This window comes from Chryseobacterium echinoideorum, assembly GCF_007474535.1.
Classification (GTDB): Bacteria; Bacteroidota; Bacteroidia; order Flavobacteriales; family Weeksellaceae; genus Chryseobacterium; species Chryseobacterium echinoideorum.
Map to the genome: position 1 here is coordinate 1 of NZ_VKNW01000012.1, position 57,671 is coordinate 57,671.

The following is a 57,671-nucleotide window of genomic DNA, read 5'->3' on the forward strand; positions in this document are numbered from 1 at the left end:
ACCGCCGCCACTTCCCCCGCCTGTATCAATCGGGGTAATTACATCATCCTTCTGGTCTATACAGGTGGTGGTTACAATCGTGTAGAGAATGGGAGGTGTTCCCTGTTCCAGTCCCTGATAAATAGGGCAGCTCTCGTAATTGGAGCCGTCATGATGCTGATTACCACTACAAGACGCCCAATAGCTGTATGATGAGGTAGAGCATACCATTCTCGCCAGCTGGCTGCCGCCATTGAAAGTGCCATTTGCCAGCTCAGTAACCTGTGTTTTACCTTTGGTATCCACAGACAAACCTGCCTGAAGTTTTGCTTTTTCTGCTGCGGTAAGGTTGTAGATAATGAGAAGCTCTTTGTATGTACTATCCGGAAGCGGAGTCAGCAGAAGGTTTTCCAAAGGAGCATCTGCGGGAGCATTATCCCGGATAATATGAAAGGTATAGGTGTGATAATTGGGTCCGTTCTCAATATAGATCACATCATCGGTATCTATGGAAACTCCGTTTCCGTAATTGATGATTCTTCCGTTCACATTAACTTTCTGGAAAGCAGCAATTCCTTTTTTTGCCTTTTCAAGCTCGGGGAAGAGCTTTGCTTTGTGTTTAGATTCGCTGAGCGAAATTCTTTTGGAGGTAAGGTGAAACTGCATGCTGCCCTGAGTTTCTTCCTCGTTGTGAAATTCTTCGGTTCGGCAGGAGAATGCCGAGAAACCGACCAGGAACATCAGGCAGAGCCTGAGAAATAAATGTTTTTTCATAAGCATTTATGTTTTAATGGTTTAAATATATAAATTTTTCTGAAACAAAAATGAAAAAAGTTTTGTAAGTTCCCAAATCTCTTTTTGCATAATTTACCCTTTTATCGGGTAATATTATAACAGTATTTTATTTTATATTTGCTTTAAAATAAAATGACATGACCAACAACGTAGCAGAAAAAATTAAGAGACTGAGAAAGTCTAAGGGTTATTCTCAGGACGATATGGCTGAAAGAATGCATATTTCCCAGTCTGCATACGCCAGAATAGAAAACGGAGAAAGCCACTCTTGGGCAGCACACATAGAAAAACTCAGCGAAATACTGGAAGTTAAACCGGAAGATTTTCTTACTGATGAAACTAATAATTTAGAACAAGAAAACACAGATCAAAAAGGAGGTATGGCTTTTCAATTTGTAGGAACAATCAATACTATAAATAATCTCTCAGAAAAACTTATTGAGCAATACGAAGAACGCATCAAAGAGCTGAAAGAGCAGGTAGAATACTGGGAAAGTAAATCGGGGCAGTAGTAGCGTTTCTTTTTCCGGAAAGTTTCCCGCACCTCTGCAACAGACTTTCCGGTAACCGGGAAAGCTTCCTGCACCCCCGCAACACACTTTCGGACGTTCCCGAAAGCTTGTCGCACCCCTGCAAGAGGTTTTCGGGACAATAGAAAGATTTGGGTATTATACAAAAAAGCCTTGTCAAAGTTTGAGGTCTTGACAAGGCTTTTTCCAATGTATCTTCTGCAAAAATGTTATTCTTACTTTTTCGCTTCTCTTCTCTGTGCATCCAGAACGGCTACCGTAGCCAAATTCACAATCTCATCAACGCTTGAGCGCATCTGAAGAACGTGAACCGGCTGCTTCAGTCCCATCAGGATAGGGCCGATCACCTGAGCCACCTTCATCCCTCTGATGATTTTATAAGAAAGATTGGCAGATTCCAGATTCGGGAAAATAAAGGTATTTGCAGGAGTTTTACCCAGCTTGGAAAACGGATAATCAATGAGGTGATCTGCATTCATCGCAAAATCAGGCTGAATTTCTCCATCAACAATCATTTTAGGGTATTTTTCGTGAAGCATATTCACCGCTTTTGCTACCTTTTTGGAAGTATCTGAAATTGCTGAAAAGTTTTCAAAACCTAACATCGCAATTCTCGGTTCTATGGCAAAAGATTTTACGGTAAACTCTGCCATCTTGGCAATATTTACCAGATCTTCTGCGGTAGGATTCTGATTGATGGAAGTATCTGCAAAGAAAATTGGTTTCTTTTCAGATAAAATCATCATCATCGCAGCCACTTTATCTACTCCTTTGTCTTTCTCAATAACTTCCAGCACGGGACGCAGAACGGAAGTATAGTTTTTGGAAAATCCGATAATCAATCCATCGGTATCCCCATGTTTCAGCATCAAAGGTCCGAAATAGTCTCTTTGGCGAACATATCTTTTCGCCTTATACTCGTTCATTCCTTTTCTCTGACGAAGCTTCCAGAGTGTTTCTCTGTATTTTTTACGGTTTTCTTTCTGATCATCATCACTTGGGTCTACAATCGGCAAATCAAGCTGAATTCCGAAACGCTCCATTTGCTCCAGAATATATTTCTTATCTCCCAAAAGAATAGGATGTGCAATTCCTTCTTCATACAAAATCTGGGCTGCTTTCAAAACATTGTACTCTTCCGCATTTCCTAAAGTGATTCTTTTCGGATTGGCTTTAGCGCGGTTCTGCATCATTCTTACCAGTTTTTCGTCTCTTCCCATTCTGTCGAGAAGCTGGTTTTCATATTCATCAAAGTCAGCAATTGTTTTTCTTGCAATACCGCTTTCAATCGCTGCTTTTGCCACCGCACAGGAAACTTTGGTGATCAAACGGTTATCAAAAGGTTTCGGAATAAAATATTCTCTTCCAAACTGAAGACTTTTTAAATTATATGCTAAAATAACGGCTTCAGGAACAGGTTCTTTTGCCAAATCTGCGATGGCATGAACAGCTGCCAGTTTCATTTCTTCATTGATGCCTTTTGCCTGAACATCCAATGCACCACGGAAAATATAAGGGAAGCCTAAAACATTGTTTACCTGATTAGGAAAATCGCTTCTTCCCGTTGCCATAATCACGTCTTTTCTGGTAGCAATAGCCAGATCATACGCAATTTCCGGATCCGGATTTGCCAATGCAAAAACGATAGGATTTTCATTCATGCCGCTCAACATTTCAGCGGTCATCACATTTCCTTTAGAAAGTCCGACAAAAACGTCCGCTCCTTTTAAGGCATCTTCCAGCGTATCAATATCCGTTTTTGCAACAAAATCTATTTTCTCAGGGGTAAGATTTTCTCTTTTATGATTGATGACTCCTTTGCTGTCACACATCAGGATATTTTCTCTTTTTAAACCTAAAGAAATGTACAGATTGGTACATGCAATCGCCGCAGCTCCTGCTCCGTTGACTACCATTTTTACGTCTTCAATTTTTTTGCTGGCAATCTGAAGAGAATTGATCAAAGCAGCTGCCGAAATAATTGCGGTTCCGTGCTGATCATCATGCATTAAAGGAATATCAAGCTCTTCTTTGAGTTTCTGCTCGATATAAAAGGCTTCCGGAGCTTTGATATCTTCAAGGTTGATTCCCCCGAAAGTAGGAGCAATCCCTTTAACGATCTGAATAAATTTCTCAGGATCTTTCTCATTAATTTCAATATCAAAAACATTGATATCTGCAAAAATTTTAAACAAAAGACCTTTCCCCTCCATTACCGGTTTTGAAGCTTCCGCACCGATATCTCCCAAACCAAGAACTGCCGTTCCGTTTGAAATGACGGCTACCAAATTTCCTTTCCCTGTATAATCATATACCGTTTCGGGATTTTTTTCTATTTCAAGACAAGGAATAGCGACACCCGGAGAATACGCCAATGACAAATCTCTCTGTGAAGAGTGCGGCTTTGAAGGGATTACTTCTATTTTTCCTTTGGGCTCGGCTTTATGATAATCTAACGCTGCCTGATTAAATTTTGCTTCGTCACGATTGGTTTTGCTTGACATAAATTTTTCTTTTTTAAAGTATATATTTAATGTGGTAATTCACGAGACTTTCGATGGGTTTCTGAACGATATGTCCCACATTGAGATTGAGTTCTGATGCTGCAGAACGTAAAATATTTTCGTAATAATAAGCTATTGAGCCGATGAAATTGATTTCGGCATTTTGTGATTCTTCGTAAGGAAGCACTTGGTAATCAAAGAAATTTTTCATTTCCTCAAAAACCATCTGTTGAAAATAAGGATGATTTTTTCTTTCAACTACAAATTTATTGAAATCTGCCAAATAGGCGTTGGGTCTTGAGCTGTGATACATATTTTTGAGTGCCTCTTCTATACTTAAATGATAAGTATTTTCAAATTCGGTATGCAAATCTTGTGGTAATTTCTGCATGAAGAATCTTCTGACCAGCTGTTTTCCTATGGCACTCCCACTTCCCTCATCACCCATTAGAAAACCTAGTGAAGGAAGTTTTATCTTTACTTTTTTACCGTCAAAAAAACAAGAATTGGAACCTGTTCCTAATATACATACAATTGCAGGTTTACCATTGTAAGCTGCATAAGCAGCGGCTGTAAGATCCTCTTTTACAGTGATATCTTCCGCTTTGTAAAAGAATTTTTTGAGCTCTCTTTCTATGGTTGCACAATTTTCGGCAACACCACAGCCTGAGCCGTAGAAAAAAACTTTGGTAATAGAATTTCTTACAGAACTCAGATTGATATTCTTTTCAATCTCGGGTACAATAAGATCTGCTGCAATATTATTAGGATTGAAGCCTATGGTTTCTGTTTTAAGAAAAATTTTATTGAAATCATCTAAAATTACCCAATCGCATTTGGTGGAGCCTCCATCAACAATAGCAACCATATTTCTGTTTTTTTTAAGAGGGCTAAATTATGAATTTATCTTTAATTAAACCTTACAAACAGACTTTCGGAAATATATTTATGATTTAGTTCAGCTTTTTACTTCATGATCGTGATGACCAAACTGAATCAGCCAGTCTTCTATCTCTTCTTCCAGATAAGAAGTCTGCAAATGGATGGCATCAAGGAAATCATCAGGAACGGAACTGCCATCTGAGTTTTCTAAATTCCAAAGGTCATCAGACATATTTTCGTATTCTGAGTACACCCTTTTAAAGCGTGAATTTTCCTGTCCGAGAGCTTCAATATTTTTCTGATGAAGCTGAAATTTTCTGTATTTGTTTTGAGATTTCATACAAATATTAATTGTTGTGTTGTGTAAAAAATTATGAAAATATTTCTCAATCATCCATTACAAGATAGAAAGACCATCAACAGAAAAAGTTGAAAATGAATTTTTTATCAGGTTTAGTTTCCTCAGTTCTGAAAATTAAAATTAGAAATTATTTTCATTCAAAAAAAAAATTTAACAAGTTTTTTCACTGTTTAACATATAGTTATAAATTTGCGTATTATAAAAATCAATGAGAGCATTACTTCTACGCCAAAAACAGGTGTTGTTATTTATTGTTGCCGGCGGACTGAGTGCGGTAGTAGAAATCGGGAGTTTCAAACTTTTCAGTATATCCCTTCCTCAAATGCTTGCTCAGGAGCAAAACTTTCATGGTATACATTATCCTTTCAGTAATATTCTATCGACCATATGCGGTATTTTATTCAATTATTTACTGAGTATATGGTTCGTTTTTGAAAGAGGAAAACATTCCAAGAAAAGAGAGTTTGTGTATTTTATGATAGTATCTTTTATATCCACACTTTTAAGTCTAAGCTTTTTTCAGATTTTCTACAGCTATTTATTTAAAGACAATATCAATTTAATTTTTTATACCTTGAGTCCGGAAATGATTAGCAAGATTGCTGCAATTTTACTGGTTTCCATTCTTAATTATTCGGTGAAGAAAAAAATAATATTTAACGGCTGATTTGTGACTAAAATATTGAATTACCTCTGGAGAGGATGGCTTCTCATTCTGGCATTTGTACTTACTATTATTCTGGGAATACCGGTTTATCTGCTTTCTTTTAATAAAAAAAACTATAAATACGCTTATCAGCTCATCAGGCTCTGGTGTTTCGGAATGTTTTTCGGAATGGGACTCAGATACGAGCTCATCAATCTTACCGATAAAAAAATTGATAAGAACAAGCAGTATGTTTTCATTTCCAACCATACTTCTATTATGGATATTATGTTGCCATGTATTTTGTTTCCCAATCATCCGCTTTGTTACGTAGGTAAAAAAGAACTGGTAAAAATTCCGATTTTTGGAACTATCTACAAAAGAATCTGTGTAATGGTTGACAGAAGCAGTGCAAGAAGCCGCGCTGATGTTTACAGAAGATGTGCCGAAAAAATGGAAGAAGGAAACAGTATTGTTATATTTCCTGAAGGGGGTGTTCCTGATGATACTTCAATAATTTTAGACGATTTTAAAGATGGAGCTTTTACACTTTCGTCTAAACATCATTCTCCGATTGCTGTTTTTACTTTTATTGGCTTAAAAGAAATGTTTCCGTTTGATAATTCAAAAGGCTACCCGGGGAAGGTAAAAGTATACTTTAATGACATTCTGGAACCGACAGGTTCACCAAAGGATTTGAAATTGTCAGCTTTTGAGACAATAAAAAAAACTTTAACAAAACACGGTTAATCGAAGAAATAAATTATATTTGTTTACTTAATTATAAACTTTTATGGACTCAAACCCGCAACAGACCAAGTGGTCTCAATTTTTATCTTTAATTGTCGTTTTCTTTTTTTGGGGATTCGTCGCTGCAAGTAATGATATTTTAATTCCGGTGTTCAAAAAATGGTTTGTGCTTTCGCAGGTTCAGAGCCAGCTTGTAGCGTGGGCATTTTATGTAGCCTATTTTGTAGGTTCGGTTATATTTTTTATCATCTCCCTTAAAAGCGATATTTTACAGAGATTCGGATATAAGAAAACTCTTGCTGTAGGATTGGTTTTATCAGCCATCGGTGCATTTCTTTTTGTTCCGGCGGCGGCGGCTGCAAGCTTCTGGTTTTTTCTTACGGCTTTATTTATAGTAGGATTAGGTTTTTCTGTTCAGCAGATTGTGGCTAATCCACTTGCTATAAAAATGGGAAGTCCGCAAACCGGAGCTCACCGTTTAACTTTAGCAGGAGGAATCAACTCATTGGGAACTACTATAGGACCAATTTTAGTTGGAATCACTCTTTTCGGAATGGGTGACAACAATGATTCCGCTCCGAAGAACGAGAAGCTTACTAAAATTGAAGTTGTAAAGAGCGAGTACCAAACTCACAAAGATGAGCTCACAAAAAATATTGTAGAGTTGAAAAAGGATACTCAAGACGATGCTGCTACAATAAATCAGGCAATTGCTAAAGTTGAAAGAAACATCGCTGATCTTGATGCTCAGATCATATCTATTGATCAGAACACCTCTGCAAATGACACACAAATTGATGCGTACTCAACCAAACTTGGAGAAATTAAGCAGAGATCAACAAACATTACCTATCCTATAGGTTTTGTAAAAGAAAACCTTAAAATGGTAAAAACACCTTTTATCGTTTTAGGAGTTGCTTTTATCCTGGTGGCTGTTTTTATGCTGTTTTCAAAAATTGAAGATCCTGCTAAAGATGAAGAAGCAGAGGTTGAAGAAGGCACTTCAAACTTTAGTATTTTTAAATATCCACAACTTTATCTTGGGATGCTTGCTATCTTTTTATATGTGGGTGTAGAGGTTTCTATTATCAGTAATCTTCCTGCTCTTTTGCACACTAAAGAATTCGGAGGCGTTCTTGAACATAACATTGCACCGTTTGTTTCTCTTTACTGGGGAAGCTTAATGATTGGAAGATGGAATGGAAGTATCAATGTATTTAACATTTCGAAGAGTACGAATATGATTTTGAAATTTGTTGTTCCATTTATTGCATTTGGAATCATCATATTTGCTAATACACTCAGCGGTAAAGATGTTTCTTCTTTCTATATCTATGCATTATGGATCGTTGCATTTATCATCATGAGCTTTATCGGTGGTAAAAATGCCGGTAAAACATTAATGATTTTCGGGATTGCGGGCGTAGCAATGATGTTGTTGGGATTGGTTTATCCGGACAAAGAAATTGCAAAATATTTCTTTATTTCCGGTGGCTTGTTCTGCTCAATTATGTGGCCTTCAATTTTTGACCTCGCAATTGCAGGACTTGGAAAAAACACTGGAAAAGCATCGTCTTTCCTTGTCATGATGATTTTAGGAGGTGGAATTATCCCCTTGATTCAGGGATGGCTTTGTGATTTTGACAAATCAAGCCCGGAAGGAATTATGGGTATTACATGGACACACTTTTCTTATGTAATTCCTATCCTATGCTTTGTATATCTTGCTTTCTACGGATTTATAACACCTAAATTTCTCAGAAAACAAGGAATTGTAATGGGTGAAACTGCATCAGGTGGACATTAATCTAAAAAAAACATATTATAAAAAAAGATTTTGGGCAGCTATATTGGTTGTCCAAATTCTTTTGTTCTATGTTTTTTCTAAAATACAAACAGTGGTTTATTTTTTTGAAAACTTTTTTGAATTTCAAAAAAAATTCCACCTCATATTATTTGCCTGGCTTCCGTTTTCTTTAGGGGATGCAATGTACGTTTCAGCTGGAATATTTATGTTTTATTTACTCATTAAAAGCTTAAAAAAAAGGACAAGAAACGCAGCTTTATTGAAAATACTTGTTTTTATTAATTCGTTTTATTTCATATATCAGATTTTCTGGGGAATGCTGTATTTTCAGACTCCTTTAATTGCAAAACTTCCTGAAACAGAAATTACTATTGACAAAAGAAAAAATCTTGCACTAGAATATCTTGAGAATGCAAAAGCAACCCGGAAGCTTGTGCAGGAAGACCGAAACGGAGTTTTTATTTTAAAAAATATTGCCGCCGTTCAAAATGAAATTTTAGTAAATCAAAATAAGCTTCCTGCATTTATTACCGACAAAAAAAGTTCCGGAATCAATTCCTTCAAAAGCAGTATTTTTTCAGAAGTCATGAGTTTTACAGGAATTTTGGGTTATTACAATCCGTTCACGGGAGAAGCTCAGTATAATGCTAATTTACCCTCTTCTTACCTGCCTTTTACTATTTCACACGAAAGCTCACACCAAATGGGTTTTGCCCGTGAACAGGAAGCTAATTTCGTGGGATATTTAATCGGTATCAATTCTCAAGATGCAGATTTGCGTTACAGTACAGAATATTTTACTTTAAAAAGCCTTCTCAATTCCATCATACAGGAAGATGAAGAATTTGTAAAATCTGTTTTAAATAATTATTCCGAAGGTATGAAAAGAGACAGAATACACGAAAAAAAATTCGTCGTAAATCATCAAGGTCTCATGACAGATTTTTTTGGTTTTACCAACAATCTTTTCTTAAAAAGCAATCAGCAGGATGGCTCTGTTACCTATTCTTACTTTATTGATCTTTTAGTACGTTATAAAAGTTTAAAATAAATAAAAAGAATCGTATCAGGCGATACGATTCTAAAAACACAAATGATGAAAAAAAATTTATTACCTTGACTTGTTCCCTCATTCAAGGCGATGTAAAATTACAAATTTTTTTCTAACTTCAAAACTCTTTGGATAAAAATATAGACATTTTAAGAAAATTTTATGACTAAAAATTTTACAAATATCTAATTTTTCTCTATACAATGACATATAAATTCCAATATATATAATATTGAAAGTAATCTATAAGATCACCTTAATTAAACAATCACATAATATTATTTAAACTTAAAAATCATCACAGAACTAAGTTTTAACATTTTTTTATATTTATATTTTTATAAATTTTAAAATCTACCGTCAGTTACAAATTGTGAGATATGTTTGATTTTTCATATGAAACTTAACAAGAGCATTAGACTTCAATTCATAATACATACTTTGTTCAAAAGCCTGCACCTCTTTAAGTTTGTAATCAATAAAATCTGCAATGTCCGTTACAGAAAGATAGAAGGTTCTGTATAGAGAAATATCTACAGTATTTCCTGTTTTTGGTAAAAACGCTTCCAGGAAAGGAAGTTTTCTTTGATGGTTGGCATAATCCATGCAAAATCCTGTTTTTTCCGGTATTCCTATAATCGTATGGTGATTAATATAATTCAATACACTATCATTTTCTTTAATAATTTTATTTTGACAGAAATAAAGATGAATCCGGTCTAAAATAATTTGTGCATACTCCATCATAGATATGATTTTTACTTCGGAAACAGGATTAAATTGAGTGTTGGTTACGAAACCGAATGATAATCCGAAATTTTCATATTCAGGAAAGGCTAAATTCCTTATTTCAATTGTAGCATCAGGAACAAGTTTATCTTCAGAAAAACTATAGCAAACATATTCTTTATACATATTTTTCATGTAAAGAAGAAAATCTGTTTCTGAGCTATTCATATTGGTTTCAAACCATTGTTCGAGATTATCATAATAACTATTTTCAAAATCTTCAAAATTCAAATAAAACGGAACTTTCATATCTCAATATTTATTGTTTTTATCATTAAATCAAATGAACTCATCTCGTGGATATATATTATAAAATCATAGTCACGGAGAATTAAATAACTACATTATTTATGAAAGCAAATCTAAATGTGTAATGCGACAAAACTTGTCGTGTTTTAATTTAAATGAAAATTATTTTGAAATAATTTGAAATCATTTTTCTTCTTTGGTAAGCGTTTTGATTGATAGATAACACAAAAATTGTATGTGATTACCTCTTCGCCGGACTCAAAGCACCTAGCAATTGATTAACAATTTCATTATTAAAAACTGTAAAATTATTATTTACATAGTATTTTAATAAAATTTAACAATTTGATAGAAGAAATTGTGTAAATTTGCAACACACTAAATATTAATATAAACCCATTAAAATTCACAACTGCAATGAAAATAAAACTACTTACTTTAGGAATATTATATTCCCTGATTGCCTGCACACATTCTGCTAAGGATGCAGATGTTAAAGCAGATATCCCGACTCATGCCAAGATTACTAATGATGATGAAATTCTGAGAGAAACCATAGTTGACCGTCACGGAGAACAAATGGAAATCACCAGAAACAAGACTAAAAACACCATAGTCATAAGACTTACCGGAAAATCATATGAGCTTTATAAAAATCATGAAAACCCGGGATATTCTACCTCCGACAGTAAATATCAATTCACAGAAAACAAGAAAGATGTTACATTTCTGAAGAAAGATGCAGACATGGTATTATTTCACGGAAAAAAAGAATCTAATAATGAAAAAATAGCTTCACAATAACAAAAAAGGTGTCTTTTATGACACCTTTTTTTTATTAAAATCTACTCAAAGAGATTTCTTCAGGCAATGGAATATTATTTTCAATAAAATCAAATAAGGTTTTTGAAAAATAGCAGCCATTTAAAATACCTCTTGCTCCCAATCCGTTAAAAACATACAAATTATTCAGCTCAGAATGTCTTCCTAATATAGGGCGGCGGTCTTTTACAGTAGGTCTGAAACCAAAATACACCTCTTTAACATCAAATTCTTTCTGATAAAATTCGGATAAACCATTCTTTAACTGTTCGATTGCAGATTCGTCTATATTTTCATGAATCTGATCACGATCGTAAGTACCGCCGTAAAAATAAAGATCATTGTTTAGCGGAAACAGAAAATGTTTTTTCTTGATTGTTATGTTCTTGTCTAAAGGATCTGACAGTTTAACTCTTATATGATGACCTTTATTAGGATTTACAGGGATTTTTGAGAAAAACGGATTAAATTTCACTCCCATTCCTTCGCAGAATACAATATGTTCAAATGAAAAATCTTTATAGATATTTTCTGAAGTGTTGAGATTATTATAATCAAAATATTCAGAAATCAGATGATTATTACTGATCAGGAAATTCATCATCCCATAAAAAAAATCTTCTACATTAAGTCTTGCAGATTGGTTAACTTTTCCGGTATTGAATTCATTTTTAACATTATATAAAGGAATAAAACTTTTATCAAGAAAATTAATAAGATCAATATTATCAGATTTCCTCAGCCAGAGCTTTTGTTCATTTTCATCATGGAAAATACGATGAATAGGAGCATCAATTAAATAATTTTCACCAGTATACTCACAAATCTCTATCAAAGTTTTTCTTAGAAAGTCTATTTGTTCTTGAGCTTTCCAAAATGTAGTAAACTTCTTAAGAACAACCGGGTTAATGATTCCTGCTGAAACTTGAGATGCACTTTTTTTACCTTCTGAGTAAATAACAAATGATTTCTCATTCATAATAAGCTGATGCGCAAAAAAAAGTGCAGCATAGCCATCACCAACAATAATATAATCTACCTTTTGCATAAATAAAAAACCTGAGTAAAAGTACTCAGGTTTTTTATAAATATCAAGTGAATTTTAATAATTCCACATATCATTTTCCATTTGAAGAATCTGTTCTTTGATTCTTTGGCTTTCCTCTAACTGTTCTTCAGCATTTCTTGGAATGTAATCTTTGATTGTCCCATCACCAAGACCAGTTGAAGATTTATAAATGATAGATGAGAATCTTCTCGCATTAATGATATCATCAAAAGATAAATCTGCAGATGAATTAGCTCTATTGAATACATAATTGTTGGCTAAAATCTCTCTTGCTTTTGGATAATAAATCCAAAAAAGATCAACTAATTCATCTCCTATAGCTAAAGGCTGTCCATCCGGTCCTATTCTTCCAATCGCAGAAGGATCTGGTCCCATAGCAGCAATCCCCAAAGGTCTGTACTTCATTTGACCATCTCTTTTATCAATAAACCACATACCCATTATCTTAAGAACTTTTACTTTTTCAGTAGTAGTTCTAATATAGTCGGTATACATTTTTCTTTCTTCCTCAGTTAATTGACGTCCAGAATTTAGGATTTCAATAGCTTCATCATCAAGTCTAACACTTTCAAGTTTCTTTTTTATTCCTTCCGGAGTAGCTTTTACAGAAAAATTTTCGTCCTCATACACTTCTTCAATTTTTCCTTCCAATGCAGCGTCTAAAAGAATTTGATACAACGATCTTGTTTCTTTAGAAAGTAAACCGTTTGGGTTATCATAATAAAAAGGTTGATTAATTTTATCATTTAAATCAATCACTTCCCAAACCATCATGCTTTTGAGAATATCTTTCTGATCTACAAAACCATACTCTAATGGTGTAACCTTATTACTAACCATGGTATCCCCCACTTTTCTCATATTTTCAGCTCTCATTTGTCTGAATTCCTCCGGAGAAGAAGCATTTAGAATAGTCTGAGCAAAGGTAAACCCAGAAGCTATTACTAAAAGACTGCTAATATATTTTTTCATAATTAGATTTTTCAATTTAATATTATTGAACATTAATAACAACTGGTGAAATTTCTTTCAATCTTTGGTTACCTAAACCTGTTGCGGTTGCTTGAATATCATAAATATAAACTACATCACCAACTCTAAGATTTCTAATTAACCCTTCAGCAGAAGAAAGGGAACTACCTTGAATCATAGTACCGGCTCTTCCTGGAAGTTTTAGGATAAAGCTATTAACAGTAAATGATACCGGGAAGTCGAAATCTGGTAAAGCCGCCGTAACAATTTGATTAGGAATTGAAGAAGCTGGCATAAAATTAACAGCTTTTCCTCTAATCTGACCTTGAGGTCTTGGAATTCCTTTAATTCTGTAATCAAAAACTTGAGATACAGTCTTACCGCTTGGTTCTCTTCCAGAAAGCGTTAATTGGATCACATTTCCAGATTGTGGAGTAACATTCCATTTTCCTTTGCCTGTACTTTTCACAATAGCTCCACCAGATGCAGATAAAGATAATTGTGCATTATCAGCACCCAAAATAGAACCAGATACAGGATTCTCTAATCCTCTATACATTACATTCATTTTATCAGCCGAAAGCAATAAACCTTTTTCAAGTTTTACTTCCTGTGGTCCTGCAATTACATTATATGTATGCGTAAAAGGAAATTGTTGAGCTTTACCGGAAGCATCTGTCAAAGTAATAACTCCGCCAATTTTCTTCTCACCAATTCCACCGGTGTTTAAAGGTAAATATCCTTTACCATTCTCCTGTCTGCTCACACCGCTCATACTAATCTTGTTACTATTGGAGTAATTACCCAACATTACAACAGCTTCTGCTTTTTTACCAACCACTACATCCGTTGGTGCAGATACAATGGCTTCATAACTCGAGAATTTAATGCTTGCATCTACTTTCTCCTGAAGCATCATTGCTAATGCATCTGATTGTACATTTCTTGCATCATTCTGGATAATCTCAAGATTAGATATTGCAGCAATCAAAGGCTGATTATAAAATTTATTTTGAAACCAAGTTTTTTTATTTGGAGATTTTCCATCAGGATATTCTGCAATTAAAGATGTATTGGCTCTATCAACTAATTTTTTCAGTTGCTGATCTTTTCCAAACTTAGTGTTGATATAATTTCTTACATCATCCAATTTTTTCTTCAATTCTAAAGCATTGGCAGAGGGAGTATTTTCATCTCCTTCTTTGAAAAAATATTCAGTAGTAGCTTCATTATTATTTAATGCTGCAAAGTTTTCCTGAACATCAATTTCTTTACCAGTTACAGGATCTTTATCTACAAATTCTGACTGCTTTTTTAATTTTGTTTTAACACCTTCAGTGTAACCTACCAAATCATCAATCTTTGCTTTCAAAACCTTATAATCCTCCCAAGGCTGTGCATAAGTATCTGGAACTTGCTGAGCTTTTGCTTCTAAGGTTTTTTCAAAGATATCTTCATTCTTTTGCTCTGTAAGAAACCTTGTTTCTTTGAGTGCTTTTGTAGAATCATAATATGACCTGATGATTTCAACGTCAATATTTAGGGCCATCATTGCGATGAACACCAAATACATTAGGTTGATCATCTTCTGACGTGGAGTCTGTTTTCCTTTTGCCATTCTCTTTTCTTTAGTTTTATATAATTAATGGTTCAGGATTATGACTTCATAGCAGTTAACATACCACCGTAAACTCTGTTTAAATTGTTTAAGTTAGTCGTTAAACCTTGTAATTCTTGATTAAACTTCTCAGATTGCTCTGCAGATTTCTGCATATCTGCTACATATTGTTTAGCAAACTCTGCCTGTTTGTGACCGTTTTCTAACTGCATTGCATAAAGAGCATTCATGCTTTCCATATGCTGAGCTGCTTTGTTTAACTGATCATTATATTTATGTGTAGAAGCAGATACATCAACAGTCTGGTTGATTTGATCCACAGAATTTGAAAATTTATCAATACCTGTTCTTAATCTGTCAAATAATTGCACATCAAGTTTCGCATCCTGAAGCATTTTATCCAACTTATTTGAAAGAGAGTTCTCCAATTCTGCAAACTGAGCATTCGCACTTTTTGCGCTGATATTTGAGTGTAAAGGATTTGGATTTGCATGTTTATCCAACAATTCAGGATAAACATTTTCCCAAGCATAAGACTCTTCGTTTTTTGGAGGATCAAAAGCAAAGATGATGAAAATAATCGCCTCAGTGATCAACCCTACTGTAAGAGCAATATTTCCATTAATAGGCCCCAAGGTAATGTGAGTAATTTTAAGCCAAGCTCCAAGAATTACAATTGCAGCACCGAATGAATAAAAGAAATTCATCCAAGCATCTTTAGTCTTAAACATATAAGTTAGTTTTTTTAAGTTTTAAAATATGAATTGATATAAAATAATTGAAAATTATCTGTTAACTCTCTTTGCTTTAACAGATGCTTCAGGAATATCCTGCACTGTTCTGAAACCGATATAGCTTCTTGCAGAATCTTTGTATTCCCAGTCTCTTGCACCCGTCATCAACATATAACCTACATCTTTCCAAGAACCACCTCTTACAGACTTCTTGTTATCAGATTTATCTTTTACTGCAGGATTAAGAGTAGATGAGAAACCGTAGTCTGAGTTATTATATGCTGAAAGTGTCCATTCAGAAACATTCCCTGCCATATCAAATAATCCAAAAGAATTTTTTCTGAATTTCTTTACAGGAGCTGTATAAGTATATGTTCCTTTTTTCTCATCTTCCATGTAGCTACCTCTTTTTGGTTTGAAGTTTGCCAAATAACATCCTCTGTCGTCCATTAAATAAGGACCACCCCAAGGATAAGTAGCGTTTTGCTTACCTCCTCTTGATGCGTATTCCCATTCGATTTCAGTTGGAAGACGGAATTGTAAAGGTCTTTGCTTTCTTCTTTTCAAGCTTTCATTATAATCAGATTTTAATTTAGATCTGAAATTACAATAAGCTCTTGCCTGATCCCAAGTAACTCCTACTACTGGATAATCTTTGTAAGCCTTGTGCCAAAAGTACTGTTCAAATAAAGGCTCATTATAAGTAAAATGGAAGTCGTTTACCCAAACAGTTGTATCCGGATAAATTGCAATACTTTCACTTCTAAGGAAATTGATTCCTCTTTCGTTATCAGCGATTGCTGCATCCATATCACCCCACTTATATGTATATTTTAATTTACTAACATCAATGATTCTTTCACTACCTACTCTTGACGAAGCTGGTAAATACATAGATTCAAGCACTTCCGCATATTCTACATCAGGATATTTTGAAGTATTCCAATGCAATGGGATTTTCCAGTCTAATCTTTTAGTTTCATCGAAGCCATCTCTGCCTCCCGCTCCTTCAAGATACTCCTGATAAGGTGTTAAATCATCTTCTTTTTTAGCAAGATAAGCATAGTCACCAATGCTGGTTCCTCTACCTCTTCCGCTACCGTCACCACCCTCTCCTGCAGCTTCTGCAAGCATAGTTCTGGCAATAGAATCTCTTACATAATTAATAAAAACCCTGTATTCCGCATTTGTAGTTTCTGCCTCATCCATAAAGAAAGGAGCAACAGTTACAGTTTTCAAGGGTGCGGTTTCACCATTATTGGTAAATGATTCATCAGCCATACCAGCAATAAAAGAACCGCCAGGAATTGCTACCATACCGTAAGGTCTTTCCGCTACAAATGATTTCGCTTTTTCTCTAGGTATCAATTCTCCTTTTGTTCCTGGTTTTCCTACCGAAGAAGTTCCACCACCTGAACAAGATACCGATGCTACCGACGCAGACAATAATAAAAGAAATATCCTTTTCATGTTAATTTTTATAATTAAGCCGTAAATATATAATTTTTTTAAGAAACTTTTAAGATTTTTTTTAGAATAACGAAAAAAATCTAAACTTATTTTATTTGCAAGTACTTTTTATTCTACTGTAACCGATTTTGCAAGATTTCTTGGCTGGTCAACATTTGCTCCTCTGTACACTGCTATATAATAAGCCAGTAGCTGTAATGGAACTGATGCAACGATCGGTGAGAAACATTCTGATGTTTCTGGAATTTCGATTACATAGTCTGCCATTGCACTTACCTGCTGATCGCCTTTATTTACTACTGCGATCACTTTTCCTTTTCTTGCTTTGATTTCCTGAACATTGCTCACAATTTTGTCATAATGCCCTTTTTTAGGTGCAATAATGACAATAGGCATGTTTTCATCAATTAGAGCAATCGGACCATGTTTCATTTCTGCAGCCGGATAACCCTCTGCATGAATATAAGAAATCTCTTTAAGTTTTAATGCCCCTTCCAATGCTGCAGGATAATTGTATCCTCTTCCTAAATAAAGGAAGTTGGTTGCGTTAATAAAATCTTTGGAGATACTTTGTGTAAGCTCATGGGTAGCTTCCAAAACTTCTTCAATTTTCTTAGGAATGGCATCAAGCTCAGAGATAAGGCTCATAAATTCAGCATTTCCTAAGTTTCCGTTATGTTTTCCTAGTTTTAATGCTATTAGAGATAAAATAGTAAGCTGAGCAGTAAACGCTTTAGTAGAAGCAACTCCGATTTCCGGACCTGCATGGGTATAAGAACCAGCATCTGTAATTCTTGCAATAGAAGAATCTACAACATTACAAATACCATAAATGAAAGCTCCTTTCTCTTTAGCTAATTTAAGTGCTGCCATTGTATCTGCTGTTTCTCCAGACTGAGAAATAGCGATTACTACATCTTTATCTGTGATAATCGGATTTCTGTATCTAAACTCTGAAGCATATTCTACTTCAACAGGAATTCTTGCAAATTCCTCAATCAGATACTCTCCGATAAGACCTGCATGCCAAGAAGTACCACAAGCAATGATAATGATTCTGTTTGCGTTTTTGAATTTCTCCAGATGATCCCAGATTCCTGCCATTTTAATGATTCCTTCATTCACAAGAAGTCTTCCTCTCATGGTATCATGGATTGATTTAGGCTGTTCGAAAATTTCTTTCAACATAAAATGTTCGTAACCACCCTTTTCTATCTGCTCCAAATTAAGTTTAAGTTCCTGAATTTCGGGAGTAATTTTTGAATTCTCTATAATAGTACGGATGTCAACTCCTCCTTCCAGAGAAATTGTTGCCATGTGTCCCTCTTCAAGATAAATAGCTTCTTTTGTAAATTCCACAAAAGGAGATGCATCAGAAGCAATAAAAAATTCGTTTTCACCAATTCCTATTGCTAAAGGAGAGCCTAATCTTGCTACAACCAATAACCCTGGATAATCATCATGCATTACCGTTATAGCATAAGCACCATAGACCTCATTTAATGCGTATCGTACTGCAGTGGGAAAATCAGTTTCGCCATTAGCATCCATAAAATACTGAATCAGATTTACCAAAACCTCAGTATCTGTTTCAGATTTAAATGAAAAGCCTTTATCTATAAGCATCGTTTTAATGGTATCATAATTTTCTATTATGCCATTATGTACAATTGCTAATTTCCCGTTATTTGAAACATGGGGATGCGAATTTCGGTCACTAGGAACACCATGTGTTGCCCATCTTGTATGTCCCATTCCTACTTTAGCAGTTCCTTTCAGCTGATTTGAAATATTGACCAAATCATCCACTTTACCTTTCGTTTTCTCAACACTGAAGGTATTGTCTTTATTTTCTAAAACTATACCCGCACTATCATATCCTCTGTATTCTAATCTTCTAAGACCATTGATAACAATATCATAAGCATCCTGAAAACCTGTATAACCAACTATTCCGCACATAATTTATCAAATGTATTTTTTATTATTTTGTACCGTAAGTAACTCTTAACTGAACTCTGTTTGCATTTGAAGGATCAGAACCTACAAATACGGCTCTTGCCATAGAAAATGGTCTTGAAGTGTATTTATATCCCGCAAGACTTCCTGCACTTGTACTTAAAAACTGAGCCAAATCTATTTTAAAATATTTATTACTATAATCTTTTCCTGATTCTACAATGTCTTTAAGAGACTGAGTTACGGTAAAATCATAATAAGCAGGATTTTTATCCAAATCATAAACTCTTATGGGAATAAAAGTTGATGCACTTCCTAAAACAGAATAGTCTGTTGTAAATGCAGTTGTCTCCTTTCCGTTAGAATCTTTATCTCTTTGAAGAATGGTAAATACGGTAGGTTTAGAATATTTATTAGACCACACAGAAACATCTGTATAAAGTCTGATTTTTGCAGTAATAATTGCCGCTTTATTTGTTTTGTATAACTCCTTAAGCTGATTAATTGTAGCAGCAGGAAATTTTATCCCAATTGAATTTCCTCCCATACCTTGAGCGTACAGTTTTAAATCTCCTGTTGAAGAATTTCCAAGCGCATAAGTCTGGATTGCGGCTCCAGCTCTGGTATATTCATAATAACCTGTATGAACATTAGCACTGCCTAAAGCAAAATTATATTTAGACTGAGGTCTGGTTGTTGTACCATTTTCGACTTTTTCGTTTTTATAGTACATAATGAGTTCTATATCATTTGGCGTAAACTGAAACAAATACCCATCGTTTTCTACTACCGAAACTCTTAAACCTCTGAAATGTCTGATAAAATTAGCTGCATCTTTCAGTTCCATCTGTCCTTTTTTATCAATAATCTTCTGCTTGAAAAAATCTGCACTAAGAGGAATTCTTATGCCAACCGGCGTTTTAAAAATTTCAGTATTATCAGCATCTTTGGTAATGACTACAGAGTTTACATTTCCTGAAATTTCTTTAGATCCCAAAATATTGCTCTCATTAGCTGCAAATTTTTTGTTGGAATAAACAGCATCGTTGACACCATTCATAAACTCAGCCACTTCATGAACCTGAAGCGTAAGTTTACCTCCATTCAATTTTGCTTTCCCAAACTTAGTAATAGGAAAAGTACTTACCACTTTTTTGGCAGCTACATTTCCGTCAGGATAAATATAGTCTTCATTTGTTGTCGTTGTAACAGAATCTATCGCATACGTAGGCTTGATTACCATAACAACAGAATCTACTGTTGGATTGGTTCCGAAATCAGGATCATAAGAAGGTAATCGTAGCTGGGTAAAATAAGTTGCTTTCTGCATCCCAAACTGATTCTCTGTAAAAGCTCCCAAAACCGCCGTAGAAGAAGTTGCTGCATTGCTTCCGAAAAGATTCACAAATGTATTAGCATCTGCTCTTATGGTATCATTATTACTAATATTGTACCCTACCACATCAAATAAAGACTCTGTTCCGTTGGCTGCACCATCCAAAAAAAGCTGTTCACCTAAAGAGTCTGGCTCTGGCTCACAGTTGTAAAGTATAATGCTTCCTAAAACCGTCATCGAAAGAATGGCCAAAGTTTTTCTCAAATTATAAATCATCAAAATGTATGTTAATATAGTTTACTAATAGAATCTACGTCCAGATATTCAGATTTGGACACAGACGTTTCGTTAAATGCTTTATCAAGTTCTCCGTTCAAAAATTCATCCCCTTTTATTACTTCATCTACATAGTTCATGCTCTCAATAACAAAACTTTCAAAACTTGGATTATCTAACGCTTTTAAGCCTGAAATATTATCAAACTGCAGCTTTTCACCCACATTAGATGCAAGAGGAGCATCTTTTTCATTATATAATGATAGAACTATTTTAGCATCTTTAAAATAGGAATCAGATTGATAATAGGTTTTAAGATAAATTGGAACAAAAGAAGACATCCATCCATTCAAATGGATTACATCCGGAACCCAGTTGAGTTTTTTAATTGTTTCAATCACTCCTCGCGCAAAAAAGATCGCTCTCTCATCATTATCCTCGAAAGCCACTCCTTCATCGTCAAAATAATATTGCTTTCTCTTAAAATATTCTTCATTATCAATAAAGTATACCTGAAGCCTTTCCCCAGGAAGAGAGGCTACTTTTATAATAAGAGGCTGATCAAGATCATTGATAATAATATTCATTCCTGAGAGGCGAATCACCTCATGAAGCTGAAACTTTCTTTCACTTATCTGTCCAAATCTTGGCATAAAAACTCTTACATCATTGCCTTCTTGGTGCATTTTAAGTGCCATTTTGTTTACCACCGCTGCTAAATTTGTATCTTCCTGATAAGGGTACATTTCTGTGGTAATGTACAGTATTTTCTGATTGGACATATAATCTTTATATAATTTAAAATAACGCTTTAATTCGCAAAATTACGAAAAAACATTCAACATTATAGTAATTAACATTTTTTTACGATAGTTGTAAACAATATTGTAGTAAAGTAAAAATGAATCTCCCAATATTTAGTATTTTTGAAATATATTATGATTGACTATGGAAATTCTAAAAAATAAGAAGGTACTTGAGAGTTTTATAGAGAGACAGAAAGAAATGGGTAAGAGAATCGGTTTTGCACCCACCATGGGAGCACTGCACGAAGGACACCTTTCTCTGTATAAAGCTGCCAGAGAAGAAAACGATCTGATTATTTCTTCAATATTCGTAAATCCTACGCAGTTTAACAACCCTGAAGATCTGGAAAAATATCCTCGTAACATTCAAAAAGATTTGGATTTGCTGGAAAATTCAGGCTTGGTAGACGCTGTTTATATCCCACAAATAGAAGATATTTATCCTGAAAAAACTGAGAGCAGAAAGTATAATTATGATGGTCTTGAAGATGAAATGGAAGGAAAATCTCGTCCCGGACATTTTGATGGTGTAGGCACCGTAGTAGAAGAGCTGTTTAATCAGGTAAAGCCCAATAACGCTTATTTTGGTGAAAAAGATTTCCAGCAGCTGGCTATTATTAAAAAAATGACAGAAAAAAAACAATTGCCGATAACAATTACAGGAGTACCAATCTACAGAGCAGAAAACGGACTTGCTTTAAGCTCCAGAAACCAGCGACTGACAGAAGGAAGAAGAAATGAATCTAAGATTATTTATGAAACCCTCCTAAAAGCAAAAGATTGGTTTAAAACTTGGGCTATTTCTGATATAAAGGAAAAAGTAGGCACAATTTTTGAAAATAAGCACAACATGGAGTTAGAATATTTCCTTATCGCAGACGAAAAAACACTGAAAGAAATTAACCAAAAAGAAAATGGAAGTTCTTACCGCGCTTTTATTGTAGTAAATGTAGACGGAGTAAGGCTCATTGATAATATGCATTTGGAGTAAAAAAATCAAAGGCTTCCTATGGGAAGCCTTTGAACACCAAATCACAAAATATTAATATGAAAAAAATTTACTTTTCAGTAAACTTGTGACCCGGCTGGGATTCGAACCCAGGACCCATACATTAAAAGTGTATTGCTCTACCAGCTGAGCTACCGAGTCGGTCATCAAATTAATTACGATAAATATAAAAATTTATTTTAGAATTATCAGTAATTTGTTCAATATTTTTTTTGCAGTGCCTGCGACTGGACTCGAACCAGCACATCCTTAGGAAACCACCCCCTCAAGATGGCGTGTCTACCAATTTCACCACGCAGGCAAAAAAACACATTATTTATGCGAATTTTTCCTTAGTGACCCGGCTGGGATTCGAACCCAGGACCCATACATTAAAAGTGTATTGCTCTACCAGCTGAGCTACCGAGTCGGCCACTTATTATCAAGTTTTCACTATAAATAATGTCCCTTGTTTTTAGTGGTGCAAAGATAGGACTTTTTTCATTATCTCAAAACTTTTTCGCAAATTTGTTTAAAATAAATTCATGATAATTTCACTACTCGGATACATGGGGAGCGGCAAATCTCACATTTCCAAAATATTAAGCGATGAAATAAATTTTAAATTAATTGACCTGGACAAAGAGGTTTCCAGACGTCAAAAGCTTACGGTTTCCGAAATTTTTGAAAAAAAAGGCGAAATTTACTTTAGAAAACAGGAAAGACAAGTTTTGGAAGAAATTCTGGCAACACAAGAAAACACAGTCCTAAGTCTTGGCGGAGGAACGCCTGCTTACTACAACAATATGGAGATCATCAACCACAATTCTATAAGTGTTTTTCTTATGACATCTGTGCTCGTTCTTGCAGACAGGCTTTCAAGACAAAAAGAGAAAAGACCGCTTATTGCTAAAATATCCGATGAAGACTTACCCGAATTTATTGCTAAACATCTGTTTGAGAGAAATGCTTTTTATTCCAAAGCACAATTCAGCATCAGGACCGATCAGAAGACTCCTGAAAATATCATTCGTGAAATTATAGAAAAGCTTTATCTCTAGAGCTTTAATCTTCGTCATTCTTATCATCATCGGTTTCACCAAAGAAGTCGTCCCAATCGGTAAAATCTGAAGACAAATCGCTTTCAACATAATCATCCATATCTCTTCTGTCTTTTTTGGTAGGTCTACCCTCTCCACGGTTACGGTAATAATCCTGACTTAGTTTACGGATTTTAAGTAGTTCCAGCTGTTCTTTATCAGTAACATCTTTGATATGCAGTGAAACCAATTTGGCTCCGATTCTGCTTTTGGGAATCTGAATTACTTTTATTTTATAGTCTATCTGATTTTTACGAATTTTAATAACATCACCTTCTTTCACTTCCTTTGAGGATTTTACTGCAGAAGTTCCGATAGAAACTCTGTTCTTTTTAATTTCTTCAGCAGCAATTGATCGGGTCTTATAAAAACGAATGCTCCACAAAAATTTATCTATTCTCATATTTTTTTATACTTTTGCCGTTATATTATTTGTAAAGTAATTAAAGTTTTTTGAAATGAAAAAAATATTTTTATATATCCTTGCAGGATCTCTTTGCTTCACTGCTTGTAAAAAGGATGATGAAGTGGAGACATTTGTAGAGCCTGAAGACATCAATGTAAGAAATTCTTACGATGAACAAGCAATTATGAAATTTATGGAGAACAACTATCTCGACAGCCAAGGAAATATAAAAGCATTCAGCGCAACTGATGCTGCGGATGATAATGAAAAAAAACTTTCTGAGCTGAATCCTGTAAAACTACCTTCGGGAGTAATTTACATTAAAAGACAAGGAGCACAGCCTGATCCGGGGACTACAATCGACACTGATTCTAATTCAAATACAGCAAGTCTCATTAAAACCATGATGAGAGCCAACTATTATGTAGCTACTGACACTGATGGAAATGTTTCTCTAACCTATTACGGCGCACTTGTAAATACTATTGACGGAAATGCTTCGCCTGTAATTGATCCTAGATTTTACTATGTGAAAAAGTCTGTTTTGACAGATGCTACAACAGATGCCGCAAAACAAAGAAGCTACTATGAAATTGAAGGTTTGCAAGAAGGTCTTTCTTACTTTACCGGTTTCCAGGGAATGGCTAATGAAGCCAACTATAATCTTCAGGGTGTAATTATTGTACCTTCTAAGGCAGCATTTGCCAGAGACAACAATTTTTACGGTCTTCAAAATGCAACTTTTGTGTTTAATTTCCAGATTTATGATACTCAGGTAAGACCTGCAGATCAGCAATAAAAACAATATATTATAAAAAAATTAAAGCGCATCATTAATTAATTTGATGCGCTTATTTTATTATTGCTTCACGTTTCCTAAAATATCCGGGAAATAATGATCTGAAAGATGATCAAATTCATCCCCTCTCATAAACATTGAGGCATCAACTTCGTCATAGTTTTCTCTTCCGGCTGCCGCAATAAGCTCATTACATGTATGGAGTGTATTTTTGTGAAAATGATATACACGTTCCGCTTTATCTGTAACATCTAGTCCTTTGATGAGCATTTTATCCTGTGTTGCTACACCTGTAGGACAATTATTATTATTACATCTTAATGCCTGAATGCAGCCCAGAGCAAACATAAAACCTCTTGCATTATTGCAGATATCAGCTCCCATCGCTACAGCTCTCAAAATATCCAGACTGGTAAGAACTTTTCCGCTTGCAATAATCTTTAATTTATCTCTTACATGATAATTTTTTAAAGTCCTGTTTACAAAAATCAACGCCGGTTCCAGAGGCATTCCTACTCCATCGGAAAATTCGGGAGGAGCCGCCCCCGTTCCGCCTTCAGCTCCATCTACCGTTATAAAGTCCGGATAAATTTCCAAAACATTCATCTGAACACAGATGTCTTCAAATTCTTTAGTATCACCTATACACAGTTTGAAACCAACTGGTTTTCCACCTGAAAGCTCTCTCAACTGTTTTACAAAATAAAGTAAGCCGGCTGCATCTGAAAAAGCAGAATGAGAAGGAGGTGAGATAATAGTCATTCCCGGTCTGACATGACGGATTTTGGCAATTTCCGGCGTATTTTTCACACCAGGCAAAACACCTCCGTGACCTGGTTTCGCCCCTTGGGATAGTTTAATTTCTATCATTTTAACACTTGGAAGTGAGGCATATTTAGCAAATAATTCAGGATTGAATTTTCCTTCATCATCTCTGCATCCGAAATATCCTGTTCCTATCTGCCAGCAAAGATCACCACCTTCCAAATGATAAGGTGAAATACCGCCTTCTCCTGTGTTATGATAAAATTTCCCTTTTTTTGCTCCTCGATTTAAAGAAATGTGCGCTCTATCGCTTAATGCTCCAAAACTCATTGCCGATATGTTAAATAGAGAGGCATGATAACGCTGGGTACAATCTTCACCACCAATCCATACTCTTGGCAAGTCTTCTTTAGGGCTTTTTGCATAAATAGAATGTTTTATTCCTTCGTATTTTCTGTGATTTACTTCAAGCTGAGTTCCGAACGGAACAGTGTCGCTCAGATTTTTAGAACGTCTGTATGCAGCAGCTCTTTGGTTTCGTGGAAAAGGTTTTCCATCCGTTTCTCTTTCAATGAAATACTGCTGCATTTCAGGTGAAATACCTTCAAAAAAATACCTAAAATAACCCAATACCGGAAAATTTCTTAAAATCGCATGCTTGCTCTGATTGGCGTTGTAAATACCTAATACATAAATTGCGGTAAGAAGAATCGGAATCCAGTAGTGCGCTCTGATTAACAACGCAACAATCCACGTAAATATAACCAGAATACTTCCCCACAGTAAAAATTTATCTCTCATTCTATCATTATTTACACCAAAGATAAAGATTGAAAAACAATTAATCTAACTCATTCTGAAAAATATTCTACAGACTTTGATTTTGTATTATGAGGAAAGCATTCCTTCAAAATACATAATAATTCTATACTTGTTGAAAAGCTTTTGTATATTTGAGTTTTAATAGAAATTTACCATGAGCAGAAGGTAACATCAAATGGTGCTGTCCAATGAAACATTCTTCAAAAATGAAAAAACAAATAAGTGTAATTTTCTTTTTCGTAGCAAATATTTTAGCTTTTGCACAAACTGAAAGTGCTGATTTATATAAAACAATTCTTTCAAAAGACAGTTTGCTTTTTGATGTAGGATTTAATACTTGTGATATTAAACATTTTGAATTTCTTCTGAGTGAAAATCTAAAATTCTATCATGACAAGGATGGTATTTCCGATAAAACAAAATTCCTTCATGATTTAAAGAATGGTCTTTGCAAAAATCCGGAAACCCGACAAGTACAACGTTTTTTAATCAGAGAAAGTACTGAAGTTTTCCCTCTATATAAAAACGGAATTTTATATGGAGCGATTCAAAACGGAGAACATTTATTTTCTGAAAAAAGAGAGAAGCAGGCAGGAATCGCAAAGTTTACCAATGTCTGGCAATTAGAAAACGGAGAATGGAAATTAAATACTTCACTGAGTTTTGATCATTTAGTTTATGATGAGAAAAAAACTGAAATTTCAATTTTTGACAATGATTCTCAGATAAAAAAATGGTTGACCGAAAATAAAGTTCCCACATTAGGAATTGGAATCATTGAAGATGGAAAACTTAAACAGATAAAAATTTTTGGTGAAATTACTAAAGGTATTACTGCACCTTACAATACTATTTTTAATGTTGCATCGTTAACTAAACCTGTAACAGCAATAGTTGCTTTAAAATTAGTAAGTGCAGGAAAATGGAATTTAGACGAACCTCTTTACAAATTCTGGAATGATCCAGATATAGCTGATGATCCTCGAAGCAAAAAGATTACTACAAGATTGATTTTAAGTCACCAAACAGGTTTTCCAAATTGGCGATGGATGGATGAGAATAAAAAACTCAGCTTCCATTTTGATCCAGGAACTCAATATCAATATTCCGGTGAAGGAATGGAATATTTACGGAGAGCACTGGAAAAAAAATTTAATAAATCTTTGCAGCAGTTAGCCAGTGAACTTATTTTTGAACCGTTAAAAATGACCGACACACGATATGTTTGGGATAAAAATATAGACACATCACGATTGGCAAGAGGCTATGATAAAAATGGCAACACGTATGAAGAAGTAAAAAATATCCATTCAAACGCAGCCGATGATTTGTTAACGACAATCGAAGACTACGGAAATTTCCTAGTGAGTGTTATCAATGGTGATGGGCTGACAAAGGAAGTATTTAAAGAAATGACATCTGAGCAGGTTTCAACTACTAAAGGAAAGCATTTTGGTTTAGGTTTCGAAATATATGATTTAGGAAACGGAGAATTTGCACTATCACACGGTGGCTCAGACGATGGAGTCCAGACAATTTTCTTTATTTTGCCTAAAAATAAAAATGGAATCGTGATTTTCACTAATTCTGACACGGGAGGTAACATTTATAAAAATCTGATAAAATATTATCTCGGCGAAAACGGACAAAAAATAATCAACATTGAAACTAAATAAAAATTCAATTATAAAACTCATATCCGGTATTATAAAGCAAATGCATTACTGAAGACATTTTATTTATGTTTAAAATTCAATTAAAAAAAGACTATAATCATTTATTACACTTTCTCCAGAAAGCCTTCAAAAGAATTTAAAACAGAAACAGTACCATCAGCTTCAATTTTATCAAGCTTTAAAAATTCGATTGTATTAACAGATTTCTCATCAAAATCTTTCTGCACTCTCACATAATTTTCTGTAAAGCCAAACATTTTCCCAGCTTTGTTTTCATGTTCCCAAAGCACAGGCAAGGTTTTCCCAATCTGGGTTTGGTAAAATGCCATTTTTTTCTTTTCAGATAAAATTCTGAGCATTTTATTTCTCTTCTTTCTCTCAGGAATAGGAACAATACCGCTCATATCTGCTGCTTCCGTATTTTCTCTTTCAGAATAGGTAAATACATGTAAGTAAGTAATAGGAAGCTGGTTTAGAAAATTATACGTTTCCATAAAAAGTTCTTCGGTTTCTCCGGGAAAACCAACAATGACGTCTACTCCTATTGCTGCGTGAGGCATTACTTCACGGATCTTTGAAACTCTATCGCTGTATAGTTTGGTTAAGTAGCGACGTTTCATTTTTTTAAGCAGATCATCACTTCCCGACTGCAGCGGAATATGAAAATGCGGCACAAAACTTCTGCTTTTAGAAACGAGTTCAATACTTTCATCTTTAAGCAAATTTGGCTCAATAGAAGAAATACGAATTCTCTCAATTCCCTCTACCTGATCCAACTCTGAAATAAGATCCAAAAAAGTATGCTCATGCCTTTTATTTCCGAATTCTCCTTTACCGTAATCGCCGATGTTTACTCCGGTTAAAACAATTTCCTTGATGTCTCTTTCAGAAATTTCCTTGGCATTTTTCAGCACATTTTCGATGGTATCTGAGCGGGAAATCCCTCTGGCTAAAGGAATTGTGCAATAAGTACATTTATAATCACAGCCATCCTGAACTTTCAGAAAAGCTCTCGTTCTGTCACCAATAGAATAACTTCCAATGAAAAAATCTGTTTCTTCAATTTCACAGGAATGTACGATACCTTCATTCTGAGATTTCTGCAGATCATCAAGATAACTTAAAATATTAAATTTCTCTTTTGCTCCCAAAACCAAATCTACTCCTTCAATCTGCGAAATTTCTTCCGGTTTTAGCTGTGCATAGCATCCTACGATCACCACCAAACCTTCCGCATTGGCTTTCATCGCCCTTTTTACGTGAAGTTTGCATTCGCGGTCTGCATTCTCGGTAACTGAACAGGTATTGATAACATAAATATCAGCTTTTTCGTCAAAACCCACTTTCTCATATCCTGCATCCGTCAATTGACGGGCGATCGTAGAAGTTTCTGCAAAATTGAGTTTGCAGCCAAGAGTATGAAATGCGGCAGTTTTCTGAATTGTTGACATTTTTTTGACACTGAATTTTCTGGGTGCAAAGATAATCAATTTAATATGAACTTAAACAGTAGTTAAAGATGTCAAAAGCAGCAGAATTTTAAACTTTCAGAATAAAAAAAATTTTAAGATAAATTATTTAACTTTAATACAACAATTAATCAGAAAATGGAAATTACAATCAAAGACTTATATAAAAATCTTGATTCTTTACCCAAGTCATTATACGGAATTGTCTATGAATGCCTAAATTTACTTAAAAAAGAAGCAAATACAGATGTTCCCGAATGGCAAAAGGAAGAGGTAAAAAAAAGAATAGAACTTGCCGAACTGTATCCGGAAAGTCTCATCTCCTCGAAAGACATCAATGACTTTATGAAAGAGCTGGAAGATGAAATATAAACTTAGTTATCCTAAATTTGTAAAAGGTGATATCCGAAATGGATTTGAATGGTAAAAAAATATTAATAAAAATCTAGCTAAAAGATTTCTTAACGAATTCAAACAAGGAGTTATTTATCTGCAACAACAGCCTTTTTCTGCTGAAATAAAATATTCTGAAGTAAGAATCTTATTTTTAAATACCTTTCCTTTGGAAATCCATTTTCTAGTAGACGAAAACTCAAAATCAATAGTAATCCTGGGAGTCTCTCATACTTCCCGAAATCCTGAAATTTGGTCAGAAAAATAATTAATTAAGCTGCTTCAATTCTACGAAGCAGCTTATTATTAATGCATTCTTTAAAAATCCGGCTTAAAGATTTTCTAAAATAAAATCTGTCATTTTCTGATAAAGTTGAGGTCTGGTCTGTCCGCCATAAATTCCGTGATTTTTATCGGGATATGCCATAAAATCAAACTGTTTTTTATTCTGAATCAAAGCTTCGGAAAATTCCATTGAATTTTGAAAATGCACATTATCATCGGCTGTTCCGTGAATTAACAGAAACTTTCCTTTCAGCAATTTTGCGTATGTTGTGGGCGAATTATCATCATATCCTGCCGGATTTTCCTGCGGAGTAAGCAAAAACCTTTCAGTATACACCGAATCATAATATCTCCAGTTGGTTACAGGAGCTACTGCAATTCCCATCTTAAAAACATCTGCCCCTTTCGTCATTGCAAGACTTGCCATGTATCCGCCAAAACTCCATCCGAAAATTCCGATTCTGGTTTTGTCTATATAACTTTGATTTCCAAACCATTTTGCCGCAGTAATCTGATCTTCAATTTCGTACTTTCCAAGATTTTTGTACGTTACTTTTTTAAATTTCGCTCCTTTATAGCCAGTTCCTCTTCCATCTACACAGGCAATAATGTAGCCTTTCTGTGCGAGCATTTCAAACCAAAGTGCATTTCCGTTGTCCCAGGAATTGGCAACCTGCTGTGATCCCGGTCCCGAATACTGAAACATGAAAAGCGGATATTTTTTCTTCGGATCAAAATTTTTCGGCTTAATGATCCATGCATTCATCTGATCTCCCGCTGAGTTGGGAATTGTGATAAATTCTTTTACTGAAAAATTATCAGACTTCAGTTTTTTAAGCTGTTCATCATTATTCTGAAGCTCTTTTACTACTTTTCCGTTTCCGTCTTTCAACACAAAAGTATAAGGTTTTGAGGCAGTAGAAGAAGTCTCAATGAAATAATTATAATTTTTGCTGAAATTGGCAGAATTATTTCCTTCAGCATTAGAAATCAGTTGAGCTTTGCCGTTGTCAATATTGATTTTCGATACCACTTTATTTATACTTCCTTTTTCCGTAGTCTGAACGTAAATTTCTTTAGATTTAGGATTAAATCCATAGTAATCTGTCACTTCCCAGTTTCCTTTTGTGACTTGTTTTTTAAGCTTGCCGTCTTTATCGTACCAATATAGATGACGGAAACCGTCTCTTTCAGATCCCCAGAGAAAAGAATTATCATCCAAAAATTCTAAGGTAATATTGTCTGTATCAATCCACTTATCATCTGTTTCTGTGAAAAGTTTTTTCACTTCTCCGGTTTGGGTATTAACTTTCAAAACGTCTGACGCATTTTGAGTTCTTTGAGAAGTAATCAAAATGATTTCATCTGAAGCTGATGTCTGTATTACATTCGGGATGTAGTAATTTTTAAAATTATCGAGGTTGATTTTGGTTAATTTACCATTTCCTAAACTGAAAATATGAGCAGAAACGATAGAATTTTTTTCTCCTGCTTTCGGGTATTTGTACCTCATCTCTGTGGGATACAGCATTTTTCCGTAGATCGGAATATAGATTTCCGGAACTTCTTTTTCATCTGATTTTACAAAAACGATAGCATCTGAATTTTTTGTCCATTCATACAATCTTGCATGACCAAATTCCTCTTCGTAAACCCAGTCTGCCAATCCATTAAGAATTTCGTTTTTCTTTCCATCATAAGTAATCTGTGTGATTTTTCCTGAAGAAAGATCCTGATAATACAAATTGTTTTCAGCAATAAAAGCTACTTTAGAAGCATCCGGTGAAAATCTAGGCTCCTGAACAGGTTTTCCCTCATTTAGAGTAATTGTTTTGTCCGTTTTTAAATCTTTTACATCATACATTCCTAAAAATGAATGTCTGTAAATCGGCTGACTTTCTTTTAGCAAAAGAATTTTGGACTCGTCATCAGAAAATTCATAGCTTTCAAAATTACCATCAACAAGATTTCCTTCTTTTTGAGAAGTTTTATAGGAGTATTTAGCAATTCCTCCATCTTCAATGACGAGATAATTTTCGCCGTTTTTCATGGAAGTAATTCCTGCAATTCCTTTTCCTCGGTAATATCCGGAATATATTTTATCTAAAGTGATTTCCTGTGCTGCAAAATTTTGAAATACAAATGCAAGACTAAGTGTAAGGATGAGTTTTTTCATTGTAAAATTGTACTGAATCCCAAAGATAAACATTTTATTAAATCAATGATAAAAACTGAACTATGAGGTTTTGGCAAATAAATTGAATACTTATAAGTATTAAAGTCAATAATTATGGAAACTAAAGACAACGAAAGAAAACTAAACCGTTATGATCTGGAAGATCAGATCTTATACACTGGCTTTTCAAATTTTGATGATGCCGAAAACTATGCTCAGACCGAAAACGGTAAACTGGTAGAAGTAGCCTTCAAAGATGGTAATGATAATCCACAGATTACGAATGAAGCAGGTTTACTAGAAAAAAAACTTCATTACTATGTAAAAGCCGGTGCAGAATACAAATTTATTCATTCATCTGATGAAGGCTTCAGGCAATACGCGGATGAACTGCAGAAAATAAAAGCAAAGCTTGAACAATCTTCGCCTGACGAAAGATATTTAGCCAATTTTGAGATTGAAAATGCAGAAGATCCCATTATTGTTTTAAAAAATAACGAATTTGAATCGGTAACATCCAGAGAGCGATCAAAATATCTGAAACATGCCAATGTATATGAAATAGGCGTTTCTATGAAAAAATCTTAAAAAATAAACATTATGACTCAATCAAAATATTCCGAAAAAGCGCAGAAAAAAATAGGAAAAGTGATGAAAGAGTTTAAAGAAGGTACATTGAAATCCTCTTCAGGAGACAAGGTCACCGACAGAAAACAGGCAGTTGCCATCGGAATTTCCGAAGCAAAACAAGAAGGATTAAAAGTTCCTAAACAAAAAAAAGATTAGCTAAAAAAAAATTCGGTCTGAATACCTCAGACCGAATTTTTTGTATTAAAACACCTTGTTTTTAATCTCACGACAAAGATTGATACCGTATTGATTATGCTTTACGATTGTATAAAACACTATAATATTCATCTGCCATCCTATCGCTGTTGAAATAATCTTTTACGTCTTTCATTGAGTTGTGCTGAATCTTTCTCCACTGATCCTGCTTATCGTAATATATTGGAAGTATTTCATTCTCCAAAATATCATATAAAGTATTGAGATCATAGTTATCCTGTTCATAGATGCTCATGTTCATATAATCTGCTTTGGGAACAACAAAAGAATTTACACCGTGTTTAGCAAACTCAGGGATCCATCCGTCGTCGGTAGAGAGATTTACAGAACCATTCATTGCAGCCGTCATCCCGGATGTTCCTGAAGCTTCTCTCGGAACCCTCGGATTATTGAGCCACAAATCTGAACCTTGTTTAAGAGATTTGCTTAAAGCCAATTCATAACCTGTAAGCACCGCCATGTTCTTGTGATTACTGCTCTCTTCTACAAGTGTATTAAAAGTAGAAATAGATGAATAATCCATCGGATACGGCTTCCCTGCCCAAATGATCTGTACAGGATATTTCGGATTATTTAACAGTTTTCTGAATCTTTCCTTATCGTGCAGCAATAAATCTGCTCTTTTGTACCCTGCGAATCTTCTTGCCCATACAATGGTAAAAATATTCGGATCAAATAAATTTCCTGTCTGATCTGCTACAATTTTAAATAATCTTTTTTTGAGCAATTTTTTACGGTAATCAAAGATCGTATGATTATTTTCGTCTTTAGCAATGTACAATTCCTTATCGCCCCAGTATTTGAATTCCTGCGCGTTGGTAATAGAGGTAATTTCGCAGATTCCTCTGTATTTGCTCCACATTGCCCTGGAAACCTCACCATGAAGCTTAGAAACACCGTTGGCAATTCTTGCCATTTTCAAAGCACAAAGCGAATGGTTGAACATTTCCCCATCGCTTCCTTCAAGCTCCTTTACTTCTTCAATAGTTAATCCTGAAAAATAAGACATATCGTAGCACAATTTCAGATTATGCTTTTCGTTTCCTGCTTCTTCAGGTGTGTGAGTGGTAAAAACTAATTTCTGTTTTACTTTTTTTAAATCGCCATTATATTTTTTGAGAAGATGAAACGCAGCAGGTAATCCGTGTGCTTCGTTGAGGTGATATACCTCTCTCTCAATATTCATTTCATCCAATAGCTTAGCTCCGCCTTTGCCTAGTAAAATATACTGAGCCAATTTTGTAGATTCGTTGGCATCATATAATCTGTGACAAATAGTTTTCGAGATATGATCATTTTCCGGAACATCTGTGGAAAGAAAAAACATGGGAGCCGTATTGAAAATTTCAGGGTCCAGATACCAGACTTTTACCCAAACCGGCGCACTGTGAATCTCAATTTGAAATTTTATCCCGGTATCCTCCAGAAAACTATACATTTTTTTCGTCCAGACCGGTTGTAGAGTCTGATCGTGATTTCTTGCCTGATCATAATATCCGAATTTCCACAAAATTCCTATTCCTACGAGATCCTGATTAAGATTATAGGCACTTCGCATATGAGAGCCAGCCAAAAAACCCAGTCCGCCGGAATAAATTTTCAAAACCTGTTCAATGCCAAATTCCATGGAGAAATAAGCAACTTTTGTAGAATATTTGGGGTTGATGCTATAAGGTACGGTATAATTTTTAAAATCCATAAATCATTTGTTTTTGTTAAAAAAAGAAACAAAGGTATCGAATAAGAAAATAAACTCTGTATTAATTATTTAATAAATTATTTTAAAAAGCATTGTAGAATAATAATTTTCTTTACCTTTAAATGTAATTTTTTGATAATCAAAACCTTCAAAACTAATTTCCAGATATTGTGTAGGTATTCATTTTAAATACAGCACCATGAAAAAAGCGTTTTCTGAAGAAGATTTAGTGAAAAATCTCAGTTTGTATTATCTCAATAAGCATTTGAAAAAAAAGCCTATTGAAAAATATCATCGTACCATAGATGAATCACAGCTTCACGAGCGTGAAAAATATAAGAAAAAGACAGAAATTCTTTTACTGAACTCTTTTATGCATCATTACCCCGAAATCACTTTTGAAAACCTCACTTGTGAAAGTCCTGATTTTATTGCTAAATTTAATGATAAAAAAATCGGAATAGAACTTACGGAAGTGATCAATCATCTGGAGATGAAAAAAATTGAAAGTAATCTGAATAAAATTTTCCGTCAGGCTGAGTTATTATTAGAACAGGAAAACGCTGCGAAATATCGTGGCGTTTATTTTTTAGCATTTCACCCTCACCTCCTGCTTGACAGCCTAGAAAAACAACAGGAAATCATCCTCAACATCTACAAAAGCATTCAAAAAGGAAAACCTTTCGGAAACGTAAAAAGCCTGCGTAAATCTTCGCATCGAAGAAACGTATTTATCACCCATGAATACAATATGAATCTGTTTGATGAATTGTGTTCTGAAAAAATTGTAGAACTTATTGAAAAGAAAAATGAAAAATTTCCTTACTATGACAATACCGTTGATGAATGCTGGCTTGTAATTGTTTCTGACATGAATTCTATTGCCTCAAGATATACATTTATTCAGGATCGGGAGCATTTAAACTCGGTAAAAAGTCCTTTTCACAAAATACTTCACCTTGAAAATCTTTATGGTAATATCACAAGCATCAAATAATAATATGATATTGCTGAAAATTGACAATAGAAATATATTTTTCTTATTTAAATAACATAATTTCTCATAAATAAGTGATTTTTAACTAAAATTTATTATATTTGAAATGCTTTTAACCTTAAAATCAATTAAATATGAGAAAAACTCTACTATTTATTCTTTTTTGTGTTTCATCATTATTTTACTCTCAGGCAGATTGCTCCACTGCATTATCAGTCTGCGGAAATTCTACCATAACCTACAGTCCTTCCGGGATAGGAAATGTTAATGAATCTTTAGGAGGCTGTCTAACAAGTGGTGAGCACAATTCGATCTGGTATAAACTTACCATTGCTACAAGCGGAACACTGACGTTCGATCTCGTACCTACTGATCCGAATGCGGATTATGACTGGGCTATTTACGGACCTAATGCTTCCTGCGGAGCACTTGGATCTCCTATTCGCTGTAACGCAGCTACAGTTATCGGAGTCGGTGCAGCTACAGGATTGAATATGACCAGTACAATAACCAATGCAGCCGGAGGCTCACTTACGCCTTACTGTCAATACCTCGATGTAACTGCGGGACAAACTTACTATTTGTATATTGATAACTGGGTAGGATCAGGAAGTTCAACTACTGCTCCTTTTTCGTTAACCTGGGGAGGTACCGCAACTTTAGCTTCGCCGTTTACCAATCCTGCGCTTCAGCCCAACCCTTTTATACCACCTGGAGTTGCTGCCACCAATCCTAATGATCCGAGAGAAGTTCTTATCTGTGTAAGTCCTGCAATTTTTAATTTCAGCACACTTTCAATGGGAATTTTAAATTCAAATCCGAATTTTACCATATCTTACCATACTTCTCAAAACGAAGCACTTACAGGGGCTAATCCAATTACCACTCCGCAAACTGTGAATACAACCACTACTTATTATTATAGTATTCATTATCAAGATCCTGCAAATCCCAATAACCCGCTTAATTCTTGCAGACAAATCGGTGCGTTTAAGTTTAAACAAGGAAATATTGTGGCTAATGATGTAACTATTTATGCCTGCAACAATAATCAAGGCGGACAGGCTACGTTTAACCTTACTACCGCCAATGTATTTTCCGGCTCAAATGTGACGATTAAATATTATCCGTCTATGTCAGACCTCAATGCAGGAACTTCACAGATTTCAAATCCGACACAATATCTTTCCGCTGAAGGAACAATTTACGCCTTGGTAACTACCACAGAGGGATGTTCTGATTCCGCAGCTATTACCTTAAGTTTTTACCCTTCATTTGCAGTAAATGATACTACTTTGAGAGTTTGTACTTTAGATACTGAATCTAAAACTGCATCTTTTAATCTTACGCTCGCCAATGTAACATCACAATCGGGAACAACCAAAAAGTTTTATCCTTCTGTGACTGATGCTGTTAATCAAACCAATGAAATTTTAAATCCTTTAAATTTTATTGCACCCAACTCATTCGTCTACGTAAGAGTGACAGATAATAACGGATGCTATAATATTGCAAAAATTACTCTGGAAGTTATTCCGCCGGTTTACTCTACCATCCTGAAAGATAAAACAATCTGCATGGAAGACAGAACCACGATGGATGCAGGAGCAGGATTCAGCGGATATGAATGGAGTACCGGTGCTACTACACAAACTATTTCAAATGTAGGAGTGGGAACTTATTGGGTAAAACTAAAAACAGGCGACTGTATTTCCATGCAAACCGTGAGAATTTATCCGGCTGAAAACCCTGTAATTACCAGTGTAAGTATCTCAACTACAAATGTTACCATCAATGTAAACGGAGGAACATCACCTTATCAATATTCTATGGATAATGTAAATTGGCAGGATTCTAATGTCTTTAGTAATCTGAAAAGAGGCGATCATACAATCTATGTAAAAGACCAGTACGATTGTACCCCTATTGAAATTTCTATTGTTGTTCCCAATATCATCAATGTCATTACTCCTAATGGTGACGGCTACAATGATGCCATAGATTATTCGGCATTAGCCAATAAGCAGAATCTTGTTTTTGATGTGTATGACAGATACGGGAATATGATTTTCCGTGCTGATAAAATCAATAACTATAAATGGGAAGGAACTTCCGGAAACAAAAAAGTTCCCACAGGAAACTATTGGTTCTCTGTAACATGGAACGAAAATGACAAGAACAATACTTTAATGAAATACTCTGGTTGGGTATTGGTAAAAAACAGGGAGTAATATAAACTCTGATAACCATGAAAAAACCGCCAATTGGCGGTTTTTTGTTTATATAAGGTAATCCATTTAATTTTTAAACATCCTATTCTTTCCGGTTTTATACCTAGAAATATCTTTCAAAACGATCTCGTCCGATGGATTGAAATATTTTAACTCATTGATAATCGAAGAATTTTCATCTATATTTTCAGCGATAATTTCGTAAGCAATATCCCTCGTTACAGACTGAAGCTTTTGATCTTTTTTAAACTCATGCTTGATCACTTCAAGATAAATCAGTTTTTTTTCTGCGGGAGTCTTTTTATACAATTCCTCAATCCTAACCTGTAATTCATCTGCATTGTTGATATTTACGAAATAATTATTCAGGCAATTAAAGGCATCTTTATTTTCGTTCCAGCCTTTCAAAAGAATTTTCTGAGCTTCTTCGGGCAATTCCATTTTCTTGCGGTAAATAAGAGAGCCTTTCACCATCTGATCATTATTGACATAATCATCCACCACCATCTGATAATAACTATTGGCATTTTTCACATCATTCAGCTGCTTATACAAGTCTCCTACTTTTTCTTTTTGCCCTAAATCTTTGTATAAGTCGATAGATTTATGAAACTGTTTTGCCTTTTCGTAGCAATGGGCTGCTTCAGATTTATTTTTTAGTTTCTTGAGATAAATAACTGCCGCCTCGTTATACAAACCGCCATTTTCAAGTGTTTTAGCACCACGATAATTATCCTGAAGCAAATTCATGTATACTTTTGCCGCACGAGTATAATCTTTTTCGTCAATGTATTTCTGCGCCAGTTCTTCATACTTATTTCTCAGTTTATCAAATAATGTTGATTCCAGATAGAAATTCCCGTTACCTGATTTTCTTCTTCCCAAAGAGTTTTTTTCTTTATCTTTTAAAGATGTTAAAACTAAAAAAACAATGAATGCAATTACGAGAAATAGCACCAAAGTTCCCACTACGCTCCAGAAACTTTTGTGAAAAAGCTGCGCAAATATTCCGATCAGCTTAAAGATTGCCAGAATAAAAAATGCAGCCATAAATTTATCTATATACTTCTGCTTATTCATCTTTATCGGTGTTTAAAAGTGTTTTATCTTCGCTGAAAAGACGGTAAAGCACCAGTATAACTGCAATTACGAGTATCCAAAACAGCCAGTTGTAGCCGAACATTTCTACCAAAGGATAAAAAATATAAACCAACATTCCCACAAGCAGAGCCATAAGAAATATTTTCATTCCCTGAGAAAGATGATCTCCACCCAAATGAATTTGTTTCTTTTTAAAGACCCTGAAATACAGAGCAATTCCTCCTGCTATTAAAACAATCAGTCCTAAAATTTCAGAAAGCGAAACACTTTCAGGTTGATCTTCTGACGACAAATTATTTCCTTCCAGATAAGACTGAGGATTTTCAGGAATCTCAGATTGGGGCTCAATGGTTCCGTAAAATCTTCCTAAAGAATCTTCCATCATTTTTTGTTTCTTTGTAAGAACAGATTTCAATATTCCTTCATCTGCCTGATTTCCGGTGCCAGACTTTTTAAGCGAATCTAAAACTTCATCCTGAACTTTCTGCATTTTTCTGACAACAACTTCCTCTATTTTCAGGTTGTAAATGCCTTTCAGCGAATCTTTTGATTTTCTTTCGTCTTCCCGGTATTTTTGAATATCTTTTTCTACTTCCTTCATTGATTTGCCGCGGAAAGATTCAGATTGAGCCATTGTAAAATCATTCATCAGCTTTCCTCTTCTTTTTCTGTATAGAGAATCTATTTTCTGATTGATTTCTGTAACTCCAGATTTGAATGCTAAAATCTTTTCGGTTTCTTTCTGACTTTCAACATTGCCTACCCATTTTTTTTCTCCGTTTTGATGTTCATCTTCATTAAAATAAAAACCGATTCTTGCTAAAGCCAATACAATCAAAAACGTCCAAAAAACCCAGCGGTATTTTTCCGAACCGGAACTTTCTGAAGAATTACTTTGTCCAAAAATTTTACTCCACCATGAGTTTGCAAATCTGAATTTGCTGAAACGATCTCCTCTTGAAGTTCCCATAATATCAAGCGGAACGCCCAATTCTACCGCTCTTTCAGGATATTTTTCAATATATTTTAAATATTTTTCGATTTCTTTTTTGTTACCTGCCATCACTTTTTTCATGTCAAAAGGCAGATTTTTCATCCATTCTTCTTCAGTTTTCGGCTTTTCTAGCGATTCCAGAACTTTTTCGTCATCCATTTCAACCATAAAACTCTTGATTTCAGAAGGAATTTCCACTCCTTTCAAAGGTTTACGAATTGTCTCAGCTGATAATTCCGGATCCTGAATGAGAGAAAGCCAGTCGATTTCTTCATTCAGTTTTACCCAACCGAATTCGGGATGCATGATGAGGTATTGCGCTTCAATATTCTGCCATTCTTCAGGAATTACTTTAGGATAAAAAACAGTATTTTCCGGAATAAAAAACTTATCATCAACACATTGAAAATAAGAATTTCTGCCGATTTCACTCGGAGCAAGATTCCGAAAAACTAAAAAACAACCATACAAAACATTCGGCTCGTTTGAAGGAATCGGAAAAGAACGGACTTCATTCAGATCAATATCTAAAAGATCCATTTCCCGAAGCCATAAAGATGGTGAAGACCCTTTGATTAAAAGTCCTCTTTTCGGAAAAGAATTTTTCGGAAAAGGTTTAATTCTCAATTCCATAATCTAAAATTTGATCTATAAAAGGTTTTAGATATTCCTCATACATCTGCTCCGTGGTTTTCATTTTCAGCAGATTTTCCTGCGGAAGAAAATATTCAGAACCTGAAAATTCAGTTACGGTTCCAATTGCCAAATATCGCTGAATGGAACTCGGAATATAAAAAGCAGGAATGTTTTTATTACTGCTATTGAAAGTCATCATTCCACGAGAGTCTGTGATAATTTCACTGCCTTCAGAAAAAGTAAATTTGTTCTTGTTTTTTGTTGCGAATATTTCAACATTTGATTTGTTTTTTGTTAAAATTAATGCTTCGTTGTAATCAGGTTCCAATGCATATTTGGATATAACCAAATCTTTTGCACTATTGATTCCTATGAAATTAAAATTGCTCAGAAGTTTATTAGTCGAATCGTAAAGTCTATCGAGCTCTGCCTGAACTTTTAAATTATTTTTGGTGATTTCAAGGTCATTTTTTACTGATTCCAACCTGATTTGCCCATCAATATTAATCTCTTCAATTCGTTCAACATTTTCATTCCACAAATAAAACTTTTTATTGAAATAAATTAATTTATAATCATTCGCTGATATACTGATACTAACACTCGTCTCAGAATATTCTTTTGTATTCAAATTGAGCTTAGAAATCAATTTCTTATCCGGTTGATATTGGCACAAAATAAAATGCTGTTGTTTATTTTTTGCTAATGCAAACTGACCTTTCGGCTTTACCGAAATATTTTCCAACAAAACCTCGCATCCACGATGGATTCTATACTGATCATAATATTCCCGATTATAGTAATTGTCTGAAAGATAAGTTTTCAAGAGCTGTTTTTTAGCACTCAAAATGAAAAAATCCCCTTCGTATAAAAATGTAGCAATCTTGTTTACCGGAACCGGAAACAAAATCGGATAATTCATCGGAACATCGGTTGCTTTTATGTTTCTTGTAAGCAAATCCTGGTTTTTTCCTTTTTTCTTGGGTGGATTCGCCCACAATTCCTGCAACGGAAGCATGATTTTCTGGATGTGTTTCCTTGTTCCTTTATGATGTTTGTAAAAGTTCAGCTCACCGTTTGCGGAAGTTGTTACTAAAAATTTCAGGCGATCCCTGTTTTCATGAATGATTTTCTGAAGTTTTTGATGATTTAAATTTTCCTGATGGGTAATAAAAAAAACTTCCAGATCTTTCTCTGTATGTTCTCCGCTGAAAAACTTTTCAAGTGCGTCTGAAACTTCCAGAACCGGACTTACATGATTCTGATTTTCAATTACTTCTTCTACCCTGTTAAGAGAAATGGGGAAAATACCATTTCCCAATCCAAAAACTTTACATTCTGAGTGAGCTTTCGGGTGTTTGATGACTGCAATTGCCGATGCAAACGCCAAAACTTTAGGAGTTCCCCAGTTTTTCAGGGAAGTATCTATTAAAATAATTCTTTCAAAAATATTTTCTTCAGGCGGAATTTCCCGCTGAATGTACAAGGCTTCGTTATTCGCCACACGATTCATAAAAACCTCATCTTCATGAGCAAATTCAGACAAAAGCATTCTGCTGAGATCGCCTTTGTTGGTCATGTCCGAAACTCCGCCAATCGGCTGTTCTCCGGGAGAAAGATGACGCATTGGAATTTTCAGACCGCTCCAGATTCTTTTGATTAAACTTCCGACCTGAAAAGTTTTTGGCTCTTCAATAAGTTCCTGAATAAAATCTTTATCGGTTTCAACGGTCGTTTCTTCTTCAATGACTTCATCTTCCAAATCAGGAATATCAATAATGCCTTTCATAGCATCAATAATAGATTCTGTTGTTGGAAATTTGCTATTTAAACTATCCAGAACCCTTAAATCTCTGGAAAATTTTGCAACGGTTATTTCGGTTTTTTTTGCCGAAGCACTTATTAAAAAAGGAGACTTTCTAAATTCTGAAAGAATTTCTTTAGAAGTACGAACGGTAATTGAATTGAAATCGTCAGTAAATAAAGTCTGAATTAATAAAATTCTGTTTTGTCCTTTTTTATAATTTGATGGCAGATGACTGAGATTATTTAAAAATCTTATCGAAGGATCAATAAAATCTCCAATATACTTTACTGAGCTTTTGGGATTTTTCCTAAGTATATTTTCAAGACTTATTAAATCAACATACCCATCGTTTGTAGCGTAAAGAACTAACAAAAAAGGACTAAACAAAGGCAGCCCATTCTCCAGAGTATTGAGAACTTCTATAATATAAGAACGATAGGCAATAACACCAATACCACGAATTGAGATAAGATTATTTTCGTTGTACCCGCTATCATCCTGAATATCCTCATCGGTTGTCCATTCCCAAATAAAATTTTTGTATGACTGAAAATACTCTCTTACATCCATTCCAAAGATTTTTCTGTTAAACGGAATGAACTTACAGACAATTTTCGGAAATCATTTTTATTAAGATGTAAAACACTTCCGTTTTCGCACCACAAAAGCCATTTTTCATCACATTCATTATATTTTTTCTGCAATAAAAGACTCAAATTTTTAAACTCAAAATCAAAGCCGGTTGGCAAAAAATGACCATCTTTTTCCCAAAATGTTTTTCCCGGAAAACTAAGCATAGGTATTCCAAAAAACAATGCCTTATTTCCAATAACGATCCAGTTGATTTTTTCTACTTTAAATTTTGGCAAGGTTATCAATACGTCTTTTATTTCAGCAATCGAACATAATAGAGCGTTTGCAGCATGCTCTTCTTCACTTGGTTTTAATCTAATCTCAATGTTCTCTTCAATGCCGAAAAAATTATTGTTTGAAATAGGAAATTTTAGCCTTAAAGCTTTATCAATAGGAGTCCAAAGCAAAGCCGTTCTCATTTTTTTGCTTGGAACCAGAGCATCTTTCCTGAATAAAAGCCCATTTTTTAATTCGTACAGCAAAAAATTGGGCAACTGCTTAATTTCCGGTGAAACAGCCTGTTCATCAGTAAAACCTTTCAGCCAGATAACGTCTTCTTCCAAAGCAATCTGAATATTTTTCCAGTCCCGAATCGAGCCCAGAAAATCTTCATCAACACGCGGAATTTCTGCCCAGAATTCTTTTAGACTGTTTGAAGAATCTTTTGCCATAAACTTTCAATTTGTTGTTGAATGTACTGTTTCTGTTCAGGATTTCTGATCCAGTCACAACGGGTTTGAAGGTATCTTAATTTATCTTTAATCACATTCTGCTCTTCAAAACTTAAAGATCCCTCATTCCATTTATCTACTAAAATTTTTACGTCTTTCATCACATCTTCAGGATTGGGTGTTTTATTTTGCAATGCTTGAGGATGAGACTTCGGATGATCATCTTTTTCAATGGTTCTGTTGATGATTCCTTCTAAAATCTCAATCTGTTCTTCAGTATCCCAAATATGTTTTAGCACCCACAAATCTGAAATAATAGCTTCATTTCTTCCACAAATTAAAGCACTTGCCGCAATGAGGTTCTGCAATTTTACAGCTCTACGGTCGGAAATCGCAATTCCTGTATTTCTAAGGCTCAGTATAGTATTTAAATAAATTTCGTAAATAGGTCTTAAATCAATTGTTTTACAAAGTTGCTGAAGCTCTTTTATTTCATGTGATAGAATTTCAGGAGTTTCTGTTTCGCTGTCATTTTCTAATTTTCTTCCTGCTAAAAGTACCTGATGAAGAAGATCCGGATGTACATAATCCACATTAATTCTGATGAGAAAACGGTCGAACAAGGCATTCAATGCTTCGTCTTCGGGAAGCACATTGCTCGCTCCTACGAACATCAACGCAGGAAGATGTTTGGTTTCTTTTCCCCGCTTGAAGATCTTTTCATTTAGAGCCATCAAAAGAGAATTGAGAATTGCTGAGTTTGCATTAAAAATTTCATCCAGAAAAACCATGGATGCTTCCGGCATCATTCCTTCGGTGTTGGTAGATAATTCCCCTTCTTTTAATTTTCTGATATCAAAAGGCCCGAAAATTTCGTTTGGCTCTGTGAAACGGGTTAATAAATATTCAAAGTTTTTTCCATCTTTCACTGTTTTAGACAAAGTTCTTACAATAGCTGATTTTGCGGTTCCGGGAGGTCCGTATAAAAAGGCATTTTCTCTTGCTAAAAGGCAGATTCCCAATAAATCGACAACGTCATTTTTGCCAACGAATGTATTTTTAACGAAAGCTAAAACTTTGTTTAATTTTTCTATATTTTGAGTCATTTGTTTTTGTATTATAATTTTTGTTCTCTTTTTAAACGCAAAGTGTGCAACGTTTCTTTTAAGTGCTACCTGTTTTTAAGCTCGCTATGGCGTTTGACTATGTCGAATCTTCGACTTCACTCAGCTAAGAAATATAAAAACTTTAATTGTTCATTATTTTTAATTCTCTCCAGAAATTATCCTTATGCATTCCAAATTCAGCAATCAATAATTGGTTAATGAAAGGAATTTCAGCAAGTTTATAATCTTTTTTCTCAACAATTCTTTCGAGATATAGCTTCCGGTAGGTTTTATCTTTCAATTCTTCTTCCCAATTGATATTTTCCAAGTCCAGATCATATCCTATTCCTGAATAATGAAATTGCAGTAAAATACTTTCCAGCATTTTAATCAATGGATCTTCCGGATCTGCGCTTTGTAAGGCTTCAATAATTTGCGGTAAAAACCTTAACGTCAAATCTGCTGAAACTATGGATGAGACATTTCTTTCTCCTTTAAATACAGGAATTAGTTTATCCAGATCCTTTGCAGTGTCTTTTCTTATCAGATGCAATTGTGCGCTATGATAAACCACTTTACCTGCCCAAACTGCGGTTTCTCGGTCAAAGCTGATTTTGTCTGATAAAAATTCGAGTCGCTCTTTTTCGAACTCAGATTCGAAATAATCGGCAGCATTTTCTTCCTCTTTTTTCGAAATCTGCGGTATATCTGTAAAAATGGTAATACACTGCTCTTTTCTCAGCAGAAAAAGGGTGTCTAAAAATGGGGATTTATTATCCATCATTTAACAAAAATAGAATTATTTCAAATATGAAAAAATTGATTTATCAAAACTTAACAATTTAATTCTTATTATTTTTAAAAACACTGGATGACAATGAAAATATCCTTTAACAAACCATAAAAAAATAAAACAACCGCAAAGTACTTTACACTTTACGGTTGTTTTATTTGAAAATTTTAATTTCAAAAAACTATTTCAGAAGATAGCCAATTGCGCCTCCATCCACCAAGAGTTCACTTCCGGTAATAAAACTTGCCTGGTCAGAAGCTAAGAAGAGAACCGCCTTTGCAATTTCCGAAGGATCACCCATCCTTCCCAATGCGACAGATTTTGCAAATTCATCCTGCATTTCGAGGCTTGGAACTGCTTTGTCAAAACCTTCCGTTTTTGTCGGTCCCGGACTTACAATATTTACTCTTATTTTTCTTTCTGCGAGTTCATTGGCTGCAATCTGGGCAATTTTATTTACTGCTCCTTTCGTCGCCGAATAAATGCTTCCGTGCATCTGTGCGGTAGTAGCAACCGTTGAAGAATTAAAGACAACTGAAGAACCTTCCGTAAAATGCGGAATCAGCTTTTGTAAGGTAAAAAAATAACCTTTTACATTGGTATTAAACTGGTAATCAAAGTCTTCTTCAGTCGCATGCTCAATCGGTGCAAAAACAGCAGTTCCGGCATTCAGGAAAAGAACATCTACTTTATTTCCGCTATCTGCAACATACTTTTCGAGACTGGTAATTCCCGACATGGTTGAAGTATCAGAAACAATGGTTTTCAGTTTTGAATTATTGATTCTTGCTTCTGCTTTTTTAAGATTTTCAGCATTCCTACCCGTTATTAAAACATTTGCTCCAGCTTCTATAAATGCTTTTGCTGTTGCAAATCCTATTCCTGTGCTTCCGCCAGTGATTACTACATTTTTGTCTGTAAAATTCATCGTGTACTTATTTATTTTTGTTTTACAGAGCAAAACTATGACATATTAGTTACTTTTAGTAACTTTGCACTGATAAATAACAGTAACAACGAGGTAACAAAGTAACAATGGAGTGCAAAGCAATAAATTTTCAGCAGGAATACAAAAAAGAAATGCGTGCAGTACAGGATTCTATGGATGTTCTTCACGGTAAATGGAAGATTGCCATTTTATCATCAATCTGCTATTACAGCAAACGCAGATTTTCGGATATTCTGAATGATATTGATGGAATTTCAAACCGAATGCTCAGCAAAGAATTAAAAGAACTTGAATTTAATAAACTTATTGAAAGAAAAGTACTGAATACACAGCCGGTAACTGTAGAATACACGCTCACCGAACACGGAAACACCTTAAAAATCATTATCGAAAATCTTCATCAATGGGGAGTTGAGCACAGAAAAAAAATTGTGGAAGGCTAAAGAATTATTTATTCAAAGATCAAAATCGCTAATCTCTTGAAAATAGACGGATGTATTGAGATAATGATTGGCTTAAAAAAACTTATTTTTATTATCTTTGCTTTCGTTAAAACAATAATATGAGCATTCACATCAGCGCTAAAAAAGGAGAAATCGCAAAAGTAGTTTTACAGCCCGGAGATCCTTTGAGAGCTAAATATATTGCTGAAAATTTTCTTGAAAACGCAAAACTGGTAAGCCAGACAAGAGGTATTTTTTATTATACAGGAACCTATAAAGGTAAAGAAATCTCTGTCGGAGCAAGCGGAATGGGTTTCCCAAGTATCGGAATTTATTCTTTTGAACTTTTTACGGAATATGAGGTAGATACCATCATCAGAATCGGAACTTGTGGCGGATATTCTAATGATGTAAAATTGTTTGACCTGCTGAATGTGGAGAATGCAGCAAGCGAAAGTACGTACGCCAAATTTGCGTGGGGATTTGAGGAAGATATTATTTCTCATCAGGGAAATATTTATGGGATCATTAATGAAACCGCTGAAGAACTCGGTTTAAAAACCAGAGCCACCAATATTCACAGCAGTGATATTTTTTACAGAAAAGATCCTGCCGTTCCTGAAATTGCGACAAAATACAATTGTCCTGCTGTAGAGATGGAAGCTTTCGGATTATTTGCCAACGCCAAACAATTGGGAAAAAATGCAGCAACTATTCTTACCGTTTCGGATATTATTCCTACTCATGAACAAATTTCCGCTGACGAAAGAGAAAGAGCTTTGAAACCAATGATAGAACTGGCTCTGGAATCTGCATTAAAGGTAATTTAGTTTTTAAAACACATAAAATTAAAGCTCATTTCGTTTTGAAATGAGCTTTTTATTTTAGTCCGTTATTCACTTTTTAAATGAAAAAAATTCGGATCAGGATATTTAAAGCGAAAACCAAGCTCTGAAATGATCTTTTGTGATGAAATAATTCTATTTTCCTGATTAAATTCATCAGGTAAAGGAAGGTTTTTCTGACTGCAGATCACTTCGGCTTTTGTCGGATGAACCGGTGCCACAATATTGTATAATTTTGAACTCAATCCTTGATTAATCATCAATTCTATCACCGAAGCAATATCTTCGTAATGAATGTGGTTTACACGCGCATTGACATCTGATACGTTATAATTGCTCAATAATCTGTTGTCTCCCATTAAACCAGCCAGCCGAAGAATATTGATCTGGGGATATCTTTTTTTGATTATACTTTCTTCCGGAACTTGTTCAGAAAGTAAATCTTTTTCTGAAAATCCCCGAAGCGAATCAGGATACACTCCCGTGGAATTCATAAAAAATATTTGTCCCTCATAATCTCCAATGAATGAAAATAAATTCTGAAACCTATTGTATAAAGCTTCCTGTGAAGACCTTTTATGAGAAAAAGGAATTGTAATAATTACGGCATCCAGATTTATAATTTCTTTCCATTGATCAATATTGGTCATCATTTTATCATCCGGAAAACTTACAATTGTGGGATTGAAATTTTTTGATCGTAAAGTTTTTAATTTTTCAGAATTGGTTGTGGTGGTAAATATTTCAAAATCCGAATTCCATTTTTCGGCTAATCTTAAACCCAGCCAACCGCAGCCGATGATTCCTATTTTCTTCATTTTAATATTATAATTACCTTAAATATGTTTCGTACAAATCTTTTCTGCGATCATTCAAAATCTGAACAGAACCATTATAATGAAGATCTTTCAATAAGTTTAAATCTACATCCACAATTAAAGTCATTTCTGTATTGGGTGTTGCTTCCCCTTTGATGGCATTTGATGGAAATGCAAAATCTGATGGCGTAAAAACCGCAGCCTGACCAAATTGAATATCCATATTATTTACTCCCGGTAAATTTCCTACACATCCTGCAATGGCAACATAACATTCGTTTTCTATGGCTCTTGCTGCCGCACAATGACGAACTCTGGTATATGCATTCTGCGTATCAGTAAGATAAGGAACAAAAAGAATTTTCATTCCCTGATCGGCGAGAATTCTCGGCAGTTCCGGAAATTCCACATCATAACAGATCACCAAACCGATTTTTCCGCAGTCTGTATCAAAAACTTTGATCTCACTCCCACCTTTCATCCCATAATATTTCCTTTCATTCGGAGTGATATGTACTTTTCTGTATTCATCTATTCTTCCGTCACGATGCAGCAGATAACTGATATTATACAACTCGTTATTCTCATAAATCGGCATACTTCCGGAGATGATATTGACATTATAGCTTATTGCCAGTTCAGAGATTTTGTTTTTGATCTGCTCTGTGAGTTTTGCCAGTTCAATCATACTGTCTCTCTCCGAAAGCTTATTGAAAGGCGCAAGCAATGGGGTATTAAACAATTCCGGGAAAAGTACAAAATCTGACTTGTAATCTCCCATTACATTGACAAAAAACTCTACTTGCTCATAAAATGCATTAATATCCTTAAAATGTCTCATTTGCCATTGTACGAGCCCAAGCCTCACCACGCTATCTTGCATCGTGTTGGGCTTTTTGCTGTAATAAATATTATTCCACTGCATCAAAACTGCGTTTTCGCGGGAAGCTTCGTCTTCCGGAAGATATTTTTTAAGAACTTTTATCGGCAAGAAATTGTTGGAGAGTTGAAATGAAAGTACAGGATCATACATTTCTTTATCTCTTACTTTTCTAATGTATTCTCTAGGTGAAAGCTCGTGACTGTATTTATGATAATGAGGAATTCTTCCACCCAGAATGATAGATTTAAGGTTGAGCTGCTCACAAAGTTCTTTTCTGGCATCGTATAACCTTCTGCCCAATCTAAGCTCACGATACTGAGGATCTACAAATATTTCAATTCCATATAGCACATTTCCTGTTGATATATGAGTATTAAATGTATAATTCCCGGTAATGTCGCTGTAGGTATGATCGTCGCCAAACTCGTCATAATTAACAATAATAGATAAAGCAACCGCAGCAATTTTATCATCTACAGTGATACAGATTTGCCCTGCTTCAAAAATTTTGTTGAGTTTTGCAATACTCTTTTTTGACCAGACGTACTCCGACATTTGTGGATATGCTCTTCTCATGGTTTCCACCAATTCATCATAATCTTCTACTTTCAGCGTTCGTGTTTCTATCTGCATATTTTATTTTTTTTCTAAAGTTACTAAAAACATAGAAAATATCAAGTTTAGTAAGCTTTTGCAATTTTGAGAAATTTATAATTCAAAATATCGTTTTCATTAGCATTATTGTTTCTGAATTTTATATAATCTTCCTCCATCCGTGATGGCATATAAAGCATTGTCTGTTCCCTGAACAATATCCCTGAAACGTTGTCCTTCATTTTCAAGCAGACGTTCTTCTCCCATAACTTTATTATCTTTAATTACCAGCCTTACAATGTGCTGACCGCTCAAAGCTCCTATGAAAAGATTATTCTGCCATTCAGGAATACTGTTTCCACGATAAAAGGTCATTCCGCTTGGTGAAATAACCGGATCCCAGTAGTAAATCGGCTGCTCCATACCGCTTTGTTGCTGTATTCCGTTACCAATAATTGCTCCGCTATATTCAATACCGTAAGTGATTGTAGGCCATCCATAATTTTTCCCTGGTAAAACCCTATTGATCTCATCACCGCCTCTTGGTCCATGCTCACTCTGCCACAACTCTCCCGTCATAGGATGTATTGCAATTCCTTGTGGATTTCTATGTCCAATACTATATAATTCCGGCAATGCTCCCGATTGAGAAAATGCAGGATTTCCAGATGCAGGATTTCCGTCTTTAGTAATTCTAATAATTTTTCCAATTGCTGCTGTAACAGATTGTGCCAAAGGTCTTGTTGATAAATCTGATCTTTCACCAACACTTATCATCAGGTTTCCTGACGAATCAAATAAAATTCTTCCGCCATAATGTAGATTGCCGGCTGAAGATGAAGGATTCGCTCTATAAATAACTGTCGGATTCTGTATACTTGTTTCAGAGGCAGAAAGTGTTCCTTTTGCAACGGAAGTTATTGTTCCTCCCGCAACATTTTCAGAGAAAACCCAATAAATCATTTTATTGGAAGAAAACTGAGGATCAATACAAACTCCAAGCAAACCTCCCTGTCCGTTTGAGTTTACAGAAGGAATTCCAGTAATAGGATTCCCTACAACTCCCAAATTGGTAACAATTCTCATGGTTCCGGATTTCTCGGTGATCAAGAGTCTTCCGTCCGGCAAGGCAGTAATTCCCCAAGGTGAATTAAGCGAAGAGGCAATAACTGTACTTGTGAAAGGAGTAGCGGTTTTGACACCATTTGCTCTGGTTTGTCCGGCAAAAGCAGGCGGGTAATTAGTATTTGCAGGATTATTCTCGACTGGCGGATAAATTGCTTCATTAATAGGTTCTTCAATAATCTGTTCAAGATTATCTGAACAGCTGACTAAAAAAACTGCAGAAGCAAACAAAAGATAACTTTTTTTGAATTTCATGACTGATGATTTGGTGATTTGATAGTATGAAATCAAATTCTACACCAACATACAGCGTATCTGTACAACAATCAAGTTATCACAATTCCAAAATAAATTATTAAAATCTACCTATTACACAATTCATTAGCAATCAGTAAATTTTATTAATTATGATAATTAATAATTATTCATCAAAAATTCAATCTTATCCGTCTTTTTACTAATTTTGAATTATGGAAACGACACATAAACTAGGACTGATTGGCAAGAATATCTCCTACTCTTTTTCAAAGAAATATTTTGAAGATAAGTTTAAAAAGAAAAAACTGACCCATTTTTCTTATGATATTTTTGATGTTCAGAAAATTGATGAGGTTGAAAAAATTTTCTCAGATCCAACTATTTCCGGCTTAAATGTTACCATTCCATATAAAGAAGAAATAATCTCATATTTAGACGATCTAAGTGACGAAGCCAGAAAAATTGGTGCAGTAAACTGTATTTTATTTGAAAATGGTAAAAAAACGGGCTACAATACCGATGCTTTCGGATTTGAAAAAACACTTATTGCACACAAAAAAAATCATCATCAATCTGCACTTGTTTTAGGAAATGGCGGTGCAGCAAAAGCTGTACATTATGTTTTAAACAAAAATGAAATTCCATTTCAAACGGTATCCAGAAAATCTGAAATTAATTTTGAAAATTTGGATAATGACCTAGTTTCTCAAAATAAAATTATCATTCAGTGTACACCTGTAGGAACTTTCCCCAATACGGAAGATTGTCTGAAATTCCCTTTTGAAGCACTCACAAATCAACATTTGGTGATTGATCTTATATATAATCCTGAATGTTCAAAATTTCTTCTCAACGCAGCCGGACAAGGTGCAAAAACCGTGAATGGATTTTATATGCTGGAACAACAGGCAGAAAAAGCGTGGGAAATTTGGTCATTTCAAAAAAAATAACATAAATTAGTAACTTAATTGGCTGCATCAACTGATTTTAAGAAATTTAATGCCATTATCATAAAAGATTTGCTATGACAACAGAAAATAATCTTTCTGAAAACGAAGAAAACAAACCCTCAGTGGAAGTTCAGGAAAACGAAGAAAACATCGACAAACAAGAAGAAAATCATCAGGATGATCATGGCGATAACGATCATAATTCTGTTGCCGACCTGTCTCTTTCCGAAACATTAAAGGAAATGGAGAAAATCATCAATTCCAATAACGCCGGAGAAAGATTCCGTGAGTTTAATGTACTGAAAGAAAAAGCAAATCACGCTATCCATGATGAGATAGAAGATAAGAAGCATGAATATATTGACGCAGGAAATGCACCTGAGGATTTCAGCTACGAGCATCCGCAACAATCAAAACTTTCTGCACTGATCCATATTTTCAAAGAAAAATATGACAACTTTCACAAAAACCAGGAAGAAGAGCATAAAAAAAATCTTGAACATCGTCAAGGAATTATTGAAAGACTTAAAAATCTCTATACCAATTCCGAGCCTGGTGTGAATCTCTTCAAATCAATACGTGAGATTAAAGAAGAATGGACCAATGCGGGTCAGGTTGCCAAATCAGAATTTAAAATCCTGAACAATAATTACTTTCATCATCTGAATCAGTTTTATCAGATGCTGGATATGAACAAAGAGTTTCTGGAGCAGGAATACAGCCACAATTTAGAAAAAAGGCAACATATTATTGCTCGTGCTAAAGAGTTGGAAAATGAGCAAGTGGTACAAAAAGCATTAAATGAGCTTCAATATCTTCACAAACTCTGGAAAGAAGAGGCAGAGCCTGTAGCAGAGGAGTTCCGCGAAAAAACATGGGAAGAATTTAAAGAAATTTCAAATAAAATCCATGAAAGAAAGACTGAACTTTCCGCAGCAATTGAGGCTGAGCAAAATGCTAATCTTGGGAAGAAAAATGAAATTATTGAAGAAATAAAAAAGCTTTCTGAGCCACAGGAAAATCCTAACCATAATTATTGGCAAAACGCTATTAAAAGAGTTGAGGAACTTCGTACAGAGTTTCTGAAAACAGGAAGTGTTCCCAGAAAACTTTCAAACAATAACTGGACGGATTTTAAAACCACTCTCAGAAGTTTTAATACAACAAAAAATAATTATTATAAATCTCTGAAAGGTTCACAGCAGCAAAATCTTGAGGAAAAGATAAAGCTCATTCAGACCGCTAAAGATAATATGCATTCTGAAGAATGGGATATTGCGGTAGCTTTATTCAAAAAACTTCAGGAAGACTGGAAGAAAATAGGACATGTGCCTAAAAGCATGACCAATAAAATCTGGGACGAATTCCGTGATGCATGCAACACATTTTTTAATAATTATCGTGAAAAAAGCAGTGCTTCTACTGATAACTGGAAGGAAAATTATAAGCTTAAAAAAGATCTTCTTGAAGAACTGAAAGCAATTTCTAACGATGAAGGAAGCATAGAAAAAATTGAGGCGATCAAAACTTCATGGAATAATATCGGAAAAGTACCGAGAGACAAGATGGCTATCAATTCAGAATTCAACCGCACGTTAAGGGAGAAACTGAAACTTAATAAAATTAATGAGCTTGAGCTCAAAGAAGAAGGTTTATCTGAAAATCAATTAACAGATAAAGCAAGAAAAATCAAAAGCCAGATTGCCGATCTGGAATCTGAAATTTCAAAACTTGAAAATAATTTAGCCTTCTTTAATAAACCAACAAGAGAAAATCCGCTCCTTAGAGATACTTATAATACAATTGATGACAAAAAAGCTCACCTTGAGACTTTAAAACAGAATCTTCACAGTATTATTTCCGGTGAATAAATTAAAAATAAAGTATTGATCTTATAAGGCGAAGCAAAGACATTTGTATTCGCTTTTTTTGTCTTATGCAGCACGAAATTTTTATCAGAAGATGTATTGAGCTGGCTCAGAAAGCCACAGGAAATACCTACCCAAATCCTTTAGTAGGAAGTGTTATCGTTCACAACGGCAAAATTATTGGCGAAGGATATCACCACAAATCCGGGGAAAACCATGCAGAAATCAACGCCATTCATTCTGTTGAAGATAAAAGCCTTATTCCGGAATCTACTATTTATGTGTCATTAGAACCCTGCGCACACTATGGGAAAACCCCGCCATGTGCTTTGAAAATTGTGGAAATGGGCTTTAAAAAAGTGGTGATCGGCGCAATGGACTCTCATGAAAAAGTAAACGGAAAAGGAAAAAAAATAATTCAGGATGCAGGTATTGAAGTGGTTTCCGGAATACTTGAAGATGAATGTATTGCACTGAATAAGAGATTTTTCACTTTTCATAATAAAAGACGTCCTTTTATTGTACTGAAATGGGCAGAATCTAAAGATCATTTTATGGACAAAGATTTCAAGCCTACACAAATCAGCAACTCTCTTACCAAACAGTTTGTACATCAGCTGCGAAATAATGAGCATTCGATTTTAATCGGAACCATGACTGCTCTGCGAGACAATCCAAGTCTTACAACAAGAGAAATTATTGGAAGAAATCCTGCAAGAATTTTAATTGACATTGATCTAAAAGTCCCAAAAGATTATCATATATTTAATCATGAAGCCGAAACTCTTGTATTTAACTCTATTAAAGATTCAGAGGAAGGGAACATTAAATTTATCAAAACATCAAGAGAAAATTTCATCCTTAATCTTTTAAAAAAACTTTATGAAATGCAGATACAATCTGTCATTGTTGAAGGAGGAGGTTATGTCTTACAACAGTTTATTGATGCCAGCTTGTGGGATGAAACTCTGATTATAAGAAATAACAACCTTACGTTGGAAAACGGAACAAAAGCTCCAAAATTCATAGAAGTCCCATATAATATAGCCGACTTTAGAGATAACTGCATTGAATTTTACAAAAATTCAAACTAAATAAGACATGCTTTACGAATATAAAACAATCAGCCAGCCTATTGAAAATATTTTGCTAAAGGAGAAAGGTAGTAAGTTTATAGGATTCGCATTCCCTGTAAATAGTGATATAGAATTAAAAACAGCCTTAGACAAAATAAAATCTGAGCATCCGAAAGCAACTCATCATTGTTACGCATTCAGAATGGGATTAAACGGAGAAAATTACCGCGCCAATGATGATGGCGAACCATCAGGAAGTGCGGGATTGCCTATTTACAATCAGCTTTTGGCTCATGAGCTGACCAATATCCTTGTAATTGTCGTAAGATATTATGGCGGAACAAAACTGGGGGTTTCAGGTCTAGTAAAAACTTATAAAGAAACTGCCAAAATTACCCTTGAAGAAGCCGAAATTATCACAAAAGAGCTGGAAACAGAGATTGAGATTCAATTTAATTTTAGTCAGCAAAACATCATTTTTACTTTGCTTTCTAAATTTGATGCGAAAATTCTGAATTTTGAAGCTGACGAAAACTGTATCCTTACTGCTTCTGTTAAAACACTTTTAAAAGAAAACATCTCAGACAAATTGTCTGAGATGCAGCATATTTATTTTGATTTTAAAAATTAATCTCTTCTTCCTCCCATCAATAGTGATGCAAAATAAAGAAGCTGAACCAGAGATCCGATAGCCGCCACAACATAAGTCCGTGCTGCCCATTTCAAACTGTCTTTTACTCCGACGAATTCTTCAGAAGTTACTGTTCCCGTGTCTCTTAGCCATTTCATAGCTCTTTCACTAGCGTCATACTCTACAGGTAATGTTACAAAAGCAAATAATGTAGTTACGGCAAACATAATGACTCCGATTGCCAATAATAATTTACTTCCGCTCGCAATCATTACTGCAATACCTGCAAAAATAACAAACTGCATAAGGTTTGAACTGATACTTACAACAGGAACTAGTTTGGATCTCAACTGCAGCATAGAATATCCAACCGCATGCTGTACCGCATGACCACATTCGTGAGCAGCAACTGCAGCAGCTGCGGCATTTCTCTGCATATAAACAGCTTCAGACAAATTGACAGTTTTATCTGCAGGATTATAATGATCGGTCAATTGACCGGGAACCGAAATCACTTGTACATCATGTATATTATTGTCTCTGAGCATTTTTTCAGCCACTTCTTTTCCGGACATTCCGTTTCGCAGATGAACATTGGAGTAATACTCAAATTTAGATTTTAATCTTGAGGAAACAAGCCAGCTTACCAGCATGATAATTCCTATAATAAGATAATAACCTCCCATTTTCTTATAAATTTTAAATATAATAATCTTTTAATTCAAGTAAAAATTGTGCCAAAACATTAGGTATTATTAATTATATTTGTCATTCAATTTACCTGAATATCATGTCAGAAATTTCAATTTTTGAAGTAAAAACGCAAGATGAACTCAATCAGTTTGTAAAATTCCCTATGGATTTGTACAAAAATAATCCTTTTTTTGTACCCTCATTTATTAATGACGAAAAAAACATTTGGAATCCTGATGAAAATCCCGCACTAAAGTATTCTGAAGCCAAAAAATTTTTAGCAAAGAAAGATGGCAAAACAGTTGGAAGAATTGCAGTGATCATCAATCATAAGGAAGAAAGGGAGCTTGGAATAAAAAAAGTACGTTTTGGCTGGATTGATTTCATTGATGATATGGAAGTTTCAAAAGCATTGATTGATACTGCCATTAATTTTGCAAAAGCAAAGCAAATCAACGTGATTGAAGGTCCCATGGGATTTACTAATCTCGACAAAGCAGGAATGCTTACCCTGGGTTTTGACAGACTTGCTACAATGATCGGTATTTATAACCATGAGTATTATCCGGAACATCTTGAAAAACTTGGTCTTACAAAAGAAAAAGAATGGGTAGAGTTTGAGTTGGTATTTCCAGAAATTCTGCCCGATAAAATCCATAAATTCAATGAATTAATTTCTCAGAAATACAAACTAAAAGTACTGAATTTTAAAAATAAAGAGGAGATATTGCAATATGTAG

Annotated in this window: 51 protein-coding genes and 3 tRNA genes (1 of these 54 running past the window's edge); 22 read left to right on the forward strand and 32 right to left on the reverse strand. The window is 34.7% G+C overall.

What is annotated here, in order from left to right; genetic code table 11:
• On the reverse strand, positions 1-753 hold a 753-nt coding region (locus tag FOL89_RS14685), incomplete at its 3' end, for a hypothetical protein (RefSeq protein WP_144283556.1).
• A 158-nt stretch (positions 754-911) separates the two neighbouring features.
• On the opposite strand from FOL89_RS14685, the gene FOL89_RS14690 reads away from it, so the two are divergent.
• Entirely contained in the window at positions 912-1,286 is a 375-nt protein-coding gene (locus FOL89_RS14690; RefSeq protein WP_144283557.1) for a helix-turn-helix domain-containing protein, read from the forward strand.
• 233 nt (positions 1,287-1,519) lie between these two features.
• Here FOL89_RS14690 and FOL89_RS14695 read toward each other — a convergent pair whose 3' ends face one another.
• The 3 genes from FOL89_RS14695 to FOL89_RS14705 all read right to left on the reverse strand — a co-directional run bounded on the left by FOL89_RS14695 (position 1,520) and on the right by FOL89_RS14705 (position 5,030).
• Complete coding sequence (locus FOL89_RS14695) at positions 1,520-3,808, reverse strand: NADP-dependent malic enzyme (protein WP_144283558.1); 2,289 nt, start codon at positions 3,806-3,808, stop codon at positions 1,520-1,522.
• 13 nt (positions 3,809-3,821) lie between these two features.
• On the reverse strand, positions 3,822-4,676 hold the full coding sequence (locus tag FOL89_RS14700) for a BadF/BadG/BcrA/BcrD ATPase family protein (protein WP_144283559.1): 855 nt from the start codon (positions 4,674-4,676) through the stop codon (positions 3,822-3,824).
• Between the two features lie 90 nt (positions 4,677-4,766).
• Positions 4,767-5,030, reverse strand: coding sequence for a hypothetical protein (locus FOL89_RS14705; protein ID WP_144283560.1), 264 nt, complete (start codon positions 5,028-5,030; stop codon positions 4,767-4,769).
• Between the two features lie 229 nt (positions 5,031-5,259).
• Between FOL89_RS14705 and FOL89_RS14710 the strand changes: the two genes are divergently transcribed.
• From FOL89_RS14710 to FOL89_RS14730, 4 genes are all read left to right on the forward strand, one after another.
• Positions 5,260-5,718 (forward strand): GtrA family protein, encoded by a 459-nt coding sequence (locus FOL89_RS14710; protein WP_144283561.1) that lies wholly within the window; start codon positions 5,260-5,262, stop codon positions 5,716-5,718.
• A gap of 3 nt (positions 5,719-5,721) precedes the next feature.
• Entirely contained in the window at positions 5,722-6,447 is a 726-nt protein-coding gene (locus FOL89_RS14715) for a lysophospholipid acyltransferase family protein (protein ID WP_144283562.1), read from the forward strand.
• Between the two features lie 43 nt (positions 6,448-6,490).
• Complete coding sequence (locus tag FOL89_RS17735; RefSeq protein ID WP_228444933.1) at positions 6,491-8,254, forward strand: MFS transporter; 1,764 nt, start codon at positions 6,491-6,493, stop codon at positions 8,252-8,254.
• 91 nt (positions 8,255-8,345) lie between these two features.
• Positions 8,346-9,305, forward strand: a complete 960-nt coding sequence (locus FOL89_RS14730) for a DUF3810 domain-containing protein (RefSeq protein WP_228444934.1) — start codon at positions 8,346-8,348, stop codon at positions 9,303-9,305.
• 360 nt (positions 9,306-9,665) lie between these two features.
• On the opposite strand, the gene FOL89_RS14735 is transcribed toward FOL89_RS14730, so the two are convergent.
• A complete protein-coding gene (locus tag FOL89_RS14735) occupies positions 9,666-10,343 on the reverse strand; it encodes a hypothetical protein (RefSeq protein WP_144283563.1) in 678 nt (225 codons plus the stop codon).
• A gap of 417 nt (positions 10,344-10,760) precedes the next feature.
• On the opposite strand from FOL89_RS14735, the gene FOL89_RS14740 reads away from it, so the two are divergent.
• Positions 10,761-11,147: a hypothetical protein gene (locus FOL89_RS14740; RefSeq protein ID WP_144283564.1), complete on the forward strand. Its 387-nt coding sequence runs from the start codon at positions 10,761-10,763 to the stop codon at positions 11,145-11,147.
• A gap of 34 nt (positions 11,148-11,181) precedes the next feature.
• Here the strand turns inward: FOL89_RS14740 and FOL89_RS14745 are convergent, their stop codons facing one another.
• From FOL89_RS14745 to FOL89_RS14780, 8 genes are all read right to left on the reverse strand, one after another.
• Complete coding sequence (locus tag FOL89_RS14745; RefSeq protein ID WP_144283565.1) at positions 11,182-12,213, reverse strand: NAD(P)/FAD-dependent oxidoreductase; 1,032 nt, start codon at positions 12,211-12,213, stop codon at positions 11,182-11,184.
• A 54-nt stretch (positions 12,214-12,267) separates the two neighbouring features.
• Positions 12,268-13,206: a type IX secretion system ring subunit PorN/GldN gene (gene porN, locus FOL89_RS14750; RefSeq protein ID WP_144283566.1), complete on the reverse strand. Its 939-nt coding sequence runs from the start codon at positions 13,204-13,206 to the stop codon at positions 12,268-12,270.
• Between the two features lie 22 nt (positions 13,207-13,228).
• Positions 13,229-14,824, reverse strand: coding sequence for a type IX secretion system motor protein PorM/GldM (gene porM / locus FOL89_RS14755; protein WP_144283567.1), 1,596 nt, complete (start codon positions 14,822-14,824; stop codon positions 13,229-13,231).
• A gap of 38 nt (positions 14,825-14,862) precedes the next feature.
• The gene (gene porL, locus FOL89_RS14760) at positions 14,863-15,555 is read right to left on the reverse strand and encodes a type IX secretion system motor protein PorL/GldL (protein ID WP_144283568.1); all 693 of its coding nucleotides are present in this window, start codon (positions 15,553-15,555) and stop codon (positions 14,863-14,865) included.
• 54 nt (positions 15,556-15,609) lie between these two features.
• Positions 15,610-17,028 (reverse strand): T9SS ring complex lipoprotein PorK/GldK, encoded by a 1,419-nt coding sequence (gene porK, locus FOL89_RS14765; RefSeq protein ID WP_144283569.1) that lies wholly within the window; start codon positions 17,026-17,028, stop codon positions 15,610-15,612.
• Positions 17,029-17,136: 108 nt separating this feature from the next.
• The gene (gene glmS, locus FOL89_RS14770; protein ID WP_144283570.1) at positions 17,137-18,990 is read right to left on the reverse strand and encodes a glutamine--fructose-6-phosphate transaminase (isomerizing); all 1,854 of its coding nucleotides are present in this window, start codon (positions 18,988-18,990) and stop codon (positions 17,137-17,139) included.
• A gap of 22 nt (positions 18,991-19,012) precedes the next feature.
• Positions 19,013-20,599: a DUF4270 family protein gene (locus tag FOL89_RS14775; protein WP_228444935.1), complete on the reverse strand. Its 1,587-nt coding sequence runs from the start codon at positions 20,597-20,599 to the stop codon at positions 19,013-19,015.
• A gap of 11 nt (positions 20,600-20,610) precedes the next feature.
• The gene (locus FOL89_RS14780; RefSeq protein ID WP_144283571.1) at positions 20,611-21,381 is read right to left on the reverse strand and encodes a glycogen/starch synthase; all 771 of its coding nucleotides are present in this window, start codon (positions 21,379-21,381) and stop codon (positions 20,611-20,613) included.
• A gap of 166 nt (positions 21,382-21,547) precedes the next feature.
• Here FOL89_RS14780 and panC point away from each other — a divergent pair, with 166 nt between their 5' ends.
• Complete coding sequence (gene panC, locus FOL89_RS14785) at positions 21,548-22,396, forward strand: pantoate--beta-alanine ligase (RefSeq protein ID WP_144283572.1); 849 nt, start codon at positions 21,548-21,550, stop codon at positions 22,394-22,396.
• Between the two features lie 86 nt (positions 22,397-22,482).
• Here panC and FOL89_RS14790 read toward each other — a convergent pair.
• From FOL89_RS14790 to FOL89_RS14800, 3 genes are all read right to left on the reverse strand, one after another.
• Positions 22,483-22,555, reverse strand: a tRNA-Lys gene (locus FOL89_RS14790).
• A 77-nt stretch (positions 22,556-22,632) separates the two neighbouring features.
• A tRNA-Leu gene (locus FOL89_RS14795) sits at positions 22,633-22,715 on the reverse strand.
• Positions 22,716-22,750: 35 nt separating this feature from the next.
• Positions 22,751-22,823, reverse strand: a tRNA-Lys gene (locus FOL89_RS14800).
• Positions 22,824-22,938: 115 nt separating this feature from the next.
• Between FOL89_RS14800 and FOL89_RS14805 the strand changes: the two genes are divergently transcribed.
• Positions 22,939-23,454 (forward strand): shikimate kinase, encoded by a 516-nt coding sequence (locus FOL89_RS14805; RefSeq protein ID WP_144283573.1) that lies wholly within the window; start codon positions 22,939-22,941, stop codon positions 23,452-23,454.
• Positions 23,455-23,458: 4 nt separating this feature from the next.
• Here the strand turns inward: FOL89_RS14805 and FOL89_RS14810 are convergent, their stop codons facing one another.
• Entirely contained in the window at positions 23,459-23,896 is a 438-nt protein-coding gene (locus FOL89_RS14810) for an RNA-binding S4 domain-containing protein (protein ID WP_144283574.1), read from the reverse strand.
• A gap of 55 nt (positions 23,897-23,951) precedes the next feature.
• On the opposite strand from FOL89_RS14810, the gene FOL89_RS14815 reads away from it, so the two are divergent.
• Positions 23,952-24,698 carry a hypothetical protein gene (locus tag FOL89_RS14815; protein WP_144283575.1) on the forward strand — a complete coding sequence of 249 codons (747 nt, stop codon included), beginning with the start codon at positions 23,952-23,954 and terminating at the stop codon, positions 24,696-24,698.
• 60 nt (positions 24,699-24,758) lie between these two features.
• On the opposite strand, the gene FOL89_RS14820 is transcribed toward FOL89_RS14815, so the two are convergent.
• Entirely contained in the window at positions 24,759-26,264 is a 1,506-nt protein-coding gene (locus tag FOL89_RS14820; RefSeq protein WP_144283576.1) for an FMN-binding glutamate synthase family protein, read from the reverse strand.
• 227 nt (positions 26,265-26,491) lie between these two features.
• On the opposite strand from FOL89_RS14820, the gene FOL89_RS14825 reads away from it, so the two are divergent.
• Complete coding sequence (locus tag FOL89_RS14825) at positions 26,492-27,961, forward strand: serine hydrolase (protein WP_144283577.1); 1,470 nt, start codon at positions 26,492-26,494, stop codon at positions 27,959-27,961.
• 104 nt (positions 27,962-28,065) lie between these two features.
• Here the strand turns inward: FOL89_RS14825 and mtaB are convergent, their stop codons facing one another.
• Entirely contained in the window at positions 28,066-29,412 is a 1,347-nt protein-coding gene (mtaB, locus tag FOL89_RS14830; RefSeq protein ID WP_144283578.1) for a tRNA (N(6)-L-threonylcarbamoyladenosine(37)-C(2))-methylthiotransferase MtaB, read from the reverse strand.
• Between the two features lie 156 nt (positions 29,413-29,568).
• Between mtaB and FOL89_RS14835 the strand changes: the two genes are divergently transcribed.
• A complete protein-coding gene (locus FOL89_RS14835) occupies positions 29,569-29,802 on the forward strand; it encodes a hypothetical protein (protein WP_144283579.1) in 234 nt (77 codons plus the stop codon).
• 352 nt (positions 29,803-30,154) lie between these two features.
• Here the strand turns inward: FOL89_RS14835 and FOL89_RS14840 are convergent, their stop codons facing one another.
• Complete coding sequence (locus FOL89_RS14840; RefSeq protein WP_144283580.1) at positions 30,155-32,284, reverse strand: S9 family peptidase; 2,130 nt, start codon at positions 32,282-32,284, stop codon at positions 30,155-30,157.
• Between the two features lie 114 nt (positions 32,285-32,398).
• Here FOL89_RS14840 and FOL89_RS14845 point away from each other — a divergent pair, with 114 nt between their 5' ends.
• Entirely contained in the window at positions 32,399-32,872 is a 474-nt protein-coding gene (locus FOL89_RS14845; RefSeq protein ID WP_144283581.1) for a hypothetical protein, read from the forward strand.
• Between the two features lie 12 nt (positions 32,873-32,884).
• On the forward strand, positions 32,885-33,070 hold the full coding sequence (locus FOL89_RS14850; RefSeq protein ID WP_144283582.1) for a DUF6496 domain-containing protein: 186 nt from the start codon (positions 32,885-32,887) through the stop codon (positions 33,068-33,070).
• A 94-nt stretch (positions 33,071-33,164) separates the two neighbouring features.
• On the opposite strand, the gene glgP is transcribed toward FOL89_RS14850, so the two are convergent.
• Positions 33,165-34,829, reverse strand: a complete 1,665-nt coding sequence (gene glgP / locus FOL89_RS14855; RefSeq protein WP_144283583.1) for an alpha-glucan family phosphorylase — start codon at positions 34,827-34,829, stop codon at positions 33,165-33,167.
• Positions 34,830-35,028: 199 nt separating this feature from the next.
• Here glgP and FOL89_RS14860 point away from each other — a divergent pair, with 199 nt between their 5' ends.
• Entirely contained in the window at positions 35,029-35,826 is a 798-nt protein-coding gene (locus FOL89_RS14860) for a hypothetical protein (RefSeq protein ID WP_144283584.1), read from the forward strand.
• 134 nt (positions 35,827-35,960) lie between these two features.
• Positions 35,961-38,057, forward strand: a complete 2,097-nt coding sequence (locus tag FOL89_RS14865) for a T9SS type B sorting domain-containing protein (protein ID WP_144283585.1) — start codon at positions 35,961-35,963, stop codon at positions 38,055-38,057.
• Between the two features lie 66 nt (positions 38,058-38,123).
• Here FOL89_RS14865 and FOL89_RS14870 read toward each other — a convergent pair whose 3' ends face one another.
• The 7 genes from FOL89_RS14870 to FOL89_RS14900 all read right to left on the reverse strand — a co-directional run bounded on the left by FOL89_RS14870 (position 38,124) and on the right by FOL89_RS14900 (position 46,726).
• On the reverse strand, positions 38,124-39,137 hold the full coding sequence (locus tag FOL89_RS14870; protein WP_144283586.1) for a tetratricopeptide repeat protein: 1,014 nt from the start codon (positions 39,135-39,137) through the stop codon (positions 38,124-38,126).
• Positions 39,130-40,785, reverse strand: a complete 1,656-nt coding sequence (locus FOL89_RS14875; RefSeq protein WP_144283587.1) for an APC family permease — start codon at positions 40,783-40,785, stop codon at positions 39,130-39,132. The genes FOL89_RS14870 and FOL89_RS14875 overlap by 8 nt, the downstream gene beginning before the upstream one ends.
• Entirely contained in the window at positions 40,769-43,165 is a 2,397-nt protein-coding gene (locus tag FOL89_RS14880) for a hypothetical protein (protein WP_144283588.1), read from the reverse strand. The genes FOL89_RS14875 and FOL89_RS14880 overlap by 17 nt, the downstream gene beginning before the upstream one ends.
• The gene (locus FOL89_RS14885; RefSeq protein ID WP_144283589.1) at positions 43,156-43,899 is read right to left on the reverse strand and encodes a hypothetical protein; all 744 of its coding nucleotides are present in this window, start codon (positions 43,897-43,899) and stop codon (positions 43,156-43,158) included. The genes FOL89_RS14880 and FOL89_RS14885 overlap by 10 nt, the downstream gene beginning before the upstream one ends.
• Positions 43,872-45,005, reverse strand: coding sequence for an AAA family ATPase (locus FOL89_RS14890; protein ID WP_144283590.1), 1,134 nt, complete (start codon positions 45,003-45,005; stop codon positions 43,872-43,874). The genes FOL89_RS14885 and FOL89_RS14890 overlap by 28 nt, the downstream gene beginning before the upstream one ends.
• A gap of 142 nt (positions 45,006-45,147) precedes the next feature.
• Positions 45,148-45,786, reverse strand: a complete 639-nt coding sequence (locus FOL89_RS14895; RefSeq protein ID WP_144283591.1) for a hypothetical protein — start codon at positions 45,784-45,786, stop codon at positions 45,148-45,150.
• Between the two features lie 193 nt (positions 45,787-45,979).
• Positions 45,980-46,726: an SDR family oxidoreductase gene (locus FOL89_RS14900; protein ID WP_144283592.1), complete on the reverse strand. Its 747-nt coding sequence runs from the start codon at positions 46,724-46,726 to the stop codon at positions 45,980-45,982.
• A 107-nt stretch (positions 46,727-46,833) separates the two neighbouring features.
• On the opposite strand from FOL89_RS14900, the gene FOL89_RS14905 reads away from it, so the two are divergent.
• Positions 46,834-47,190: a winged helix-turn-helix transcriptional regulator gene (locus FOL89_RS14905; RefSeq protein WP_144283593.1), complete on the forward strand. Its 357-nt coding sequence runs from the start codon at positions 46,834-46,836 to the stop codon at positions 47,188-47,190.
• A gap of 119 nt (positions 47,191-47,309) precedes the next feature.
• Positions 47,310-48,020 carry a purine-nucleoside phosphorylase gene (deoD, locus tag FOL89_RS14910; protein ID WP_144283594.1) on the forward strand — a complete coding sequence of 237 codons (711 nt, stop codon included), beginning with the start codon at positions 47,310-47,312 and terminating at the stop codon, positions 48,018-48,020.
• Positions 48,021-48,082: 62 nt separating this feature from the next.
• Here the strand turns inward: deoD and FOL89_RS14915 are convergent, their stop codons facing one another.
• The 3 genes from FOL89_RS14915 to FOL89_RS14925 all read right to left on the reverse strand — a co-directional run bounded on the left by FOL89_RS14915 (position 48,083) and on the right by FOL89_RS14925 (position 51,710).
• Entirely contained in the window at positions 48,083-48,853 is a 771-nt protein-coding gene (locus tag FOL89_RS14915) for a Rossmann-fold NAD(P)-binding domain-containing protein (RefSeq protein ID WP_144283595.1), read from the reverse strand.
• A 13-nt stretch (positions 48,854-48,866) separates the two neighbouring features.
• Positions 48,867-50,369 (reverse strand): carbon-nitrogen hydrolase family protein, encoded by a 1,503-nt coding sequence (locus tag FOL89_RS14920; RefSeq protein ID WP_144283596.1) that lies wholly within the window; start codon positions 50,367-50,369, stop codon positions 48,867-48,869.
• Positions 50,370-50,474: 105 nt separating this feature from the next.
• Positions 50,475-51,710, reverse strand: a complete 1,236-nt coding sequence (locus tag FOL89_RS14925) for a PQQ-dependent sugar dehydrogenase (protein WP_144283597.1) — start codon at positions 51,708-51,710, stop codon at positions 50,475-50,477.
• Between the two features lie 215 nt (positions 51,711-51,925).
• Between FOL89_RS14925 and FOL89_RS14930 the strand changes: the two genes are divergently transcribed.
• The 4 genes from FOL89_RS14930 to FOL89_RS14945 all read left to right on the forward strand — a co-directional run bounded on the left by FOL89_RS14930 (position 51,926) and on the right by FOL89_RS14945 (position 56,238).
• Positions 51,926-52,663, forward strand: coding sequence for a shikimate dehydrogenase family protein (locus FOL89_RS14930; RefSeq protein ID WP_144283598.1), 738 nt, complete (start codon positions 51,926-51,928; stop codon positions 52,661-52,663).
• A 74-nt stretch (positions 52,664-52,737) separates the two neighbouring features.
• On the forward strand, positions 52,738-54,534 hold the full coding sequence (locus FOL89_RS14935; RefSeq protein ID WP_144283599.1) for a DUF349 domain-containing protein: 1,797 nt from the start codon (positions 52,738-52,740) through the stop codon (positions 54,532-54,534).
• Between the two features lie 65 nt (positions 54,535-54,599).
• Positions 54,600-55,625 (forward strand): bifunctional diaminohydroxyphosphoribosylaminopyrimidine deaminase/5-amino-6-(5-phosphoribosylamino)uracil reductase RibD, encoded by a 1,026-nt coding sequence (ribD, locus tag FOL89_RS14940; protein WP_144283600.1) that lies wholly within the window; start codon positions 54,600-54,602, stop codon positions 55,623-55,625.
• A 7-nt stretch (positions 55,626-55,632) separates the two neighbouring features.
• Positions 55,633-56,238, forward strand: coding sequence for an IMPACT family protein (locus tag FOL89_RS14945; RefSeq protein ID WP_144283601.1), 606 nt, complete (start codon positions 55,633-55,635; stop codon positions 56,236-56,238).
• On the opposite strand, the gene FOL89_RS14950 is transcribed toward FOL89_RS14945, so the two are convergent.
• The gene (locus FOL89_RS14950) at positions 56,235-56,924 is read right to left on the reverse strand and encodes a zinc metallopeptidase (RefSeq protein ID WP_144283602.1); all 690 of its coding nucleotides are present in this window, start codon (positions 56,922-56,924) and stop codon (positions 56,235-56,237) included. The genes FOL89_RS14945 and FOL89_RS14950 overlap by 4 nt on opposite strands.
• A 104-nt stretch (positions 56,925-57,028) precedes the next feature.
• Between FOL89_RS14950 and FOL89_RS14955 the strand changes: the two genes are divergently transcribed.
• On the forward strand, positions 57,029-57,671 hold the 5' portion of the coding sequence (locus FOL89_RS14955; RefSeq protein WP_144283603.1) for a GNAT family N-acetyltransferase. It continues 482 nt past the right edge of the window; only the first 643 of its 1,125 coding nucleotides appear in the window; it begins with the start codon at positions 57,029-57,031; its stop codon lies beyond the right edge, outside the window.

What these genes read in the sequence shown, in the direction of transcription:
- FOL89_RS14745 (WP_144283565.1), bottom strand. Translation starts at nt 12,213, where the DNA reads ATGCAAAAGGTAGATTATATTATTGTTGGTGATGGCTATGCTGCACTT.
- FOL89_RS14825 (WP_144283577.1), top strand. Translation starts at nt 26,492, where the DNA reads ATGAAAAAACAAATAAGTGTAATTTTCTTTTTCGTAGCAAATATTTTA.
- FOL89_RS14780 (WP_144283571.1), bottom strand. Translation starts at nt 21,381, where the DNA reads ATGTCCAATCAGAAAATACTGTACATTACCACAGAAATGTACCCTTAT.
- FOL89_RS14920 (WP_144283596.1), bottom strand. Translation starts at nt 50,369, where the DNA reads ATGCAGATAGAAACACGAACGCTGAAAGTAGAAGATTATGATGAATTG.
- FOL89_RS14945 (WP_144283601.1), top strand. Translation starts at nt 55,633, where the DNA reads ATGCTTTACGAATATAAAACAATCAGCCAGCCTATTGAAAATATTTTG.
- FOL89_RS14905 (WP_144283593.1), top strand. Translation starts at nt 46,834, where the DNA reads ATGGAGTGCAAAGCAATAAATTTTCAGCAGGAATACAAAAAAGAAATG.
- FOL89_RS14860 (WP_144283584.1), top strand. Translation starts at nt 35,029, where the DNA reads ATGAAAAAAGCGTTTTCTGAAGAAGATTTAGTGAAAAATCTCAGTTTG.
- FOL89_RS14775 (WP_228444935.1), bottom strand. Translation starts at nt 20,599, where the DNA reads ATGATTTATAATTTGAGAAAAACTTTGGCCATTCTTTCGATGACGGTT.
- FOL89_RS14810 (WP_144283574.1), bottom strand. Translation starts at nt 23,896, where the DNA reads ATGAGAATAGATAAATTTTTGTGGAGCATTCGTTTTTATAAGACCCGA.
- FOL89_RS14815 (WP_144283575.1), top strand. Translation starts at nt 23,952, where the DNA reads ATGAAAAAAATATTTTTATATATCCTTGCAGGATCTCTTTGCTTCACT.
- FOL89_RS17735 (WP_228444933.1), top strand. Translation starts at nt 6,491, where the DNA reads ATGGACTCAAACCCGCAACAGACCAAGTGGTCTCAATTTTTATCTTTA.
- porM (WP_144283567.1), bottom strand. Translation starts at nt 14,824, where the DNA reads ATGGCAAAAGGAAAACAGACTCCACGTCAGAAGATGATCAACCTAATG.
- FOL89_RS14735 (WP_144283563.1), bottom strand. Translation starts at nt 10,343, where the DNA reads ATGAAAGTTCCGTTTTATTTGAATTTTGAAGATTTTGAAAATAGTTAT.
- FOL89_RS14835 (WP_144283579.1), top strand. Translation starts at nt 29,569, where the DNA reads ATGGAAATTACAATCAAAGACTTATATAAAAATCTTGATTCTTTACCC.
- FOL89_RS14885 (WP_144283589.1), bottom strand. Translation starts at nt 43,899, where the DNA reads ATGGCAAAAGATTCTTCAAACAGTCTAAAAGAATTCTGGGCAGAAATT.
- FOL89_RS14925 (WP_144283597.1), bottom strand. Translation starts at nt 51,710, where the DNA reads ATGAAATTCAAAAAAAGTTATCTTTTGTTTGCTTCTGCAGTTTTTTTA.
- FOL89_RS14880 (WP_144283588.1), bottom strand. Translation starts at nt 43,165, where the DNA reads ATGGATGTAAGAGAGTATTTTCAGTCATACAAAAATTTTATTTGGGAA.
- FOL89_RS14710 (WP_144283561.1), top strand. Translation starts at nt 5,260, where the DNA reads ATGAGAGCATTACTTCTACGCCAAAAACAGGTGTTGTTATTTATTGTT.
- FOL89_RS14890 (WP_144283590.1), bottom strand. Translation starts at nt 45,005, where the DNA reads ATGACTCAAAATATAGAAAAATTAAACAAAGTTTTAGCTTTCGTTAAA.
- panC (WP_144283572.1), top strand. Translation starts at nt 21,548, where the DNA reads ATGGAAATTCTAAAAAATAAGAAGGTACTTGAGAGTTTTATAGAGAGA.
- FOL89_RS14935 (WP_144283599.1), top strand. Translation starts at nt 52,738, where the DNA reads ATGACAACAGAAAATAATCTTTCTGAAAACGAAGAAAACAAACCCTCA.
- FOL89_RS14705 (WP_144283560.1), bottom strand. Translation starts at nt 5,030, where the DNA reads ATGAAATCTCAAAACAAATACAGAAAATTTCAGCTTCATCAGAAAAAT.
- FOL89_RS14805 (WP_144283573.1), top strand. Translation starts at nt 22,939, where the DNA reads ATGATAATTTCACTACTCGGATACATGGGGAGCGGCAAATCTCACATT.
- FOL89_RS14900 (WP_144283592.1), bottom strand. Translation starts at nt 46,726, where the DNA reads ATGAATTTTACAGACAAAAATGTAGTAATCACTGGCGGAAGCACAGGA.
- FOL89_RS14845 (WP_144283581.1), top strand. Translation starts at nt 32,399, where the DNA reads ATGGAAACTAAAGACAACGAAAGAAAACTAAACCGTTATGATCTGGAA.
- mtaB (WP_144283578.1), bottom strand. Translation starts at nt 29,412, where the DNA reads ATGTCAACAATTCAGAAAACTGCCGCATTTCATACTCTTGGCTGCAAA.
- FOL89_RS14915 (WP_144283595.1), bottom strand. Translation starts at nt 48,853, where the DNA reads ATGAAGAAAATAGGAATCATCGGCTGCGGTTGGCTGGGTTTAAGATTA.
- porL (WP_144283568.1), bottom strand. Translation starts at nt 15,555, where the DNA reads ATGTTTAAGACTAAAGATGCTTGGATGAATTTCTTTTATTCATTCGGT.
- FOL89_RS14820 (WP_144283576.1), bottom strand. Translation starts at nt 26,264, where the DNA reads ATGAGAGATAAATTTTTACTGTGGGGAAGTATTCTGGTTATATTTACG.
- porN (WP_144283566.1), bottom strand. Translation starts at nt 13,206, where the DNA reads ATGAAAAAATATATTAGCAGTCTTTTAGTAATAGCTTCTGGGTTTACC.
- FOL89_RS14895 (WP_144283591.1), bottom strand. Translation starts at nt 45,786, where the DNA reads ATGGATAATAAATCCCCATTTTTAGACACCCTTTTTCTGCTGAGAAAA.
- deoD (WP_144283594.1), top strand. Translation starts at nt 47,310, where the DNA reads ATGAGCATTCACATCAGCGCTAAAAAAGGAGAAATCGCAAAAGTAGTT.
- porK (WP_144283569.1), bottom strand. Translation starts at nt 17,028, where the DNA reads ATGAAAAGGATATTTCTTTTATTATTGTCTGCGTCGGTAGCATCGGTA.
- glmS (WP_144283570.1), bottom strand. Translation starts at nt 18,990, where the DNA reads ATGTGCGGAATAGTTGGTTATACAGGTTTTCAGGATGCTTATGATATT.
- FOL89_RS14850 (WP_144283582.1), top strand. Translation starts at nt 32,885, where the DNA reads ATGACTCAATCAAAATATTCCGAAAAAGCGCAGAAAAAAATAGGAAAA.
- glgP (WP_144283583.1), bottom strand. Translation starts at nt 34,829, where the DNA reads ATGGATTTTAAAAATTATACCGTACCTTATAGCATCAACCCCAAATAT.
- FOL89_RS14950 (WP_144283602.1), bottom strand. Translation starts at nt 56,924, where the DNA reads ATGGGAGGTTATTATCTTATTATAGGAATTATCATGCTGGTAAGCTGG.
- FOL89_RS14930 (WP_144283598.1), top strand. Translation starts at nt 51,926, where the DNA reads ATGGAAACGACACATAAACTAGGACTGATTGGCAAGAATATCTCCTAC.
- FOL89_RS14740 (WP_144283564.1), top strand. Translation starts at nt 10,761, where the DNA reads ATGAAAATAAAACTACTTACTTTAGGAATATTATATTCCCTGATTGCC.
- FOL89_RS14695 (WP_144283558.1), bottom strand. Translation starts at nt 3,808, where the DNA reads ATGTCAAGCAAAACCAATCGTGACGAAGCAAAATTTAATCAGGCAGCG.
- ribD (WP_144283600.1), top strand. Translation starts at nt 54,600, where the DNA reads ATGCAGCACGAAATTTTTATCAGAAGATGTATTGAGCTGGCTCAGAAA.
- FOL89_RS14840 (WP_144283580.1), bottom strand. Translation starts at nt 32,284, where the DNA reads ATGAAAAAACTCATCCTTACACTTAGTCTTGCATTTGTATTTCAAAAT.
- FOL89_RS14875 (WP_144283587.1), bottom strand. Translation starts at nt 40,785, where the DNA reads ATGGAATTGAGAATTAAACCTTTTCCGAAAAATTCTTTTCCGAAAAGA.
- FOL89_RS14690 (WP_144283557.1), top strand. Translation starts at nt 912, where the DNA reads ATGACCAACAACGTAGCAGAAAAAATTAAGAGACTGAGAAAGTCTAAG.
- FOL89_RS14700 (WP_144283559.1), bottom strand. Translation starts at nt 4,676, where the DNA reads ATGGTTGCTATTGTTGATGGAGGCTCCACCAAATGCGATTGGGTAATT.
- FOL89_RS14865 (WP_144283585.1), top strand. Translation starts at nt 35,961, where the DNA reads ATGAGAAAAACTCTACTATTTATTCTTTTTTGTGTTTCATCATTATTT.
- FOL89_RS14870 (WP_144283586.1), bottom strand. Translation starts at nt 39,137, where the DNA reads ATGAATAAGCAGAAGTATATAGATAAATTTATGGCTGCATTTTTTATT.